The sequence below is a fragment of the Psychroflexus maritimus genome (assembly GCF_011089875.1).
Lineage (GTDB): Bacteria > Bacteroidota > Bacteroidia > Flavobacteriales > Flavobacteriaceae > Psychroflexus > Psychroflexus maritimus.
Genome location: NZ_JAANAS010000033.1, coordinates 1 through 57671 on the forward strand (window position 1 = coordinate 1; position 57671 = coordinate 57671).

A 57671-nucleotide genomic window follows, 5' to 3' on the forward strand; every position below is an offset into this window, starting at 1 on the left:
CACGATAGCTAAGGCTATCCTTCAAAAAATTGCCTTGTAACTGAATATCCTTATTGATTTTGACTTTGTGATTATAATCGAACTCAGGTTATTAAACTCAGTTCACTTAATCTAACTTTAATTTACGCTAGGTTTATGTTTTACTAAAACCAATTTACTGAAAGAATTGTACCCCCTATAAAACAAGCTCTTTTTCTTTCTTTTTACTGGAAAGGTTTTGAACTACATTTGGTTGATTAATAAAGGCTTTAGCTTCTTTAATCAACTTATTTTGCATGTATTTTTTTCTTCTATTTTGTGTATTGCTTAAAACAATAACCACTAAATCATCCTGCGGAAAATAGCTTAAGCCATTTCGGTAGCCATCCCAAATCCCATTGTGGTAAATGACAGGCTCTTTGGTATTAGTGTATTTGGTTCTAAAGCCCATTCCATATTTGTAGGTATCAAATTCATCTTGATTAAACATCAATTCTACATAATCTTTACTTAAAACCTTATTGTTTTTCAAGGCAATAAACCAACGGAATAAATCGGTGGAAGAAGCATAAACTCCTTTATCGCCTAAAGCTCGATTATGAAAACTTGGAGGAAGGTTTACATAACCTCTTCCATAACCAATAAAGGCATTAGCAACAAAATCAATTGCTCTATTAGGTAAACCAATGTAAGTGTCGTTTAAACACAAAGCATCAAAAATTCGCTCTCCTAGAAAGTTCTCGAAACTTATGCCACTTACTTTTTCAACCAAAGCAGCTAAGACCACATAATTTGAATTATTGTAATTAAATCGACTGCCTGGTGTAAAATTAAGGTGCCTTTGATGAGCAGAAATAAGCTTGACTACCTCTTGGTTATTAGGCGCATGAGACTTATTCCAGAAGGCTTCTGTAATGTACATGTAATCCCAAAGTCCAGAACGGTGTTTTAAAAGTTGACGAATACTTACCGATTCAAATTTAAAGTCGGGTAAGTAATTAGCTACAGGAGCATCAATGTCAAGGCAATTTTCTTCTGCTAACATTAGTACCGCTGCGGCAGTAAATTGTTTACTTACCGAGGCTAATTCAAAAGAAGTATCACTTCTTAGACTTGTTTTATTCACAGGATTTTTAAATCCGTAGGACTCTTGAAAAATAATTTGATCTTTATAAGCTACTAAAACCGAACCATGAAATTTGGTGTATTTAGCTTTTAAATCGATAGCAGTTTTAAAGTTTTTATAAGCCTCAAGATGATGGATAGACTTGAAGCTTTTAAATGCTGAATAATCTACAAAAACCTCATCACGATCAAGTGAATTGACCTTATTAGTCAAATTGATTTTGGTTTTTTCGTCAAGTCCGTTTTCAGAAAAAACAAGATTAGTTAAGGTGAAAATTACCAAAACTACAAGCGCTAGAAGTACAAAGTTTATTTTTTTTCTAGTTTTACTAGACATTGAAGCTGTTTTAAAAAAAAACAAAACTAAGGATTTCTCATTGAAAAACTATAGTGGTATTAAATTCATCTAAAAAATACTTTAAATGATTAGCTAAAATAAACCCATCATGATTTCATTTTCTTCCTTTAAAACAGTAGGATAGGGGTGATGATATAATGAAATAACACAGCTGCTGAATAAAGATAAGGTGTTTAGGAAATAGCATATATAGATTTTTTTACCTTGGTTTTTATTTAAGCTAGAATTGATATATGGAATATTTGTGTTTTCTAGTTTTTTTTGCACCTTTGAAACACAAATTAAAAGCGGTTCAGATGTCAGAATTTTGGTTCTATTTAAATTTAGGTATTCAACATGTATTAGATTGGAATGCTTATGATCATGTTTTATTTCTTACTGCTTTGGTAGTTGGTTATCAATTTAGCAGTTGGAAAAAGGTATTTTGGTTAGTCATCATGTTTACCTTAGGCCATACTATTTCATTAGGGCTTGCCGCATACCAACTAGTGCAAGTAGATGAAAAATGGATAGAGTTTTTGATTGCAGCCAGTATTTTATTTACGGCGGTTTATAGCTTGTTCACTGGAAGAAAAACAAAATCAGGAGCTAAGTTAAACTTACTTTATGTAGTTACTTTATTTTTTGGATTGGTACATGGCTTTGGCTTTTCTTCTTATTTTTTAATGATTTCAGAGAGTGTAGAACAACCTTTGCTAGTGCTTATTGAATTTGCACTTGGCATTGAAATAGCTCATCTACTTACTGTTTTGGTTGTTCTTTTGCTAGCTTTTATTGCACAGCGTATTTTTAAAGTATCAAAACGCGATTGGGTTTTAGTTATGGCTTCAATTATTATTGGTTTATCTATTCCTATACTTAGAGAAGTTTGGTTGTGGTAATATTTTATTTTTTATTTAAAGTTTGTTCCGCTAAGAAAACTTACATTTACTCCCCATGAAGATTTCAAAAAAACAACAAAAGTTTGATAAAGCTTATTTGCGTATTGCAAAAGAGTGGGGCAAGTTGTCTCACTGTAACCGAAAACAAGTAGGGGCGATTATTGTTAAAGACCGAATGATTATCTCTGACGGCTATAATGGCACCCCTTCTGGTTTTGAAAACAAGTGTGAAGATAACGAAGGCAGTACCAAATGGTATGTTTTACATGCTGAAGCAAATGCTATTTTAAAGGTTGCCCGATCAACTCAATCTTGTCAAGGAGCTACTTTGTACATTACACTTTCGCCATGCAAAGATTGCAGCAAGTTAATCCACCAAGCTGGAATTACCCGCGTAGTTTTTCAAAATGCGTATAAAGATGATGCAGGAGTTCAATTTTTAAAAAAAGCTGGAGTAGAAATCACACACCTAGAAAATATTTTGCATAATGAATAATTTGCCTAAAAAATACCTGCCTTTAATCATTGGTTTTTCTTTAGCCACGGGAATTATTATAGGTGGATTTATGGCAAATACTTCAGGCGGTTCACTTCAAATTCCTGCCAACCAAAACAAGCAAAAACTAATAAATCTGATTAACTACATTGAAAGAGATTATGTAGATGATGTGAATATTGATAGCATTGTAAATGCCACGACAAACGCCATCTTAGATGAATTAGACCCACATTCTACCTATATTCCTAAAAGCGATTTTGCAAATGTACAGGAAAAAATGAGAGGAAATATTGTTGGTATTGGTATAAGTTATTATCAACTTCAAGATAGTCTTGCCGTTATCCATACCCTACCTAACGGTCCAAGTGAAAAAGCAGGAATTCTTCCTGGAGATCGAATTTTAATGGCCAACCAAGATACACTCTATGGAAAAAACCTAAATGCTGATGAAGTAGCTGGTTTTATCAAAGGAAAAATAGATACAAAAATCAATCTTAAAGTTAAACGAACAGGAAAAAATGAGGTATTGAACTTCGACCTTAAAAGAGCTATTGTGCCTATTAAAAGTCTTGATGCAGGTTTTATGCTGAACGAAGAACTTGCTTACATTAAAATTAATCGTTTTTCAGAAACCACAGCAGCAGAATTTAAATACAAGCTCAACCAATTAAAATCGAAGCAACCAAAAGGGATTGTATTAGATTTAAGAAACAACACTGGGGGGTATCTTCGCGAAGCTATTGCATTGGTCGATGAATTTCTTGAAGAAGATACGCCTATCTTACAGACCAAAAACAGGACCGGAGAAACTAAAGAGAATTTTGCTCACAAAGGAGGCTTGTTTACGAAAGGAGATTTGTATGTTCTCATCAATGAAAAAACGGCTTCTGCTAGCGAAGTGATTGCTGGGGCTATTCAGGATAACGACCGCGGATGGATTGTAGGACGTAGGTCTTATGGCAAAGGATTAGTGCAGAAAGAAATGAATTTAGGTGATGGAAGTGCAGTAAGGCTTACAACCTCTCGCTATTACACCCCTTCTGGAAGATCTATACAGCGCCCTTACAAAAACGGGAAAAATTCTTATTTTGACCAATATCACCAACGACTTACAAATGGCGAACTTGTAGAAAAAGACAGCATTCCTGTCAATGATTCGCTTCAATTTACTACCAAAGGCGGAAGAATTGTTTACGGGGGAGGGGGTATTACCCCAGACCTTTTTGTGCCTAAATCTAATCAATTGCAAAATGACTTTGAATACATGTACCAAGGAGGCGTAATGGATCGGTTTATTTTTGACTTTATGGAAAAAGATAGGACCTACTTTAACCAACTTAGTTTTGAAGAACTTTTGAATCAAAATGAAGAAATTACCAATGAAATGCTTCAAGATTTTGAGGATAGTCTGAATGAGCTTAATTTTAATTATGATTTCGCCGCCAATGAAGTTCTTCAAAATTACCTTACAGCTGTCATGGCAAAACAACTTTTTGACGATGAAAAATCCCTGCAAATTAAAGTTAAATTTGATCCTATGATTGAAGCGGTTATGAAACATTATAAAGGAGAGTTTGCTTTGTAAATAGCTTTTTTTTAATTACCACTACTACAAATCATCTTCAATTCCATTCTCATTTAAAAAAAAATGTAAATTTATTGCGTTAATCCCGTACGTACGAGATTCATGAATTCCTTTGAAATAAAAACAGGTAGAAATTAAGAAGGTAATTCACTAAAAATGGAGGCTATTGAATTCCCTCATTAAAAATGGTTTTTGAATTTTTATTCCTTCCTTTAAATTGAGGTTTTTATTTTCCTTTAAAAGGAAATCATTTTATATTCATCAATAGGAATGGGATTTATCCCGTTTGTAAATTTTGAAGGTTGATGATGGGCTTTAGCCCAATATTTTAATAGGTGTTTTTTGATGTGGTGATTGTGTGATGTTTGGCCAAGGTTATTTCCTACATTAACGCTAAAAAATCTTGCTTAAAAAGACAAATAGATTTTTAATCAACAATCCCCATCTTTCTTAGTAAAAAGGAAGCATTCATATTTTGACAAATTCCAGGTTTCATCAGATAATCAAAACTCAGTTCGTCATCCTTAATAGTGGCATCAAAATAGAAGTTTTTTACTTGAGGATATTCCTCAGCTATTTCACAAAGGCTTAAATCATGAGTAGCAATTACTCCAACCGAATTAAACTTTAGTAATTTTTTCATAAAATCTTTAGAGCCATTCGCTTTATCGGTAGAATTAGTGCCTTTTAAAATTTCGTCTAAAACAATGAAATAAGTTTGATTTTGAAGTTGCTCAACAATGTATTTTAGGCGAGTTAATTCAGCAAAAAAGTAAGAGGCTTCGTCGGCCAACGAATCAACTGTACGCATACTGGTAATCAGTTGAATAGGGCGGTAATGGACTGCCGAAGCACATACCGGCAAACCTAAATTAGCCATTACAATTTGCAAGGATAGGGTCCTTAAGAACGTACTTTTACCCGCCATGTTTGCCCCGGTAATAATCAAGAAGTTATCCGCTCCAATTTCAACATCATTTCTTACTGCTGAAGCTGAGTCGATGAGTGGATGAACGGCTTGTTTTGCTTTTAGAATAGGTCCTTCCGAAGTTAATTTAGGATAGGTGTAAGTAGGGTGATTAAAGGCAAAATTTCCAAGCGAATTATACGCATCAAACAAATGTACAACGGCTATCCATTTTTGATAATTGGCAGCATGTTGTGCAATCCATTGTTCTATGGGATGAGACTTCTGAAGATCCCAAAGGAAAAACCCGTTGAGGACAAAACCTAATAAAAAATTGTTACGCTGTTCTAAAGCATCAATTTTTTTTGCAAATTGATGCATTAGAACAGAAGAAACTCCCTTAGTCGATTTTACCTCAGCTTGAAACGCTTTGAGTAAATTGGCATCAAAGTTCTGTTCTTCTAGAAGCTTTACTAAGGTAGCGTATTGCTGAAAAATACTTTGTGCTTGATTAGCAAAACTAGAAAGTTTTTGCGTTTTACCTATGAAAATACCTGTAATTCCTAAACCTAAAACCAACCAAAGTAAAAGCTGAGACAAGCCGATAAAATCAAGGAAAAGCAAAATAAAAACAAGTACTGATAAAGCAGAAAAAACATAAGGAAACCAGCGCATAACTTTGGGAACAAAGGCTTTGTAATGAAGTAAAGATTGAGCAACATCTTCAGGTGAAGTTTCTGTATGAACCATTTTAGCTTCTGCTGAAAAGGCTTGCCTAAACTCCATTTTAGCGGCCAACTCTTGAATTGCTTTTTGCTTTTGGTCAATCGCTTCTATCGAATTAGAGGTGAGCAGTTGAGCCAATTTCTTTTCTGAACTTTTTAATGAAGTCCGGTTGAGGTATTGAAAGAAACTTTTTTCGCCAAATAAATCTATATCCTGCGCGTAAGCGTGGCTATGATCTAAGTATTCTTCACCTGAAGCTTGATGAGAAAAATCTTTGTGTAAGACTTTAATTTCATTTTCGTTAATTGTAATCAGGTGGTCTAATTTAACTTTTTGGTGTTTTAAATTAGTGTGTCTTTTCACTAAAAAAATAAATGCGGCAATCCCTAAAATTAAAATTCCAATAATCCATTTATCTTTCCCCCAAAAAAAGTAGAGTGCAAAAGCTATGAGGAAAAAAACGGCTAGTCTGATTAAGCTTGAAACTAAAAGTTTCTTTTTCTGATGCTTCAATTGATGTTGAAATTCCTTTATAGCTGCGAAATATGTTTGTTGTAAGTTATTCATTGAGGGATGAGGTGTTTTGCATTTGGTCAACAAAATTTTCAACAGAAAGGGCATCTTCCACTTTGAAATCGCCAATTCTCGTTCTTCTTAACTTTGTTAAATGTGCTCCAGAGTTTAATGATTTTCCAAAATCGTGAGCAAGACTTCGTATGTAGGTTCCTTTAGAACAATTCACTTCAAAATCTACATTGGGGATGTTATGATGGGTAATTCGAAAGTCATGAATTTGAACTTTTCTTGTAGGAATATCAACTTCTTCGCCTTTACGGGCAAATTCGTAAAGTCGTTTTCCGTCTTTTTTAAGGGCTGAAAATACAGGCGGTTGTTGATGTATTTCGCCTATAAATTGAGCTAAAGTTTTCTCAATCATGGCTGTAGTGATGTGCTGAGTTGCAAAAGTTTGGTCTATTTCGGTTTCTAAATCAAATGAGGGAGTGGTGGCGCCAATACAAAATCTTCCTGTATATGTTTTGGGCATTCCCATAAACTGACTAATCTCTTTTGTTTTTTTTCCTACACACAAAATCACTAAACCTGTTGCCAGCGGATCTAAAGTACCGGCGTGACCTACTTTAATTTTTTTGATTTTGAATTTTTTCTTGATTACCCAACGAATTTTGTTGACCAACTGAAATGAAGTCCAGTGCAAAGGCTTATCAAAAAGGAGCACCTGACCTTTTTGGTAGTCGCTTAAATCCCATTCCGTAAACATAAAGGTTACTTTTTGTGGGGGTTAAGCAAGATGGCATAAATTTCTACCGCAAAACCAATAATAATTAAAATTGGGGCTAATCGGATGCGTCTCCAGTTAAAAATTTCGGGATTAAAAACGGTGGGATCATCACTTCCTCCTCCGGCCATCAAAACAAAGCCTAAGCTTATAATACCAACTCCAATTAACATGAAGATATAATTTTTACGTTCAAAGATAAACTCCTTATGAACTTGACTTTGTGTTTTTGCTTGGTATTTTGATTGTTTTTTGTCGGCCATAATTTATTAGTAATAAAGTTCGTCTGTTCTTAAGTTCAAAAAGCGTTGAGTAGCAAAAAATGTACTAATCCACGTGATTAAAATTCCTAAGAGTAAAATGCTTGCAAATATAGCTAAAATGATAATTTCATCACTCAAAATTTGTAATTCTGGAAAACTAAGGTTGAGGTAATAAAGCATAATAGCCATTCCTGCTAAGGCCAAAAATGCTCCTAGTATTCCTAATTTTATGCTTTTCCAAATAAAGGGTCTTCTTATAAAACCTTTTGTAGCTCCAACCATTTGCATGGTTTTTATAATGAATCTTTTGGAATATACAGAAAGACGTATGGAACTATTAATAAGCAAAACGGCAATAAATGTAAAAGTACCACTGATTACCAAAATCCAAAAACTTAATTTTTTGATGTTGTCATTGAGAAGGGCGATTAATGGCTTGTCATAATCAACTTGATCAACAAAGTCGTTTTCCAGTAAATCTCTGGTAATTTCAGCAATTTTTACTTCAGAAACATAATCGGCATTAAAATAAACGTCAATGGAGTTTTGTAGCGGATTATACCCTAAATATTCCATAAAATCCTCACCGATTTCTTTACTAAATTCTTTGGCCGCTTCTTCTTTTGAAATAAAAGCTGTAGATTTAGTGTACTCAGCTATAGATAAGCTTTTTTTAAGCTGATCAATTTCAACTTCTTTAGCGGTGTCTTTTAAATACACACTTAAGGCTATTTGCTCTTTAAAATGGTCGGCTACTTTTTTAGTATTCAGAACTAAAAGTCCGAGTACACCTACCAAAAACAAAACCAACGCAATACTAAGTACCACAGAGAAATAAGACGAAATTAATCGCCTACGCTGATACTTTTCAAAAGATGAGGCCATAGTGTTATTTTTAAAGTGGTAAAAATAGGAAAACTTATTTGATATTAATAACGCTCAAGCTGATTTGATATTTTATTGCTGCTCTTTATAAATCACAAATCGAACTCAGGATATGAATAAAATTGTTGTTTTAAAAAAATTCAACCTTGATTATCATTTCCTTTAAAAAACCAATTCGATTAGCGATTAGAAAAAATAGGCATTTCTTCCTTTCAAATTAAGTCTTATCTTTTTTCTTAGGTTCTCTCTTATGTTCCTTGAGTTGTTGCATAAGCATCCATTCTAACTGTCCGTTGGTGCTACGAAACTCATCTGCGGCCCATTTTTCAATAGCTTTGAGCATGTCTTCGTTAATTCGTAAGGCAAATGCTTTTTTTTTGGACATAAATCTATAGTTTAATGATTTAGAGTCCCCGTATTCACTACCGGAGCAGCTTCTTTATCACCACAAAGTACCACCATTAAGTTGCTTACCATAGCTGCTTTTCGTTCTTCATCTAAATCAACAACCCCTTTTTGGCTTAATTGCTCAATAGCCATTTCTACCATACTTACTGCTCCTTCTACAATTTTGTGTCGTGCAGCTACAATGGCAGTGGCTTGTTGACGTTTCAGCATAGCATTGGCTATTTCTTGAGCATAGGCCAAATAACCAATTCGAGCTTCTAAAACTTCAATTCCAGCGGTTGATAATCGTTCGTCTATTTCTTTTTCTAAAGCTTCACTTACTTCGTTTACACTAGAGCGTAAAGTAATGTCTTCATCGTGACCTTCGTCGGCAAAATTATCGTACGGATACATGCTAGCTAATTTTCGTACTGCCGCATCAGTTTGTACGCGTACAAAGTTTTCATAATTATCTACATCAAAAGCGGCTTTGTAGGTGTTTTTAACCCGCCAAACCAAAATCGTACTAATCATAACTGGGTTACCAAGTTTATCGTTCACTTTTAAGCGTTCACTATCAAAATTGCTAGCGCGGAGGGAAATTTTCTTTTTGGTGTAAAAGGGATTTGCCCAATAAAATCCATTTTTCTTGACTGTTCCTACGTATTTTCCAAATAATAATAAAACTCTTGAGCCGTTTGGTTGAACCATTAAAAACCCCGCAGCCAATACTAAAGCAACAATCATACTCAAAACAGGCCAACCCGTTTTGAATGCAAAAATAAGCCCAATACTTCCTATAAATAAAAGTAAAAACACAAATAACATAAGGTAGCCATTGGCGGGAACAATAATCTTTTCTTCTTTCATAATTTTTAATTTAGTATAAATATGATATTATTTTGATATCGTAAAGGTATGTAATATTTTTAAACACAAACAAATTTATTTGAAAAAATAAATGAAATAATAAAAAATGTATCATTATAAATTTCCTAGCCTAAGTAGGATAGGTAAGAAGGATTTGCAGATTTTGTAATCTAAGGCCTGTATTTACTTCGTAATCATAGCTTTCAAATCTTCCAGTGTATTAGCCTCTTCCATTTTTTTGTCGGTTCTCCAACGGGAAATTCTGGGGAAACGGGTGGCAACTCCACTTTTGTGCCGTTTGGATTCGGCTATGCCTTCAAAAGCAATTTCGAATACGTGATAAGGCTCAACACTGCGTACAGGGCCAAAACGTTCTAAGGTGTGTTTTTTAATCCACGCATCTAAACTTTTAAATTCTTTATCGGTTAAACCGGAATAAGCTTTGGCAAAAGTGACTAATTCTTTGTGCTCATCGTCCCACAAGCCAAAGGTGTAATCGGTAAAGAGATTGCTTCTTCTTCCGTGTCCGCGCATGGCGTAGGTAAGTACCGCATCGATGCTAAAAGGGTCGGATTTCCATTTCCACCAATCGCCTTTTTTTCTGCCGACGCCGTAAGTGGAATCTTTGCGTTTAATCATTAAACCTTCTGATTTAATTTCTCGGGCATTTTCACGTTCTTTGGCCATTTCATTCCAAGCGAAAAATTCCATGATTTCTGAAAGGTGAAAAACAGAAATTTCATCCTTGAAATCGGCATGCAATTGGTCTAAAATTTTTCTTCTTTCGGCAAAGGGTTTCTTCCGAAGGTCTTTGCCTTGAAATTCAAGAATGTCGTAAGCTTTTAAAATGACAGGCGTTTTTTCCAATAGTTTTTTAGAAACTGTTTTTCTACCAATGCGGGTTTGTAAGTCTTTAAAACTTCCTATTTCATTATTTGGATAGGCTAAAATTTCACCATCCAATACGGTTCCGTTGGGAAGTTTACCTACAAAATCTTCAAATTCTGGATATTTATCGGTCACCAATTCCTCACCACGACTCCACACAAAGAGTTGATTTTTACGAATAATCACCTGACTTCGAATGCCGTCCCATTTGTGTTCGGCTAACCAATCTGATGGATTACCTAAATTGCTGGGTTGGTCTTCAATGGCATAAGCTAAATAAAACGGATACGGTTTAGAAAGGTAATCGGCTTCGTTTTCTTCTAAAATAAGCTCTTGATAGCTGATTTTATTAGGATTCCAATTCCCCATTAATTTAAAGGCTAAAATTTCTTCATCAATTCCGGTGGATTTGGCTAAGGCACGCGTCATCAATTTCTGACTTACACCAATTCTAAAACCGCCTGTAATTAACTTGGTAAAAACAAAACGTTCGTAGTAATTGAGTTTTTTCCAATTGGAAACCAAGTATTCTTTTTTGACTTCGTCAGATTCTTTTTTTAAAGCTAACATTTCTTCTAAGTATTGTGTTAGGCTTTTTTCGGTTTCTTGTTGAGAATCGGGAATCACTAAAGCTATGGTTTCGGCTAAATCGCCTACAATATGGTAGGATTCTTCAAAAAGCCATAGCGGAATGTTTGCCAATTCCGAAGCATACTCACGGATTACAGTCGTATTCACTGGTCGTGGTGGACGCCGATGTGAAAGAATAGCAATGGTCCAAACCTTATCTTTATCAGATGCCTGCTGAAAATAATCCGCCAATGCTTCTACCTTCAAATTGGTTTTGTTGGTGGAGTCGATGGTTTTAATAAGTTGGGCAAATGCTTTCATTTTTAAAGATTAGCCCCCTAGCCCCCAAAGGGGGAATTCTTTAAATTCCCCCTTTGGGGGCTAGGGGGCTTTCATACTGTGTTTTTTCAGTTCTGGCATCATAGCCAAGTTCGCGTAAATACTTAGCAAAAATATCGGTATAACCATGGGTGCAAATTACTTTTTCACAACCTGTTGCTTTAATGGAATTAATGATTCCGTTCCAATCGCAGTGGTCGCTTAGCACAAAACCTTTATCGATGGCTCGGCGGCGTCTTGCTCCTCTAAAGGTCATCCATCCACTGGCGGAAGCGGTAACATAAGGTGTCATTTTTTTAATCCATGTGCTACCGTGAGCACTTGGCGGTGCAATGACTAAATTTCCGTTGAGTTCGGTTTTGGTGGTTTCTCTAGTAATTAATTGAGTAGGGGGAAAGTCTATTAAATTTCGCAAAACTTCCGTCATATTTTCAATAGCGCCATGGGTGTAAATTTTTCCAATTTCAGGATTGAGATGCTTTAATAAGCGTTGGGCTTTCCCTAAGGAATACCCAAACAAAACTGAAGTTCTACCCTCGGCTTGATTTTGTTTCCACCATTGGTTGATTTCTTCAAAAACTTTGGCTTGGGGTTTCCATTTAAAAGTGGGTAAACCAAAGGTACATTCGGTGATGAACGTATGGCAAGGGACAGGTTCAAAAGGTGAACAAACACCGTCTGCTTCATCTTTATAATCGCCAGAAAACACCCAAACTTCGCCTTTGTGTTCTACCCTAACTTGAGCACTTCCTATAATGTGACCAGCAGGATGTAAGCTAAATTTCACATTGTTAATAATAAAACTTTCGCCGTAGGCTTTGCCTTCAATATTTACTTCTCCCAAACGATGCTCGACAATGGGCACGTTATCGTGATGCGTAATGTACTTTTGATGTCCCCATCGTGAGTGGTCTGCATGCCCATGAGAAATAATGACTTTATCTACAGGCTTCCATGCGTCGATATACACATTAGCTGCTTCACAATAAATGCCTTTAGAATTAAAAGCCAATAAGGGAGTTTTCATTACTTTTTTATATATTCACAAAGTAAGTAAAAGAAAGAGGTTGGCAAAAAGCGATTTCAAAAATTCGTAATAATTTAACTGAACAATAATTATAAATAAGGATTAGTCGTAAGGATTTTAAAATAATAATTAGCTAACTATTTACAGGTATTTTCATTTTTGAATAAATAATGCAGTTAGTAAAACCAAAAATTTTTAATCTATAAAAAACAGCTAAACTAGAAAAATTGATTAATGTTTAATCTGAAAAACAATCACTAAAACTAGGTTTTAGTGGTTTGTATAAAATTTTTTTAAGGCTTTTCGATTTAATATCTTTTAAGTAAGATTGGTATTCTGGAGAGGAAATGAGTACAGGTTGGAATGGAATTGCTCTTTTATGCTTTTTGTATAGTTCTTCTAAATAGAGGATAAAATCAATTCCTGAATGTTCATTATTTACTGGATGGGATGAAATCACATAAATACATTCTATTGGTAAATTTGTCTTCATAAAATTATAAGCTTGATTTATATCATTGAAATCAATACACATAAAATCAGTTGTTTCTAATAGAATTTCTTTACAAAACAGAGAAGACTCCTTGTCTTGTAGGAGTAGAACAAATTTATTTTCATTGGTATTCATATGAAATGAATAGTTAATTTAACTTATGAAGAATGAAGATGAATGAAGAAGAATAAAGAAGAATAAAGAAGAATAAAGAAGAATAAAGAAGAATAAAGAAGAATAAAGAAGAATAAAGAAGAATAAATTAGTTTAATTAGATATAAAAAAATACCACGCACTACTAATAGGAGAGTGCGTGGTAATTAGTTGAATTTATTTTTTATTTTTTATTTTTTTAATCCCTAATAAAGAACCAATGCTTAAAAATAAGTAGAGAATAATATTACCAAAAATGGGTACATCAATTTGATTAGTAGAATCACCATCTCCTCCTGGAAGTGGAAAATTACTACCATCTTGTTGAGCGAAAGTTACTAAGCTGATTAAAAACAAAGAAAAAAAGAACAGTATAGTTAATTTATTAATATTTTTCATGATTATTTAATTTGTAATTTTAGGTTGTAGTTTCTTTCATTACTTTGAACTTTAACAAAGTAAACACCAGTTGCAGCTTTAAAATCGGTTACACTTAAAGTTTTATTAGCTTCAAAATTTTTAGTATATACTTTTTGACCTAATTGATTATATACAGCAACTTGAGTTTCTCCCATAATATTCTCGCCTGCTATTTTAAAGCTTCCGCTAGATGGGTTTGGATATAAGCTAATAGCGTCATTATCAAATTCGTCTGTGCTAAAGGTTTCATCACCAAATACAATTTGAAATCTTAAATCGTCTATTGATTCAGAAATACCTTCATCAACTTGAAATTCGTAAGTAAAATGATCACTATCAACAAGAATCATTTCCTCTGTATAATTATCTTTAATAAAGATTTCATGATTAAATTCATTAACTAAATCAACTTCAAAAATATAATCTGTATGTCTAAAGTTGTTCAGTTGAAGTTGAAGAACTTCAAACTCCACAGGATTATTTCTATATTCAACAGAATAACGATCAGCATCAATTAATCGAGAAAGAGTTTCATCGATGTTTCTTGGATGAAGGTAATCATCTTCTGCACTATTCATATTACTGTCTCCAAAATTAATTCTAATCCCATCAAGTGCTAAGCCATGTGGCGTATAATCATCGGCGGGGTGAATTTTAAGATTAATGTACTTCTCCATTGCAAAAGTTGCTGTTGGATTAGCATCATCTGTTTTCTTGTGTGCTTCTTTAAAAGTAATAGAAGGAGTCCCACTTGCGGCTGTTTGAACAAAAGCAGCTTGCATAGGTTGTAAAAATTCATTTCCGTCACTACCGTTTGCAGTTGTACCGCCATCATTTAAAACAATAGTAGCATAACCTCCATTTCCACTAATATTCGGGTCCCAAATGTAATAGTGTGTAGATTTAATACCTGTAGTAGATGCATCTGTTAAAACCGCATCCATATCGACTTGTGAATGATACGGGTTACCAATTAAGTTAAAATCATCATTTGTAGTTGATAATGTAGTCAAAGCAGTCATATCACCAATATTTAATTCACCTCTATTTCTCAATACAGTTTCTGGTGAATTTGTGTCGTCAATAGATGTGTCAACTGATCTATCCCCTCTAACTAAGATTCTATAGGCTGTAGGAGATGCTAAAGTTTCAGTATCTACATCTGGTAAAACTCCCCAAGCTTGATTTACATTATCAAAAGTAAATAAGGAATTCCAACCCGAAGTGTTTTCGTCAAAACCATTAGCAGGATCCCCTGTTATATGTGTACCAAAACCTGGCACTGGGTTCTGTGTATGAATTGTTGCACCTTCCATCCAGTTAGCTTGAATGCTTGTGGCAGTTGTTACTGAGGGAGAGATAAAGCGCCAAGCCCTATTAGCTGTAAAGTAACGCTCGCTTTCTAGACGTGCTGTACCACCTGTTGAAGGTAAAACTTGTGCTACTTGAGTTGCGCTTCGGTTCAATAGAGTAATCACTCCCGCCGTAGGATCATCGGCATTTAAGGTTCCAGCAGTTGAGGTAAAGTGATTTCTTATGCCTAGATGACCAGCTGTTACATCAACAGTGCCTCCGTCTTTATCTAGCACTACATACTTCACTTCATCGCCTATCTGAGTTGTTGCATCTCTATCTTGGAACTTATACACATCGGTAGAACTAGAATTAGAGCCACCGCTTCCAATAACTAAGCGTGTTTCAGTAAAAGTTAAGGTTGCAGTTGAAGCCGAGTTATCTAAGCCTCCATCAACAACAAAATCAGGTTGATCACTTGCTTGAGTTTGTTCTTTAAACTCAATAGTGCCTTCATTTACTACATCTTCATTGGTATAAATTACCAATTCTCCGTCGGAAGTAAAATTACTGCCATCAGAGACAAATAATTGACCATAACTTACACCAAAGCATAAGAATAGAGCCAGGATTGAAATAATTTTTTTCATGTTATTTTTATTTTAGTTCAAGGATTCGATTACAGAATCAGTATGCAAATTTAGTAATGTAGCTTATTTGACTCTGTGACTTTCAAGGCAAATAATGTTTTAAAAAGGTTTAATTTGTCGTATCAAGGAGTGAAGTATTAGTTTTATTAAAAAGAAGACAACGCGCCTCTCTTTTAGCTTATTTCGATTACTAAATCATTCAAGTAAAACATAATTTTACCAAATAACTGAATTGTTGTACATTTGCCAAAATTTTCTTATTCATTTAATTAAAACAAGTATAGCATGCAACTGTACAATAAATTAAGTGCTAAAGAAAGAGAACAATTAATTGATGAAGCTGGAGAAGAACGGCTCACCATCTCTTTCTATACGTACGCCAAAATTGGAAATCCACAACTTTTTAGAAACCACCTTTTTGTGGCCTGGGACCAAATGCAGGTTTTAGGAAGAATTTATGTGGCTCACGAAGGAATCAACGCTCAACTTTCCGTTCCTGCTAAAGGTTTTAACGCGTTTAAAAACTTTTTAGACCAGATTTACTTTCTTGAAAACGTGCGTTTAAATATTGCCATTGAGCAGTACAATAAATCCTTTTTGAAGCTCAAAGTAAAGGTTCGTGATAAAATTGTGGCCGACGGACTTAATGATGATACTTTTGATGTAAGGAACAAAGGTGTTCATGTAGATGCGGATCAGTTTAACGAACTTATTGAAGATCCGAATACGGTTTTGGTAGATATGCGTAATCATTACGAAAGTGAAATAGGTCATTTTAAAAATGCAGTTACTCCTGATGTAGATACCTTTAGAGAAAGTCTAGATATTATTGAAAACGACTTAAAAGATCATAAAGAAGATAAAAACTTAGTGATGTATTGTACCGGTGGAATTCGTTGTGAAAAAGCAAGTGCCTACTACAAACACAAGGGCTTTAAGAATGTGTTTCAGCTTAACGGCGGAATTATTGAATACACCCGGCAAGTCAATGAAAAAGGCTTAGAAAATAAGTTTTTAGGGAAGAATTTTGTTTTTGATGAAAGACGCGCTGAAAAAATTTCAGATGAGGTAATTGCCAAATGCCATCAATGTGGAAAAGCATGCGATACACACGTGAATTGTGCCAATGATGCTTGTCATTTACTATTTATTCAATGTGATGAATGTGCCCAAAAAATGGATGATTGTTGTTCAGACCATTGTAAGGAAATTATTCAACTTCCTTATGAAGAGCAAAAGAAACTTCGCGCAGGAAAACACAATAGCAATAAAATCTTTAAAAAAGGAAGATCTCCTGTTTTGAAATATAAAGTTTAATTCCAATTAGTTTTAGCTTGCTTACTTCGGTGTTAATCCACTTAAATGAGTGATTATACTCGAATTCAGGTTAATAAGCTATTGTTACACAAGGCAAGCTAGATTATAGAAATTACAGCAATAAGCTTAAGTTATAAAAAAGGAAAACGCCGAAAAAAATATGTATTTTTTACAAGGCGAACATTAAAAAATTAAGAATTATCTTTAATGTGAAATTTCAGGAAGTAGGCCTAGAGAAAACAAGACCCAATGAACCCCCGAATAATTAAATTGACCAACCAAGTAAGGTCAAAGTATTATAAATTTCTACCTGTTTTAGGAGTGGTGGCAGTTTTAATCGCATTATTACTTGGGTTCACTTCTAAAGATGCAAACAATGCCTCTACTTACATCATTGGCTTATATGGGCTTGTGAATTTGTTTAATTACTTCACAAGACCAATGCACAATTATTTTGAATTCACTTCAAAGGGAATTTATAAACCACAAGAGTTTTGGTGTTTTGAGAAACGTGATTTCTTAGCCTATGAAGCCGTTGAAGAAGCAGTTTTTTTAGTAGGAGATTATGTTTTTAGAAACGCAGAAGTAGAGTTTAGAATTCCTAAGGAAATGATGTTTGCAAGAGACATCGAATTTCTAGAAGACCAATTACAAAAAGTAGCTTCAAAAAAACAAAATTAAGTTGGTTTAAACTCAACACCAAGTTAACAATTCAATGATATTAAGAAGCTTATTCATTTTTTATTCTGAAAAATTCTTCAGCTGAAAAGGCCACTTGGTCTATAATTACTTTTGCTGTTGGATGAATTGAAAGTTGAACCTCGCCAACAATTAACTTCGCATTTTCAACAATTATTTTTGCATTTTCATGCATTTCGAAGAAGCTGCCATCAGTTAAATTAACTGAGGTGTTTTCTTGAATTAGCCAGGTTGAATTTTCGTTTAAAATTAATTTTCCTTCCGCTTCAACAGTAAAATTTGTGGGTTCAATAAAATCACCATCAACAGCCCTATAGCGATTTACCGTCTTACTTTTGTTCATTTGTAAGGTGTTGTTTTTTTTCAACTGAATAACTTCGCCAGCTGGCAAAATAATAGGGCCAGTCATTCTAAAATCATCTTCTATAATACCGTCCTTATAATTTACGCTAAGTAATAAGTCATTGTTTTTATCTTTAGAAAATTCGATGCTTAAAGAATGTAGGATAACAGGAGCTAGTTGATTTTTTTCCCAATTCATGGCTTGAAAGTTGGTAATGGGCGGATTGGTGAAGGCGCTTATTTTAGATTTTTTAATTGGTGCATTAGGCAAGTAATGGCCTCTTACTATTTCTTGGTTAATTTCATAAACATTGTGGCCATCAATGTATTTACTTCCTGCACCGTTATTTCCTGTTGGTTGATCAATTTTGTTATTTTCGTTAAAATCGTGCCTAAACAACATGGCTTCATTTTGCCCTCCATACGCATTTTTTCCTTGGTTAGTTAGATTTAAAGCCCAGTTGTTCCAAGCGTAATGCCGGAGGTAAAAATCATCAAAAACATAGTCAAAGTTTCCTTTTCCATAGAGGGTTTTAATTCCGTTAGTTCCTTGACTATTAGTCGAAAAAACTTGAGTTCTTGAGGAAGCTACTTTTTCGGTAAAGGCAAAAACACCTAATTGATTTTGCTCAATTTTTTCACCATAACGATCTTTGTTTTTTCTCCCTCTTCCATAAAAGGGATGTTTGTTTTTCCTATACTCAATCCATAGATATTCATTATCCTGGTGAGGTAATTTGATGCGCATACTTTCATTTTTTCTCAAATAATCTTTGAGTAGGTAAGTAGAGTCAAAGTTTTTGTTCGCTTGCACATCGTGGGTAATTTCTGTCCATCCAGCGTACCAACGTTCCCAAGCGTTAGCAATTGAAATTGTTCTAGCATAGGTGTCCATCATTCCCCAGCCATAAGGATAGAAAAAATAATTTCCTTCGGCTTTATTCGCTCCATTATAGTGGGGCAAACTTAGCATGGCATGACTTATTTCATGCAAGATAATTTCTAATTCGTGATGTAAATTGCGGTGGGTGTTAAACACCCTAATGCCTTCGTGGCTAACTTTAATTGGCGTTCCGTTTTTGTTGCCTATTACTTCATTGGCTCCTGTACCCATAATAGCTTTCCGCCATTGTACTCCATTTTTGCTTCCATTGGGGTGAGGCTTCCAATGTGGTGAATTCCTAAACAAAAGAATAACAAAATCTAATTGATGGTCTGCATATTCATTTTCTTTGACGAAATCACTTTGGTTAATTCCTTGGTAATTGGGTGAGTTTTTTCTAGAATCAAACCTAGACCAATCATAATCTGAAGGGTAAATTGATCTAATTTTTTCAAACACAAGTCGATTTAACTCATTCCTTCCTGCACTTGAAGAAGTTACTTTTGTAGGGTCTATCTTAATTGAAATTGCTTTTTGGGTTTCAGGATGCTTTAGGGTTTCAAAGTAAAATCGAAATTTTTGATTAGACATTTCATAGAAAAAAGCAGATAAATTATCTAAATTTTTATTGGCGTTGGCATCATGATTTTTGAACTGTGCATAATCTTGATAACCCCATATTAAACTTTGATTTTTTTGAATGATTGATTTTTCGTTATGCATAGGAAAATCTTCGCCTATGGGCCAATATTTTAAATCATCATGTACCTTCGGGTCTAAAAATTCCTCCTCAAAATCAACGTAAATAACCAAAGCTCTTAAATCGCCTTGCGGAAAAAAATACCGTCCAAAAACAGAAGACTTTTCATTTGGGTGTTCAAAAAAATTAGCATCAAATTCTGTTGCTGAGGGGCTTGCGGTTCTTTTAACTTGCTTTGAAGAGGTACAAGCAAAAAGTAAGCTACTAACTAATATGAAGTAAAAAATTCGCATGGGTAAAGTTAAACATCTATTTTAAATTAAAAACAATATGTCATTGTAATTGCTAATTTATGAAAGGCTTTATAATTAAATTGACTTTAAAATTGTAATTTTAGATTTTTATTTTTGCACATGAAATACCTATTAATTTCCATAAGTTTTTTTTTATTTCAGTTAGTTGATGCGCAATCTATCAATTTAGCTGAAAATTACATGAATCAAGGTGAATATGAAAAAGCCAATGCCTTATACAAGCAGCTTTATCAAAAAAATAAGCGCAATCAAAAGTATTTATTGGGTTTAAGTGAATCTTACTTAGAATTAGAACAACTTGTGGAAGCAGAAAAATTACTTCAAACTTACTTAGGAAATTCGTTACGTTATCCAAACATCAATGTTGAATTAGGTCAGGTTTTGATTTTGCAAGCGAAAGACGAAAAAGCTTCAGCAGAATTTCAAAAAGCGCTAGACGCCGTTTCAGAAAACCCCAATTATGCGTATTCGGTAGGTAACGCATTTCAGCAGTACAACTTATTAGATTTAGCAATTGAAGCTTATGAACGCGCTAACTCCATTAATCCGCGGGTAAATTATAAAATCCAATTAGCCCGTTTGTATGGTGAGCAAGGCAATTTAGAAAAAATGTTTACCAACTACCTTTATTTAATTGTAGATAATCCTAATTATTTAAATGTTGTAAGTAGGAATTTTAATGATTTCATTACCAAGAATCCAAAAAATGAAGCTAATCAACTCTTGAAAAAGACCTTGTTAAAAATGCTAAATGAAGCACCTAATGTAATTTATAATCAGTTGCTTAGTTGGTTGTTTGTGCAAGAAGAAGCGTATAAAAAAGCCTTTGCTCAAGAGCGGGCAATTTACCAACGTAGTGAAGAACAAAGTTTTAATCGCCTTTTTGAATTAGCTGAAGTAGCAAGTACTTCTTCGCATTTTGAGGAAGCTCTTTTGGTGTATAATTACATCATTGAAAAAGCTCCTTATTCAAGTTTAAAACTCAAAGCTAAAGATGCACAATTAAGTTTACGAATTCAATTTGAGGGAGCTTCTAGTTTTGCTTCAATTGAAGAGGAATACCAAGCTATGATTACCAATTACTCGCCACAAGAAAGTTTGTTTTTGCAGCTCAATTATGCTAAGTTCAAGGCTTTTCAACTTAAAGAACGTAAGCAAGCCATTCAATTTACAAAAAAACTTTTAGCAGGCAAACTCAACGCTTTTGCTGAAGCACAAATAAAAATGCTTTTGGCAGATATTTTTGTATTGGAAGGGAAATTTAATCAAGCTTTACTGTACTACACGCAAATAGAAAAAATTCTTAAAAATAACGAGTTAGCCCAGGAAGCGCGATTTAAAGTCGCAAAAACCAGTTACTACAAAGGCGATTTTGAGTGGGCACTTACGCAGTTACAGGTGCTAAAGAAATCTACTTCGCAACAGATTTCTAATGATGCTATTGAGCTTTCTAGACATATTAAAGACAATTCTTACCAAGATTCTATACAAACGGCATTACAAAAAGTAGCTAAAGCAGATTTATTGGCTTTTCAAGAAAAAAATGAAGCTGCTTTAAGCACTTTGCAAGAAGTTATTAAAACCTTTGAATCTGAACCTATAGAAGATGAAGCCTTGTATAGGATGGGGCAAATTAATGAAAAACTTGGAAATTATAAACAAGCAGCATTAGCCTATCAACGTATTATAGATTACTTTAGAGCGGATGTATTAGCCGATAACGCTTATTTTAGATTAGCTGAAATTCATCGACTTTACTTAGACCAACCCGATTTGGCAATGGAGTTTTATGAGCAACTAATTTTTAATCATCAAGACAGTATTTTTTATGTCAAATCGCAAAAAGAATACCGCCGTTTAAGAGGCGATTTAATTGACTAACTGAAATAATCTATTGGTTTAGTGACCTCATAAAAAATACCGCTTTATTGTAAAGTCGGTATTTTTAGTGGAAGTTTAGTAACTACCTACTTACTTCAATAATTTCAAATTTAATTTTTCCGTTAGGAATTTCAATCTCTGCTTCTTCGCCAGCTTTTTTTCCAAGTAAACCTTTCCCAATGGGAGAATCTACAGAAATTTTTCCTGTTTTTAAATCGGCTTCACTTTGAGCCACCAAAGTATAAGTCATTTCTTGTTTGTTGGTCAAGTTTTTAAGCTTTACTTTAGAGTGAATTAATACCTTTGAAGTATCTAATTGAGACTCATCTATCACGCGCGCATTGGCCACAACTTCTTCTAATTTAGAAATGCGCATTTCTAGCATTCCTTGTGCTTCTTTTGCAGCATCATATTCTGCATTCTCACTTAAATCTCCTTTATCCCTGGCATCTGCAATAGCTTGCGAAGCCTTAGGGCGCTCTACATCCCTTAATTGATCTAACTCTGCTTTGAGTTTTTTCAAGCCTTCTTCAGTATAATAAGATACTTTACTCATATTTTTTCGTTTTAACTATAAAAAATAAAAAGAATCCCGACTTGCGTACAGGATTCTAAATACAAATGTAATAAATTTGCAGCATACTATCAATTAGAAAGCATTAAAATGCTTTAAATTTGATAATGAATGATTTAAAACACCAGAAATCCCATGGCATTCACCTTTAAAAACAATATCAATAAATTCAGCATTTTCTTGCTCATGCTTTTTGTGTTTCCTTTTTTTTCCTGCGAAGATGACGATTTAAGACGCGATAATCCAAATCTTTTAAATCTGCGCTTTGAAATTACTTTAAATACTTCGTTGCCAGCTTACAATCAGCTTAATTTTGCTGGAAATGCTATTTATTATCCTGGCGTTGCTAACAAAGGATTAATTGTTTTTAATACCGGTGGCGGAATTCTTGCTTGGGATGCAGCCGATCCCAACCTAACACCAAGAGATTGCTCGCTTTTAAGTATTCAAGGTTTTGAGGCTGTTTCTAATTGTGATCCGCCTAATTCTTACGATTTGTATAGTGGTCAACCTAATCAAGACGGTTTGCAGTATCCTTTGTACAGCTACCGTGTTCAAGAGTCTGGAAATACAATTCGAATCTTTAATTAAGTTTTCTTTTGGCCAAATCAACTTCAATTTTAATACTACTAATTGTTTGCTCTGGCAAAGCTGAAGAATGAGTAAAATACACTTTTTTGTTGGCCAAGAAAGCTTCAATTAAATAATGATTTCCTTTAAAATAAGCTGAATGTATCTTTGCTTTGAGAGAAGCTTCTGAAGTGACTGAAATTTCATGAGGATAAACTACAAATTCCTCATTATGCAAATACGCTTCTAGTTGAAGCATTTTTCCGTTAATGATATTCATTTCACCAAGCAATGAGGCGGTATATTTAGTTTTAGGCGAATGATATACCTGTTGCATTGGCCGGTAATCTATGATTTCACCTGCTCGTAAAACAAGGCAATCATCTCCAAAACTTAGAAAATCGTCTGGGTCATGGGTAGCAAATAAACAGGTAATGCCTTTTTGTTTCAAGTAAGCAAATAAATTTCTTCTAAGTTGATTGCGTTGATGCACATCTATATGACTAAAAGGTTCGTCTAAAAGTAATAAATCTGGGGTTTTTGCCAAGACTTTAGCCAAAGCAACCCGCTGTTTTTGACCGCCACTTAACCGATTAACTTTCGTGTCTGCATAATCTTCAAGACCAACAACTTCTAGCAACTGCCGACTTATTTTCTGGTTTTTTTTGGGATACATTCTAGAAAGAGGAGCTTTGATGTTCTCTGAAACACTAGTATAAGGCATGACATTAAATTCTTGGGTAAGGTATTTGATGTTGTCATGTGCTGCAACTAACTTTTTCTTAGGGTCTAAAATCTTTTCAGAATTCCACAGTATTTCACCTTTTTGCGGGAGTAAATTTCCATGAATAAGTGATAGTAAAGTGCTTTTACCCGCTCCACTTTCTCCGATTAAAGCGACCTGCTTACCTTGTATAATAGACAGGTTAATACCTTTTAAGATAGTTTTTTCTTGATAAGCAAAAGTAAGATTCTCTATACTAAGCACTAGTAGTTAGTAAAAAAGCCCGACGATTAGTCAGGCTTAAATTTATATTGAAAAAAAGTAAATTTATTTAATTGACTTAGAATCCTCTCCGTTTTCAGGAGTGTCTTCTTTAGAAGCGTCTTTAAATTCTTTAATTCCGCTACCTAAACCTCGCATTAATTCTGGTATTTTTTTGCCGCCAAACAACAGCAATAAAGCCAGCACAATAAGTACAATTTGCCAAGGTCCCATCATGTAAATAGTTGCTAATAAATTCATATCCATATTATTTGATGCAAAATTAAGTATAAAAAGCTAAAAAGAGCTTCATGTAATCTTAAATTTTGAAGTTTAATTTCTTCTGCTCATTTTTTTAATCGAATCTTGAACGCTATTTTTTACCTCCATCCATTCATTAAGGTTTTTTTCTAGCTTTTCATTTTTTTCTTCTTTCTTTTTAATTTTAGATTTTAGCCTATCAATCTTATTAGTTTTCTCATCGCTTTTAGCTTCTTCTTTTTTGGTAAGAAATTTTTCAATTTTTTCTTCGTTTTTATCCATTTTCTTTTTCAGCTTCAATATTTTATTGATGCTTTTTTCAAAATCTTCTTGCCATTGGTTTAGTTTTTCTTCTTGGCGTTGCTCTAGGTTTTGTTGAGTAGCAGATTTAGGTTCCATCACGGCACCTCCACCACCTTGACCGCTTCCACCGCCAGGTCGTTGACCACCCATGCCTCCGCCTGCACCGCCCATACCTCCAGGCATCATTTGTGCAAAGCTTAAACTAGAAATAAATAAACTTAAACTAAAAATTAACAATCTCATATTTAGTTATTTAAAATTGAATTTCAAAGATACAAGGTTTTCTTTGGATGCCCATAGTGATTACCAAAAAACCTATGTTTAAGAATGATTACTAAGTAATTAATTACAGCTTTAAAATGTGTAAACCTGTTTCGGTTTTTTCTATTTTAATCAATTCTTTTTTTCGAAGCGATTTTGTAGCTTTATCCCACTTTTTATTACTTAAACCGGAAGCTTTTTTTACTTCGTTGAGGTCTTCAGCTTCAGGACCGAGTACTGCAAGTACTGCTTTTTCCTCCTCATTTAGTTCTACTTTCTTTCTTTCAGGTTTCATTTGAGGGAAAAACAATACTTCTTGAATAGACGGATTATTAGTTAAAAACATAATTAAACGGTCCATTCCAATACCTAAGCCAGAAGTTGGAGGCATTCCGTATTCTAAGGCGCGTAAAAAATCTTCATCAATAAATTCAGTTGCCTCATCATCTCCCTTAGCGGCTAATTTCAATTGTTCCTCAAAACGTTCGCGTTGGTCAATTGGGTCATTTAATTCAGAATAAGCATTAGCAATTTCCTTTCCACAGACCATTAATTCAAATCGTTCTGTAAGTTCAGGATGGTCTCTGTGCGATTTACACAACGGACTCATTTCCTTAGGATAATCAGTAATAAAAGTAGGTTGTATAAAATTGCCTTCACATTTTTCGCCGAAAATCTCATCAATTAACTTGCCTTTACCCATGGTTTCATCCACCTCTAAGCCCATGCCTTTTGCGGCTTCTCTTAGTTCTTCTTCAGATTTTCCAGTGATGTCAAAACCTGTAAATTGCTTGATTGCCTCCGTCATAGTTACTCGCGCATAAGGCGCTTTAAAATCGACTTTATGTTCTTTGAATTGTGCTTTAGTAGTTCCGTTTACAGCTTTTGCACAGTGTTCCAAAAGATTTTCAGTGAATTCCATCATCCAATTATAGTCCTTGTAGGAAACATAAATTTCCATTGCGGTGAATTCTGGATTATGAGTACGGTCCATGCCTTCATTTCTGAAGTTTTTTGAAAACTCATAGACGCCATCAAAACCACCAACAATAAGTCGTTTTAGATATAATTCATTTGCAATTCTTAGGTATAATGGAATATTTAAAGCATTGTGGTGAGTAACAAAAGGTCGTGCTGCCGCTCCCCCAGGAATAGACTGTAACACAGGAGTTTCTACTTCCATGTACCCATGATTATTAAAGAAATTCCGCATGGCCGTGAAAAGTCGGCTACGCTTCATAAAAATATCTTTTACATGTGGGTTGACTACCAAATCGGCATAACGCTGGCGGTAACGCATTTCGGCATCAGTAAAACCGTCATATTCGTTACCTTCTTTATCTTTTTTAGGAAGCGGTAAGGGTTTTAAAGACTTGCTAAGCAATTTAAAATCTTTTACTAAAATGGTTTTTTCGCCTACTTGAGTAGTAAACAATTCGCCTTCAATTCCTATAAAATCACCTATATCTAAAAGTTTTTTATACACCTCATTATAAGCAGTTTTGTCTTCGTCTGGGCAAATTTCATCACGATTGAAATACACTTGAATTCGGCCTTCGCCATCTTGCAGTTCAGCAAAAGAAGCTTTTCCCTGTATTCTTCTAGACATTAATCGCCCAGCAACAATAACAGCTTTACCTTGTTCAAAATCTTCCTTAATTTGTTTAGAAGTATGGGTGTAATTAAATTGCTCTGCTGGGTATGGATTAATACCCATGGTTTTTAATGATTTCAGTTTTTCTCTTCTTACGATTTCCTGTTCTGATAACTGCATTGCTGTATTTTTTAGAATTTGCAAAGATACAATAAGTAGAATAGATGTGAAATTTTTGAAAGAGTAAAGATTTTGTAAAAAATACTTGTCCAAAAACCAATAAAGTAATTGCCTTATCCCAAAAAAATTTTAGCATTATTTATAGTCCATTTAAAAATAGTACCTTAGCACAAACAAAATTTAAGAATAATGAAATCAAATTGGAAAAAAGTTGGTTTATGTATAGCTGGGCTTAGTTTTTTAGCTAGTTGTGAGCAAACCAACGAAAAAAAAGACCAAGATTTAGCAGAAAAAGCTAATTCAGGTATTGAAACTCAGTATATGGATATGAATGTGAGTCCGAAGGAAGACTTTTTTAGGTATGTTAACGGAACTTGGTTAAATGATACTGAAATCCCTGATGACAGAACTTCATGGGGAGGATTTCAGATTTTACGCCAAGAAACTGATAAAAATGTATTACAACTTTTAGAAGAGGGTAGAAAAAATCAAGATTTTAAGGAAGGTAGTGATCAAGCTAAAGCCATTTTTCTTTTTGATGCAATCATGGATACTGAAGCAAGAAATCAAGCTGGTTTAGCACCTTTAATGCCGCTTATGAAAAAAATTGAAGCACTTTCAAGTGTAGAAGATTTACAAAACTTGAAAGGGAAGTATCCTTCTCAACTTTCTACTCCCTTTTTTAGTATTTCAGCCTATGCAGACCCAGAAGACAGCAACATGAACGTAGCTTATTTAGGAACAGGAAGTCTTGGCTTGCCAGAGCGCGATTACTACACCAACGAAGATGAAGAGTCTGAAGAAATTAGACAAAAATACGTTAAGCATGTATCTAAAATGTTACAGTTTTTAGGCGATTCTGAAGCAGAAGCTCAAGATCAAGCTGAAAAGATTTTAGCTATGGAAACAAAATTAGCCGCACCACGTTTATCAAAAGTAGAACGAAGAGATTTTAACAATTTTAATAATCGTTTTCAAATTGATGAAGTAAAAGAGTTTACTCCATCAATAGATTGGGTGAAACATGCGCAGGATTTAGGTATAGAAGATCAATTAGATGTGGTTTTAGTGATGGAACCTAACTATATGAAAGAATTAGAAAAGTTTTTTCAAGAAACTCCTATAGAAGATATCAAAAGTTTATTGAGATGGGCTAATTTACGTTCTGCAGCATCTCAATTGACTACTGAATTAGATCGAGCTAATTGGGAGTTCTACAGCAAAGAACTAAGCGGTGCTCAAGAACAGTTGCCATTAGATGAAAGAGCGCTATCTGTAGTTAATGGAAGTATTGGTGAAGCGGTAGGAAAAATTTATGTAGAAAAGATGTTTCCACCGGAAGCTAAAGCAGATGCAGAACAAATGATTGATAATGTGATTTTAGCTTTTCAACAGCGTATTGAAAATTTAGAATGGATGACGGAAGATACCAAAGAAAAAGCTATTGAAAAACTAGATAAATTTACCGTTAAAGTAGGTTATCCAGACGAATTTAAAGACTACAGCGATTTACAAGTGAATGCCAATCAATCTTATTTTAAAAACATGCAAGCTGTAAGTGCTTGGAATTACCAAGACAGTTTAGATGAAATTGGAGAGCCCGTAGATAAAAGCAAGTGGGGAATGTCACCACAAACTGTGAATGCTTATTTTAACCCAATGATGAATGAAATTGTTTTTCCTGCAGCTATTTTACAACCGCCTTTTTACAATTATGAAGCAGATGCTGCAGTTAATTACGGAGGTATTGGAGCAGTTATAGGCCACGAAATTTCTCATGCTTTTGATGACTCTGGCGCCCGATTTGATGCTGATGGAAACTTAAAAAATTGGTGGACCGATGAGGATTTAGAAAACTTTACCGCTCGAGGTGAAAAGCTTGCTGACATGTATTCTGCGATTGAAGTAACGGAAGGTCATTTTATTGATGGTAAATTTACCTTAGGTGAAAATATTGGTGATTTAGGAGGAGTGCTTGGAGCTTATGACGGACTGATGTTACATTTTGAAACGAATGAAAAACCAGGAAATATTGATGGCTTTACTCCAGAGCAACGTTTCTTCATGTCTTGGGCTACAGTTTGGCGTACAAAAATTAGAGAAGAAGCCTTAAAAACACAGGTTAAAACAGACCCTCATTCGCCAGGTGAATACAGGGCTTATGTGCCTTTACAAAATATTGATGCTTTTTATGAAGCTTTTGATATTGTAGAAGGAGATCCTATGTACCTAGCTCCGGAAAATCGCGTGAGAATTTGGTAAGCTTAAGTTAAAAGCAAAAAAGCCGCCTTTATAAAAGGCGGCTTTTTTGTTATTTTTAATCAGTTAGCTAAGCCTTGTTTTCAACCTCATTTTGCAAACTTAAATTGGTATAATACCAATTTTACTATTAAATGTCGTTAAGAGAACGAAATTGCTTTTTTCATATATAACGCTGTGAATAATTTGCATAGCAGGGTTACGGAAATTGTGAACAAGGAAATATATGGGAAAATGAATGAGCTAAATAGCGTCATTTGATGGTTAAATTGGTATAAGCTTAGAAGTTTGCTTTTCGCTTGTTTAAAAAGGCTTCCGTACCTTCTTTGAAATCATTGGTTCCAAAAGCTTCACCAAAAGCGGCTATTTCTGTTTTAAATCCATCTACTCCATCTTTATAGTTATTATTTATGGCTTTAATAGCAGCTTCAATAGCTTTCATTGAGTTATTCATTATTTTACCCGCTAATTTTTCAGCCACATCAATTAATTCATCTAATTGAACAACCTGATTCACTAAGCCATAATCTAAAGCTTTTTGAGCTGTAATCATTTCGGCAGTCATGATCATTTGCATAGCTCTACCTTTCCCAATTAACTGGGGAAGTCTCTGTGTGCCACCGTAGCCAGGAATTACCCCCAAAGAGGTTTCAGGAAGGCCTAGTTTTGCGTTTTCACTAGCAATTCTAAAATGAGCAGCCATAGCTAATTCTAACCCACCCCCAAGTGCAAAGCCATTAACTGCAGCTATTATGGGCTTTGGAAAGTTTGCTAAATAGTCAAAAACCAAGGTTTGCCCTTTTGCTGCTAAATCTTTTCCTTCCTCAACACTATAATTAGCGAATTCAGCTATATCTGCACCTGCCACAAAAGCTTTTTCACCGGTTCCTGTTAAGATGATTACTTTAACTTCATCATCATCTTTTAAACCTTTAAAAGCTTCATGTATTTCTTGAAGAGTAGCTCTGTTTAAAGCATTGAGTTTTTTAGGTCGGTTGATAAAAACTTTGGCTATTTGATTTGATTTTTCAACATGTAAATTTTCGTAATTCATTGTTTTAATTTTTTGGTATTTCAATAACAAAGGTAGTTCCTTTATTTACTTTTGATTTGAGCTTTATGTTTCCTTTAAAGTTTTCAACAATATTTTTCACCATACCTAAACCTAGTCCCATGCCACTTGTTTTGGTGGTAAATTTGGGTTCAAAAATACGCTTTTGTGTTTCTTCATCAATACCCACACCATTATCTGAAACACTTATTTTAACGCGGGTTTTTGTTGCACTTACTTCTACAATTATAAATGGATTTTCTTTGTTTTCGGTAGCTTGTTGGGCGTTTTTAACTAAGTTGGTAATCACTCGAATTAATTGAGCTCGGTCAAATTTAGCATAAATATCTTCTTTGTCTGTATAGACATGAAAATGAGGGCCTTTAAAAATATCGCAGGCTAATTGTATAGTTTTAGTAATATTTAGGTATTCACTTTTTTGTGAAGGCATTTTAGCAAAATTAGAAAAAGCTTCTGCAATTGCCGTTAAGGTATCTATTTGTTGGATTAAAGTTTGAGAAAAGTCTTTTACATCGGCCTGTTTTTTGATATTTCCTAAATTAAAATTTCGTTCAAAACTCTGTACTGTTAATCGCATGGGAGTAAGCGGATTTTTTATTTCGTGAGCTACCTGTCTTGCCATTTGCCGCCAGGCCTCCTCGCGTTCAGACTGAGCTAGTTTTTTACTGCTTTCTTCTAGTTCAACCATTGCTTTGTTATAGGCATTAATTAGTGGTTTAAGTTCGTGAACAGCATTTTGAACCGACAGCTGTGTGTTGTTTTCAGTGAGTTTGGTTTCGCTTATTTGCTCTCCAATTTTATTAATGGATTTGGTAATTAGTTTAGATAAAAAATAAGCTAAGAGTACTGCTCCTAAAATCATTAATAGATACACTTGAGATAAGATGACAAAAAAATCTCTCAATTCTTGATCCATATAGCCGTCATCCTCTATATAAGGCAGATTAAGAATAGCAATGGGCTTAAAAAATGGATTCGTAATATAGGTGTATGAAGATTGATAGCGTTGGTCTTCAAACTTAAAATCTTCAACGTGTTTTTTGTTTGAGGAATTTTCTAATTTTTGAATAATGCGCTGAGGAACTTCTTGCTCTAAAGAGTCAGAATAAAAGGAAGCATAAGAAGAAATCAATAAATTGCCTTCTAAGTCAAAGATGTTAATTTCTTCACTATGTATTTCTTGAATTTCATAGATTTTTTCTTTAAATATTAAAGGGATATAATTGGTTTCTAAAGGGTATGTAGTGGTTCGAAAAACATAATTTATATTGGAATTGATTGCTTTTTGTTTGCGCTCTAGCTTATCTCTGTGAAGGTCTTTTGCTTCCTCTTTATACTGATAAATAGTAACTCCAGCAATTAATATAGAAGCAATTAGCACTAAGCTTATAGTAGATACAAATATTTTGCTAGAAAGAGAATTGGAACCCCAAATCATAGGTAAGTGTTTATTGTTTAAATGTAGTCTATTTTTTAATTTTTTCTTACTCGTTTATAAAGCTTTATGCCTAGCATTAAAACCAAGGCTAGACCTATTAGCCCAAATGTTCCATACACCCAATTTACAGCCGATTTTGTAATTACTAGAAACACCACAGCAAAAAGGATAAGCGTGGCACCTTCATTCCAAATACGCATTTGATTGGAAGTCCATTTAATTTCATCGCGCTGAAATTGTTTGTAAATTTGATGATTTTTTAAATGGTATAAAATCAAAACCACCACAAAACCAAGTTTAATATGCATCCAAGGTGCTTGTAGCCAACCTGGGTTCAAGATGAGCAACCAAATGGCAAAAAAAGTCGCCAACACAGCTGAAGGCCAAGTAATAATAAACCATAACCGGTTAGTCATAAGCTTGAGTTGTTCAACAATTGGTGTGGCTTGTTCTTTTGGCTTATTTAAAGCCTCAATTTGATAAATAAATAAGCGTGGAATATAAAACAATCCTGCAAACCAAGTGATGACAAAGATGAGGTGTAATGATTTAATGTACAAGTAGCTCATGCTTATTAATTTTATTCAAAAGTAGTACATTTTTAATTAGATTTTCTAACGAAAATCAAAAAAGCCTAACTCAAGTTAGGCTTTTAAGAATTAATGCAAGTGAAATAAATATACCCCTATAAAAACTCACTTGCTATTTAAATAAGAAGATGATTCAAATATATGGCGAAGTATTTAAGAAAAATATACCCCTTAATGGGTATAAAATGTTAAAATTTTGAAATTGATGAATAGATTAAGTAGCAGTAAATCAACTTAAATGGCTTGATTCTTAAAAAAAACTTATTTTATTTTTATTGCTATATTCTGTTTTTATACAATTTTCACCATTAAATGTGGCTATTTTGCTCATTCATTTTCTATCGGTATTTCTTTGCTCCTGATTTCCATCCCTTACTTATCAGATGCAAATAAACCAAAGCATCATCTAGGAAAAAAGCAATTTCGCTTTATTAAATGCATATAGTAATTAAACGGGTAATTAGTCAGTTCATAAATTAAGGTTTAACTTACGAAATGCTTTTGTGACAGTTACCAAACTTATGAAATTATAAAATCAACTACATCTTCAATTTTTCCTACTTTTTTAATTTGAATCTTGTAGTCTTTTTTTGGTAATTTTGATTCTTTGCTAATAATGATTACTGCAAAACCAAGTTTTTCAGCCTCTATGATTCGTTGTTCAACTTTACTAACTGGTCTAATTTCGCCAGCTAGACCTATCTCAGCGGCAAAGCAAATCCTATTGGGAATAGGTTCATCTTCATTAGACGATAAAATAGCAGCAACAACTCCTAAATCGATGGCAGGATCGTCAACACTAATACCTCCTGTAATGTTTAAAAAAACATCTTTTGCTCCTAGTTTAAAACCTGCTCTTTTTTCTAATACAGCGAGCAGCATATTTAATCTTTTAGCATTGTAACCTGTTGCTGAACGTTGCGGTGTTCCATAGACGGCAGAGCTTACTAAAGCCTGAATCTCAATCATTAAAGGGCGTATTCCTTCTAGGGTTGCCGCAATGGCTGTTCCGCTTAAATGTTCACTGTGGTTAGAAATGAGGATTTCGGAAGGGTTGCTTACTTCGCGCAGACCTGTTGAAAGCATTTCATAGATTCCTAATTCGTGGGTAGATCCAAATCTGTTTTTATGAGCTCTCAAAATTCTATAAACGTGATTTCTATCGCCTTCAAACTGCAAAACTGTATCTACCATGTGCTCTAAGACTTTGGGTCCAGCAATGCTTCCTTCTTTATTTATATGACCAATTATAAGAACCGGTACATTTTTAGTCTTTGCAAATTGAATGAGTTCTGAAGTACATTCTCTAATTTGAGAAACACTGCCTGCAGAGCTTTCAACTTGTGGGGTATGTAAGGTTTGAATGGAGTCTATGACAAGGATTTCTGGATCTAATTCTTTTATTTGTTGAAAGATATTTTGAGTTTTAGTTTCAGAAAGGATGAAGCAATTAGCTTCTTGTTTGGTAATTCTTTCGGCCCTCATTTTTATTTGCTGCAGGCTTTCTTCTCCAGAAACATATAAGGTTTTGTAGGGTAATTTTAGCGCAATTTGTAAAAGTAGTGTACTTTTTCCAATGCCTGGTTCGCCGCCCAATAAGGTTAGTGACCCAGGCACAATTCCGCCTCCAAGAACGCGGTTAAATTCTTGGTCTGAAGTGCGAAGTCTTACTTCTTTAGTGAGTTCAATTTCTTGAAGTCGTTGAGGTTTTGCAATTCTTTTACTGCTTGTACTTATTTCTTTGTTCCAGGTGTGCTTAGTACTTTCTTTTTCAAGAATTTCTTCTACAAGTGTATTCCATTCTTTACAAGAATTGCATTGACCTTGCCAGCGCGGATGTTGAGCGCCACAATTTTGACAGAAAAAAGCGGTTTTTGTTTTTGCCATAATCAATAGCCAAAGACTTCTTTAATTTCTTCTGCACGCATGAGCATAAGTTCTTTATTTAAGGGACCAATAGGCTCAAATCCATATGCATCTTGATAATGGCGAAGTGCTTTTTTGGGTTTTCCTATCTCCTGGTAATGCCTCGCCAAAAAATAACTTTCCAATAGTGTATTTGGATGGTTTTTTTTAGCAAGTTTACTTAAATCCTTATACAGCTCCCAGTTTTCTGTTTCTTCTATTGCTTTAGACACAAACATGAGATCATTTACACGAATATCAAAATCCATAGTGTATAAGCTAGAAATATCTAAGTATTTATCTTCTAAGTATTTGACGGGGTTAGCAACAGTTAATAACTTGTCTTCATATTCTTGGTTGGTAATTGGCCTAAAGGAGGTAAAAATAAAGTCTAAAGCCTTAGGAATTGATTGGGCAACCATCGTGTAATGGGTAGCCTGATCAATTTCATCGTATAAAAAACTAAGTTGTTGGTTTTCTATTGATTCCATAGCTTCTGCAAAATCTTTGATTTCTTTCTTAGTTTCATTGTTTTCTTGTTTTCCATGAGCAACATAATACCATACTTTGCTTTTTTTTCGCCTTAAGGCTTTCTTAATTCGCAAAGGCATTTCTGGAGTAAACGTTGGACTTAAATTGATATACCCTTGAAAACTTTCATCATTTCTAAACAAGAAGAAATTCATGAAATTTGCAGATAAGTTGTGGCCAGCAATAATAGACATTAACGAAGTTCGGTAATTTTCTTGAATATATGGCAGCAATTCAATGTCTAAAAAATCAAAGAAATCTTCTCCCTGAGCAAAAGGCAGGTAAGTTTCTTCATCAACTTGCATTTCTAATTTTCTATTAGGTTGTTGCATTACGCCAACAACAATAGCTTCAGGAATCTCTTCCCAGTAGCTCAAATAATCAATCATTCCTGCAAAGGGTTCAAATAGATACTCTCCATCCATAACAATAAAAATAGGGTATTTTTTCTTGTTTTGTTGGCTATAACTTCTAGGAAGCTGAATTTTTATCTTCCTTTTTTCTTGCATAATATTAGAAGGAATAGTTTTATACTCTATTTGTGCTTGAACTATTTGAAGCCCTGAAAAAAATATTAGTAAGCTTAAAATTAGCTTTTTCATTTTTTTGAATTTTGATTAAAATTTTCGACTAAATTAATTAAAAATTTGTTTCCGGTTGAAGAGCGGAAGTAAGATTACCGAAATTAGTCCTAAAACTAACATTATAAGGGTTTGTGCAGCCCATAAAATCCAACCTAAAGCTTCTCCAGATTGTTTGTCAACATCATAAATACTCAATACTGCCGCTATGGCTACAGGATAAACCCCCAAACCGCCACTAGTTACTGATATAGAAAACGAACCTACTATAAAAGCCACTAAAATAACGCCAAAATTTAGTTGACTTGTTTCTTCAATACTGTATTTGGTTACCCAAAAAATACCAACATACATTGCCCAAATAAAAAAGGTGTGAAATAAAAATTTCTTTTTATTTTTAATTTGAGTAATAGATTTCATTCCATGAATCAAACCTGCTAAAAATTTACTTATTTTCTGTACCCACTTATGCGATGAATTTTTGAGTAATTTAGAAGCTGCAAAAACAACTCCTATGCCTAAGATAAGAAGACCAATACTGCTAAGAAAATCAATATCTTTTGAGGTGAAAAAATCAATTATTACAGGCGCTTGTAGAATCATAGCAAGCCCTATAATTAAAAGCAAGCAAAACATATCTATAAGTCGTTCTGAAACAATAGTACCAAAAGATTTGTCAAAGTTTATTTCATGATAGGATGAGAGGGTAGCGGCTCTGAGTAATTCGCCCGACCTAGGAATTCCTAAATTACTTAAATAGCCCAGCATTAGAGCAAAAAAACTGTTGTATAAAGCAGGCTTACAACCTAATGGGGCTAGCAGATATTTCCACCGAATGGCTCTTGAAATATGAGCTGCTATACCCATAATTATAGATAAACCTATCCAATAAAAATTAGCATTTTTAATCTTTTGCCATACGGTTTTCAATTCTTCTTCAGAAGAAGTGCTCACCGAATACCAAATAAAAACTAAGCCCAAAAGCAATGGAATAGCTATTTTTAATCCTTTTGAGGCTTGTTTGTTCATGGTTTAATTAAGCTAAAAGATTATCTTCATTAGGAAAGACTAAAGCAGGTTTAAAGGTTTTAGCAGCTTTTTCCTCCAGCATAGCATAAGTCATTAGAATTAAGATATCACCCTTAGCTACTTTTCTAGCGGCTGCACCATTCAGTGTAATTTCACCACTCTTTCTAGGGCCAGGAATGGCATAAGTTTCTAAGCGTTCTCCGTTAGAATTATTAACCACCTGAACTTTTTCTCCTTCTATGATATTAGCCGCTTCCATAAGTTCTTCGTCTATGGTAATGCTCCCAATATAATTTAAATCTGCTCCCGTAACTTTTACGCGATGAATTTTAGATTTTACAACGTGAATCCACATAATGTATTAATTTAATGCCATGTTATCAATTAATCTTACTTCGTTTATAACTGCAGCTATAAAAGCTCGATAAGTCACCTCTGCTTTCTTAGTTTCAGTTGGGACTAAATCGTGGGTAGAAGCAATTTCAAAATATTCTAATTCTAGTTGATGTTCTTGCTCAAATAATTGAATAACTTGATGTTTAATTTCAGCAATGCTTAATTGATTAAAATTATCTTTAGCAAAAGTAAGTGCTTGATAAATTAAAGTTGCGGTTTCAAGCTGTTTTTTATTAAGCCGTTTATTTCTTGAGCTTTTTGCTAAGCCCGAAGTTTCTCTATACGTTGGAGAGCCAATAACTTCAACAGGCTGTTTTGTGATTTGCACTAGCTTTTTTATTAAGCGAAGTTGTTGGTAATCCTTTTCCCCAAAAAAAGCCTTATGGGGTTGTACAATCTCAAAAAGATGCTTAATTATAGTGCCTACCCCATTAAAATGGCCTTGTCTAAATTCACCTTCCATAAATTGAGTAATACTGCCAAAATCAAATTCCTCGGCTTTTACAGATTCTTTATAGATTTCTTCAACACTTGGTGTAAATATAATGGTATTGGCTTTGTTTTTTTGAAGTAATTCAACATCACGCTCCACATCTCTAGGATAGTGGTTTAAATCGGAGGCGTTGTTAAATTGTGTAGGGTTTACAAAAATACTTACTACTACACAATCACAGCTTTCAAAAGCGTGATTAACCAAGGCTAAATGCCCGTCATGAAGAGCGCCCATAGTAGGCACTAAGCCTATAATCTCACCGCGATTTTTTACCTTATGGAGCTCAGACTGAAGCACCTCTATTGTTCTTACCTGCACTTTGCTATATTATGATTTTGGATGCAAAGCTAATATTTTAACTTCAATCAACATAAATTTTTGTAAATTTGCACGTTTTTACTGTTAATCTGAAATTTTTATACATTATGAATGATAAACGAATACTTTACGTATCTTCAGAAGTTGTGCCTTATTTGCCTGAAAATGAAATATCTACAATTTCATTTGAAGCTCCAAAGATGGTCAATGCTATGGGAGGCCAAACCAGGATATTTATGCCTAAATTTGGTAATATCAATGAAAGAAGGCATCAGTTACACGAAGTAATCCGTTTATCTGGAATGAATTTGGTTGTCAATGACCTTGATATGCCGCTAATAATTAAAGTGGCCTCTATTCCAAAAGAACGCATGCAGGTCTATTTTATTGATAACGAAGATTATTTTAAGCGAAAGGCAACCTTTACAGACGAGGATGGGAAGCTTTTCTCTGATAATGATGAACGCGCCATCTTTTTTGCCAAAGGAGTAATTGAAACGGTTAAAAAATTAAATTGGGCACCAGATATTATTCATGTAAATGGATGGATGGCTTCCTTAGTCCCTTTGTACCTTAAAAATTATTACGGAAACGAACCTTTGTTTAAAAATTCAAAAATAGTTACCTCTGTTTACAATCGAAGCTTTGATGGAACGTTAGCTAATGAAATGATGAAAAAAGTTTTGTTTGATGGTCTTGAAGAAGAAAGTGCGGATCACCTTAAAGAACCTCACTATATCAACTTGCTAAAAACGGCTATAGAAAATTCAGATGCTATTATTCAAGCTTCTGAAGTAATTGATGAAGAGCTTAAAAGCTTCATTGAAGCCGCTGCTTTGCCATGTCTTGACTATGTGCCTAAAGAAGAGTTTGCTCAAGCTTATCAAAACTTTTATTTAACAAAAGTATTAAATGAAGAAGAATCCTAATATGTTCAAATCTAATTTTTTAATTTTTACCCTCATCCTTGCTGCATTTTTCTTTTCATCTTGCGATGACGACTTTACAGAAACCGGAGCAGGCTTAATTAATAGTATAGACTTACCTCCTTTAATGGAAATAGATGAGGTGATTTCTTATACTGAAAGCATTGGCGCTGTTCAAGCAAATAATGTTTCTAATTTTTATATTGGCGATTTTAGCGACCCTGTTTTTGGGGAGAGAAACTACGCTATACTTTCACAATTGGAGCTGTCTAGAACTAACCCTGATTTTGACGGATTTGTAGAGTTAGATAGTGCAATTCTTAGCTTGCCCCTTTACAGTAGATTAGTTGCTGAAAATGAATTTGCTATCGATTCAGTTGTTGGAGATGCCAATACTAATTTTGTAGTTAAGGTATTCAAATCAAATCAATTTCTTAGAAATGTTGACCCCGGTCCTGATGGCGAATTTGACCAATTTCAGCTTTATTTTAATAACCAGCTCAATGATTTTTTACCTAATATAGAAGCAACACCTATAGCCGTTTCCGAATCGCTTAACTTGGAAGAGCTTAGTCAACAACAATTTCTATTAGAACAAGAGAATGATTCAATTACAGAAGAAACACCCATTAACCCGCAAATACGAATCAAAATACCTAACGAGTTTATTCAAGAACAAATTATTGATAAGGCTGGAGGACCTGAATTGGTAAGTAATTCAGCCTTTAAAAATTACTTCAGAGGACTCTTTTTTCAATTAGAATCTTCCGAAGGAGATGTGCTTTTGGGGTTAAATATGAATAGTGAAGATGCTGGCATTAGGATTTTCTATAAAACCGAAGTAGAGCTCCCGCCCAATCCCGAAACAGGTAGTGGTGAAGAATCAGAAATACTGGAAGATGAATTAGATTTGCTTATAGAGGGCATCAGTTTAGGGCTTACCAATGATGAAAATGACCTTAGCTTAAGTGAGCAAGATACGATTAATGGAGAAGAAACAACATACCTTAGAGGAGGCGCAGGTTTTGCTACAGTTGTTGAATTGTTCACTGGCGAAGACAGCAATGGAGATGGTGTGTCAGATCAATTGGAAGATTTGAGAAATCGTGATATTATGGTGAATGAGGCTAATCTTATTTTTTATATTGATGAAGAAATAGCTCCTTCAAATAGCAATAGACCAAGACGAATAATGATTTACGATATTGATAACAATGAAGTCTTTGCAGATTATAATAATGACCCTACTTTTTCAGAAGCTTCGTCCGTATCTTTGGTTTCTCACTTAGGGCCGCTTTCTGAAGATGAAGAAGGGAATCTTTTCTATAGAATTAGAATTACCGATTACCTTAACGAATTAATTAATGAAAATCGTGACTCAGTAAAGATTGGTGTAGTAGTGTCTGATAACGTAAACCAAACAAGTGCTTTGGAAGTAAAAGATACTCAATTAGAATTATTTGATGAAATTTTGTCTTCATCTGCAGGTAGTATTAGAGGTACTGTGCTACATGGGTCAAACTCACCTAACGAACAGAAAAAATTGAAACTACAAATACAACTTACAGAATTAACTAATTAAACTATAAATTATGTGTGGAATTGTTGGTTACATAGGTCATAGAGAGGCTTATCCTATTATTATAAAAGGCCTACAGCGCCTTGAATACAGAGGTTACGATAGTGCAGGAGTAGCTTTATTTGATGAAAATGGGATTCACTTATGTAAAACAAAAGGGAAAGTTGCAGAGTTAAATAAAAAATGCAAAAAAGAACTTAACACCCAAGCTAAAATGGGTATAGGTCACACGAGGTGGGCAACCCATGGTGAGCCAAATGATACCAATTCACACCCTCATCTTTCAAATTCAGGAAACTTAGCTATTATTCATAATGGAATTATAGAGAACTATGAATCCTTAAAAATTGAATTAGAAAAAAGAGGTTATATATTTACTTCAGATACAGATACAGAGGTTTTGGTTAATCTGATTGAAGATGTACAGAAAAAAGAAAAAGTAAAGCTAGGAAAAGCTGTACAAATAGCACTTAGCCAAGCTATTGGCGCGTATGCTATTGCGGTTTACGATACCCAAAAAACCAATGAAATTGTGGTGGCTAGATTAGGAAGTCCTTTGGCTATTGGTTTAGGAGAAAACGAATTTTTTATTGCCTCAGACGCCTCTCCTTTTATTGAATATACAAAAAGCGCCATCTACTTAGAAGATGGAGAAACCGCAGTTATTAGACTTGGTAAAGACATTAAGATTAGAAAAATAAAAGACGATAACTTAGTCAAACCCTATATTCAAGAACTTCAAATGAATCTTGATCAAATTGAAAAAGGCGGGTTTGATCATTTTATGCTTAAAGAAATATATGAGCAACCAGAGGCTATTAGAGACACCTATCGTGGTAGAATGCTACCCGAAAAAGGATTGATTAAAATGGCTGGTATTGATGATCATATTTCTAAATTTTTAAACGCCAAGCGCATCATCATTGTTGCCTGTGGAACCTCTTGGCATGCTGGTTTAGTTGCTGAATACACCTTTGAAGATTTAGCGAGAATTCCTGTGGAAGTAGAATATGCCTCTGAATTTAGGTACCGAAATCCCGTCATTAATAAAGATGATGTCGTGATTGCTATTTCTCAGAGTGGAGAGACCGCCGATACAATGGCAGCCATTAATCTTGCAAAAGAAAATGGAGCCTTTGTTTTTGGTGTTTGTAATGTAGTTGGTTCCTCTATATCAAGAGCCACAGATGCCGGTGCATACACGCATGCTGGACCAGAGATAGGAGTAGCTTCAACGAAAGCCTTTACAACTCAAATAACAGTATTAAGCTTAATTGCTCTAAAATTAGGTAAAGAAAAAGGATCAATAAGTAATTCAGATTTTAATATGTATTTGAATGAACTTGAATTGATACCAGCAAAAATTGAGCAAGCTTTAGAAAGCAATAACCACATTATTCAAGTAGCTGATTTTTATAAAAATGCTAGAAATTGCTTGTACCTGGGTAGGGGGTTTAATTTTCCTGTTGCCTTAGAAGGAGCGCTCAAGTTAAAAGAAATTTCTTATATCCATGCAGAGGGTTATCCAGCAGCAGAAATGAAACACGGCCCCATTGCTTTAATTGATGAAGAAATGCCCGTTGTTGTTATAGCCACAAAAAAAGGCCATTACGAAAAAGTGGTTAGTAACGTGCAAGAAATAAAATCGAGAAAAGGTAAAATAATAGCAGTGGTAACCCAAGGAGATCAACAAGTTAAAAAAATTGCTGATCACGTTATTGAAATTCCAGATACTTTTGAAGCTTTTACACCGTTATTAACAACAATACCTTTACAGCTCATTTCTTATCACATCGCTGTTATGCTAGACAAAAATGTTGATCAACCTAGAAATTTAGCTAAATCTGTAACCGTTGAGTAAACTATTAAACGAATAAATAAACACCTTGCTAACAGCAATTTACATTAATAATGCTGTTTAAAAAAAAGCATTAAATAATTTTTTGTTTTAGTTATAAAAGTTTTTATAAATAATCTATATTTGCAAGCTGAAAACGATATCGTTTTTCATTGTATTAAGTATTTAAAAATTTATCAATAATGTCTCAAGTTAAAGGTAAAATAGCCCAAATTATAGGTCCTGTTGTTGACGTAGAGTTTGAAAAAGCAGAAGATCTTCCAAAGATTTATGACTCACTAGAAGTAACACGCCCAGATGGTGTCGTAGTGATTTTAGAGGTTCAATCTCATGTTGGCGAAAACACAGTAAAAACAATTGCTATGGATTCTGCCGACGGTTTAAGTCGCGGCGTTGAAGTTGTCTCAACAAACAACCCCATACAAATGCCAATTGGTGATGATATTTACGGACGCCTGTTTAATGTGACAGGTGATGCCATAGATGGTCTCGGTAATTTACCTAAATCTGGAGCGCAAGGAATGTCAATTCACAGAAAAGCTCCTAAATTTGAAGACTTATCAGTTTCTACAGAAGTTTTATTTACAGGAATCAAAGTTATTGACCTTATTGAGCCTTACGCTAAAGGGGGTAAAATTGGCCTTTTCGGTGGCGCTGGTGTAGGAAAAACAGTACTTATTCAGGAATTAATTAATAACATTGCCAAAGGACACGGTGGTTTATCGGTATTTGCCGGTGTTGGTGAGCGTACTCGTGAAGGAAATGACTTACTTAGAGAAATGCTTGAATCTGGCATTATTAAATACGGTGATGACTTTATGCATTCTATGGAAGAAGGCGGTTGGGATCTTCATAAAGTAGATAAAAGCGTAATGAAAGAGTCTAAAGCTACATTCGTTTTTGGACAAATGAACGAGCCTCCTGGAGCGCGTGCTAGAGTAGCATTGTCAGGATTAACCATTGCTGAGTTCTTCCGTGACGGCGCAGGAACAGACCAAGGAAAAGACGTGCTCTTCTTTGTTGATAACATTTTTAGATTTACACAAGCTGGTTCTGAGGTGTCAGCACTTTTAGGACGTATGCCTTCTGCCGTTGGTTATCAACCTACTTTAGCTACAGAAATGGGAGCTATGCAAGAACGAATTACTTCAACAAAAAAAGGCTCGATTACCTCTGTTCAGGCAGTTTACGTGCCTGCCGATGACCTTACAGATCCAGCGCCAGCAACAACTTTCTCTCACCTAGATGCTACTACAGTACTTTCTAGAAAAATTGCTGAGCTTGGTATATATCCAGCAGTAGATCCTTTAGATTCTACTTCTAGAATTCTAACAGCAGATATTTTAGGTGACGAACATTATGATTGTGCTCAACGTGTTAAAGAATTGCTTCAGCGCTATAAAGAATTACAAGATATTATTGCTATCCTTGGTATGGAAGAACTTTCTGAAGAGGATAAGTTAGCCGTATCTAGAGCAAGACGTGTACAACGTTTCTTGTCTCAGCCTTTCCATGTAGCCGAACAATTTACAGGAATACCTGGCGTACTAGTAGATATTAAAGAAACAATAAAAGGATTTAACATGATTATGGATGGTGAATTAGATCATCTTCCTGAAGCAGCCTTCAACCTTAAAGGAAGCATTGAAGAAGCTATTGAAGCAGGCGAAAAAATGTTAGCCGAATCTTAATTTGTAAACTATGCATTTAGAAATTGTAACCCCAGAACAAGTATTGTTTAGTAACGAAATAGATGTGGTAAATGTGCCCGGTATTAACGGAGAATTCCAAATCTTAAACAATCACGCTGCGGTGGTGTCTGTGCTTCAAAAAGGCTACATTAAATTAGATCAAAATACGCAACTCAAAGATGGCGTAAAGGATAAATTTCAAAAAATAAACGATAAATTATGCTTTCCTGTAGATGGAGGTGTAATTGAACTAAAAGATAATAAAGTTATCATTTTAGTAGATTAAAACCAGTTTTTTTAAATGAATTTTAAGACCGACTATCTTGTCGGTCTTTTTTTGTTGCTTTAGTTTTTGAGATGCAATACAAATTCCATTTAAAAACAGACTCACCAATTTCATGTTTCTTTTAGAAAGCTTACTTTTGCATTTTTAAAAAGAATAAAGTTAGCTAAAAATAAACCTATGCAATATAATTTCAATGAAATTGAAGCCAAATGGCAAAAAAAATGGGCAGACGAAAAAACCTTTCAAGTAAATTCTAACCAAGGGAAGAAAAAATTTTATGGTTTAGATATGTTTCCCTACCCCTCTGGAGCCGGGCTTCATGTAGGGCACCCATTAGGTTATATTGCTAGCGATATTGTTGCTCGTTATAAACGGCATCTAGGTTACAATGTGCTGCATCCACAAGGTTACGATTCTTTTGGCTTACCCGCTGAACAATATGCTATTCAAACTGGACAACATCCCGCAAAAACTACACAAGCCAATATTCAAAGATACCGTAAGCAATTAGATCAAATCGGATTTTCCTTTGATTGGTCTAGGGAAGTAAGAACAAGTAATCCTGATTATTACAAGTGGACGCAGTGGATTTTTACGCAGTTGTTTAATTCGTATTACTGTAATAAAACTGATAAAGCTAAGCCTATACAATTGCTAATTAATCATTTTGAAGAGCAAGGTAATGACGGACTTGATGTGGCTTCAGATGAAGTTATAGCTCCTTTTAATGCAACTGATTGGAAAGAATTTTCAGCTGCTAAAAAAGAAGAAATTCTCCTTCAATACCGATTAACTTATCTAGCAGAAACTGAAGTTAATTGGTGCCCAGCCTTAGGTACTGTTTTAGCAAACGATGAGGTAATTAATGGAAGGTCTGAGCGTGGAGGTTATCCCGTTCAAAAGAAAAAAATGAAACAATGGAGCATGCGTATTTCTGCATACGCAGAGCGTTTGCTTAAAGACTTGAATCAACTTGATTGGAGCGATAGCATTAAAGAGGCACAAAGAAATTGGATCGGTAAAAGTGAAGGTGCTAGTGTAAAATTTAAAGTGCAAAATCATGCAGCAAACATTGAGGTATTTACCACACGACCAGATACTATTTTTGGCGTTTCATTTATGACCTTGGCTCCTGAGCATGATTTGGTCAACCAGATTACAACTCCTGAGCAAAAGCAAAGTGTTGAAGCTTACATTAAAGCAGCTTCTTTAAAAAGTGAACGCGACAGAATGGCTGATGTAAAAACTATTTCAGGTGTTTTTACAGGAGCCTATGCAGCACATCCCTTTACAAAACAACCCATCCCCATTTGGATAGGCGATTATGTATTGGCAGGCTACGGAACTGGCGCTGTGATGGCGGTTCCTTGTGGCGACCAAAGAGACTTTGATTTTGCTAAGCATTTTAATTTGCCTATTCCTAATGTGTTTGAAGGGGTTGACGTTGCCAATGAAGCTTATACAGATAAAGAAAATGCAATTATTACAAATTCCAATTTCCTCAACGGACTTCAAGGTAAGAAAGCAATTGAAGAGGCAATTTTAGCCTTGGAAGACGAAAAAATAGGCAAACGCCAGACAAACTTCCGATTAAGAGATGCTGTTTTTTCACGCCAACGTTATTGGGGTGAGCCTTTTCCTGTGTATTATGTAAATGGAACCCCTAAGTTAATTAAAGAAAAACACCTCCCTTTAGTCTTACCAGAAATAGACGAATATTTACCTACTGAAGACGGTGCACCGCCTTTAGGTAGAGCAAAAAATTGGGCTTGGGACACAAAAAACAATCAAGTGGTAGAAAACACCAAAATAGACCACATCAATGTTTTTCCCTTAGAGCTAAATACAATGCCAGGATGGGCGGGAAGTTCTTGGTACATGTTCCGATACATGGATCCACAAAATCAAGAACAAATAGCTAGTCAAGAAGCACTAAATTATTGGGAAAATGTAGATTTGTACATAGGAGGAAGTGAACATGCTACAGGACACCTGCTGTACGCTCGTTTTTGGACAAAATTTTTAAATGATTTAGGGGTGATTCCAGTAGAAGAGCCTTTTAAAAAAATGATTAATCAGGGTATGATTTTAGGTGAAAGTGCTTTTGCTTACCGCTTAAAAGATACCAATACCCTAGTTACTAAATCTAAAGCTAAAATGGACGAGGTTGACCCCATTCATGTGGATGTTTCTATGGTAAACCTTTCTAACGAATTAGATATTGATGCATTTAAAAAATGGCGAACAGAATTTAGTACAGCAGACTTTGTTACAGAAGAAAATGGAAGTTTTGTTGTAGGAAGAGAGGTAGAAAAAATGTCTAAGTCTAAATATAATGTAGTTAATCCAGACGATATTTGTGAAACATACGGCGCAGATACACTTCGCATGTATGAAATGTTCCTCGGTCCTATTGAACAAGCAAAACCCTGGAATACAGCAGGAATTACTGGAGTCCATAACTTTTTAAGAAAGCTATGGAAACTTTACCATGACAAAGAAGGATTTAGTGTGATAGATCAACCTGCTTCAAAAGAAGCCTTAAAAATTCTTCATAAAACAATAAAGAAAGTAACTGAAGATATTGAAAACTTTAGCTTTAATACCTCTATTTCTACTTTTATGATTGCTGTTAATGAACTTTCAAAAATAGACTGCAACGCAAAAGAAGTTTTAAACCCTCTAGCTATTTTAATTTCTCCATTTGCTCCGCATATTGCTGAAGAATTATGGCAAAAAATGGGACATCATGTCAGTATTTCAACCGCTCCGTATCCTAAATATGAAGAAAAGTTTCTTGTAGAAGATACCAAAACTTACCCAATTTCGTTTAATGGAAAAATGCGATTTACCTTAGACTTGTCTTTAAGTTTATCTAAAGAGGAGATTGAGGAATTAGTGATGAATGACGAAAAAACCAAGAATCAACTAGCGGGCAGAACACCTAAAAAAGTAATAGTTGTGCCTGGTAAAATAGTGAATATTGTGGGTTAAATTAAAAATTTATTAAAGATTAACCTGAATTCAAATTTGGCTAAAAATTTGATTAGTGAATAATTAAAAAAATAGAAATTATGATGACTTATTATGTGCTCATTGGAGCAATTATGTTGGTGAGTTGGTACGTGAGTAGCACCTTGAAGAAAAAGTTTGAAAAGTATTCTAAACAGCATTTACAAAACGGGATGAGTGGTGCAGAAATTGCTCAAAAAATGCTTGCTGATCATGGCGTTTATGATGTAAAAGTAATTTCAACAGCTGGACGTCTCACAGATCATTACAACCCAAAAGATAAGACCGTGAATCTAAGCGAATCTGTTTACCATCAAAGAAATGCAGCGGCTGCTGCTGTAGCTGCTCATGAGGTTGGTCATGCAATACAACATGCAAAAGCCTACTCGTGGCTAGAAATGAGAAGTCAATTAGTACCCGTAGTTCAAGTGGCTTCAACTTATAGTCAATGGGTAATATTAGGCGGTTTAATTCTTTATGGAATGGTAAGTGCAGGAGTGGGGCAGATGGTGCTTCTTGCAGGGATTATTATGTTTGGGTTAGGAACTTTATTTAGTTTTATTACTTTGCCTGTAGAGTATGATGCTAGTAATAGAGCCTTAGCTTGGTTAAAAAATCATAATATTGTCACTCCAAATGAATACAAAGATTCAGAAGACGCTTTGAAATGGGCAGCGAGGACTTATGTTGTAGCTGCCGTTGGCTCTTTAGCAACCCTGTTATATTTTATCATGATTTATTTAGGACGCGACTAAAAGTCTTTTTAAATAACTTTTTTTAAAGAGGATTACACAGATGTAATCCTCTTTTATTTTTAAAGGCTCATAATTTCATTTATAGAACTAAAATATTTAGTACTTTCGCAATTCAACTTTAATTAATCATTGAAATTTTGATACATTATGAGTGATATTGCAAAAAAATACGATATTGATAAAGCGCTAGAAGCCTTTGGTATTAAGGATGAAAACTTAGGAACTTCAACAGGAGCCGAGTTTTTTTCTAATGGAGAATTTATTGAATCATTTTCGCCAGTTGACGGTGCACATATTGGTAAAGTTAAATCTACAACTAAAGAGGATTACGAAAAAGTAGCTGCAACAGCACATGAAGGCTTTAAGGCCTGGAGAAAATGGACAGCCCCCGCCAGAGGAGAAGTAGTTAGACAATTCAACGATGAATTGAGAAGATTAAAAGCTCCATTAGGAAAGTTGGTTTCTTATGAAATGGGTAAATCTTACCAAGAAGGACTTGGCGAAGTACAAGAAATGATTGATATCTGTGATTTTGCTGTAGGGCTTTCAAGACAATTATACGGTCTAACCATGCACTCTGAGCGACCAGGACACCGTATGTACGAGCAATGGCATCCTTTAGGTGTAGTTGGAGTGATTTCTGCTTTTAACTTTCCGGTAGCCGTTTGGTCATGGAATACTGCCTTGGCATGGGTATGCGGTGATGCTTGTATTTGGAAAGGTTCAGAAAAAACACCATTAACTTCGGTAGCTTGTCAAAAAATTGCAGCTAGCGTATTTGAAAAAAATGATGTGCCAGCGGGTATATCATCTTTAGTAACTGGCGATTATAAAGTTGGCGAGTACATGACTAATGACGAACGCTTGCCTTTAATTTCTGCAACAGGTTCTACTAGAATGGGAAAAATTGTAGCGCAAACTGTAGCGAAACGATTAGGAAAAACATTACTTGAGTTAGGCGGAAATAACGCTATTATTGTCACTCCAGACGCAGATATTAAAAATACAGTGATAGGTGCTGTATTTGGTGCCGTAGGTACTTGCGGTCAACGCTGTACATCAACCCGAAGATTGATTGTTCATGAATCGGTTTATAATCAAGTAAGAGATGCTATTGTAGATGCTTACAAGCAAATTAGGATAGGTAATCCATTAGATGAAAATAATCATGTGGGGCCGTTAATTGATAAAGATTCTGTAAAAAATTATCTCAATGCACTAGAGCAAGTCAAAAAAGAAGGAGGAAACGTGCTTGTAGAAGGAGGAGTATTAGAAGGTGAAGGCTATGAAAGCGGTTGCTACGTTAAGCCTGCAATAGCTGAAGCTGAAAACCATTTTAAAATTGTTCAACATGAAACATTTGCTCCTATTTTGTATATCATGAAATATGCTGGCAGCATTGAAAATGCAATGGAATTACAAAATGGAGTTAGACAAGGTTTGTCATCTGCAATTATGACCAATAATTTAAGAGAAGCAGAATATTTCTTGTCTGCTGAAGGTTCAGATTGTGGAATTGCCAACGTTAATATTGGAACTTCAGGAGCCGAAATTGGAGGCGCTTTTGGTGGAGAAAAAGATACCGGCGGAGGAAGAGAGTCAGGTTCTGATGCTTGGAAAATTTACATGAGAAGACAAACCAATACCATCAATTATACAACTGAATTACCTCTGGCACAAGGAATAAAATTTGATTTATAAGATGATTTTAAACAAAAATAACAAGCGCACATGATTGCGCTTGTTTTTTGTCATTCAAAAATAATTTATAACTTGCATTAATAAGTTGATTATTAATTTAAAAAGGTGCTTAGGTAATTTAAAAAAGCAAATTATTTTGATTAGTTAAAATAAAACAACTTACTTTGCACATTATTTAATTATTAATTTACCTTTTCAATAAGGATTTTAGTTTAATAAAAACTCTATGAGTAAAATAAATGCAGCAATTACCGCTGTTGGTTCTTATGTGCCAGATGATGTGCTTACCAACAAGATGCTTGAAGAATTAGTAGAAACCAATGATGAATGGATTACTACTAGAACAGGGATTAAGGAAAGAAGAATTTTAAAAGACCCTAGCAAGGGAACATCTTATTTAGGCATTAGAGCTGCCGAAAACTTGATAGAAAAAACAGGCTTAGATCCTAAAGAAATTGATTTAGTTCTCTTTGCTACCACTACTCCAGATATGCCCGTAGCCTCAACTGCTGCCTATACAGCAACTAAAATTGGAGCGACTAACGCATTTTCATACGACTTACAAGCTGCTTGTTCTAGTTTTTTGTATGGTATGTCAACAGCATCAGCTTATATTGAAACAGGTAGATATAAAAAAATACTGCTCATTGGAGCCGATAAAATGTCTTCAATTATAAATTATAAAGACCGAGCAACCTGTATTATCTTTGGAGATGGCGCAGGTGCTGTTCTTTTTGAGCCAAACAATGAAGGGCTTGGCCATCAAGATGAAATTTTAAGATCAGACGGCATAGGTAGGGAGTTCTTAAATATTGAAGCAGGTGGATCTTTAGTTCCTGCTAGTAAATCAACCGTAGAAAAAAATCAGCATTATGTTTATCAAGACGGTAAAACAGTTTTTAAATTTGCGGTTTCTAATATGGCAGATGTAAGTGAAAAAATTATGCTTAGAAATAAGCTTTCTAGTGATGATGTAAATTGGCTAGTTCCTCACCAAGCGAATAAACGAATTATTGATGCAACTTCAAAACGAATGAATTTAGCCGATGAAAAAGTGTTGATGAACATCCAGCGTTATGGTAACACAACATCAGCTACCTTACCCTTATTATTGAGTGATTACGAAAAACAACTAAAAAAAGGAGATAACTTAGTATTTGCTGCATTTGGTGGAGGATTCACATGGGGATCTATCTACTTAAAATGGGCCTATAACTCCTAAATAAATACCCTAAACTATGGATTTAAAGAACATTAAGGATTTAATTAAGTACGTTGCTAAGTCAGGTACTAGTGAAGTTAGCCTAGAAATGGATGACGTTAAAATCACCATTAAAAATGAAAATGCTAATAAAGAGAACCAAACGGTCATTCATCAAATGCCTATGCAAGCTATGGGGCAACCACAAATGCCTATGCAAGCTCAGCCCCAGCAACCACAGGCACAAAAAAGCACTCAGCCCAACGCAACCGAAAGTGCTGAACCCTCAAATGATGATAAATACATTACCGTAAAATCACCCATTATAGGTACTTTTTACCGTAAACCATCACCCGATAAACCAGTTTTTGTTGAAGTAGGTTCGCAAATAGCTGAAGGAGATGTTTTATGTACTATTGAAGCAATGAAACTTTTTAATGAAATTGAAAGTGAAGTTTCAGGTAAAATTGTAAAGGTATTGGTAGATGATGCCTCTCCTGTTGAGTTTGATCAACCTTTATTCTTGGTAGATCCTTCCTAACTTAACACTCCATAAGGAGTTTTGTTCAATTAAACTTAAAAATTATGTTTAAGAAAATACTCATTGCTAACCGAGGGGAAATTGCTTTAAGAGTGATTAGAACCTGTAAGGAGATGGGCATAAATACTGTAGCTGTTTACTCTAAAGCTGATGCTGAAAGTTTGCATGTAAGATTTGCAGATGAAGCGGTTTGTATTGGGCCTGCGCCTAGTAACGAATCCTACTTAAAAATACCTAATATTATTGCAGCTGCAGAAATTACCAACGCAGATGCTATCCACCCTGGTTACGGATTTTTATCTGAAAACGCTAATTTCTCCAAAATTTGTGCTGAACACGACATTAAGTTCATTGGGGCTTCTAGTGATATGATTGATAGAATGGGAGACAAAGCTACCGCTAAAGCTACCATGAAAGAAGCTGGTGTTCCATGTGTTCCCGGTTCTGAAGGAATTCTTACAGATTATGATGAATGTTTGAAAACAGCTAAGAAAATAGGTTTTCCTGTTATGCTAAAAGCTACTGCTGGTGGTGGTGGTAAAGGAATGAGAGCGGTTTGGAGCGAAGATAAATTAGAAGCCGCATGGGAATCTGCACGGCAAGAGGCTAAAGCTGGTTTTGGAAACGATGGAATGTATATGGAAAAACTCATTGAAGAGCCAAGACATATCGAAATTCAAATTGTAGGAGACCAAACTGGTAAAGCTTGTCACCTTTCTGAAAGAGACTGTTCGGTTCAAAGAAGACACCAAAAACTTACCGAAGAAACTCCTTCTCCTTTTATGACCAATAAACTTAGAGAAAAAATGGGTAAGGCTGCTGTGAAAGCTGCCGAATACATTGGTTATGAAGGTGCTGGTACGGTTGAATTTTTAGTCGATAAGCACAGAAATTTCTATTTCATGGAAATGAATACGCGAATTCAGGTTGAGCACCCTATTACTGAAATGGTGGTTGATCATGATTTAATTAGAGAACAAATTCTAGTTGCTGCTGGGGTGCCAATCTCAGGAAAAGATTACTACCCCAAATTGCATAGTATTGAATGTAGAATAAATGCTGAAGACCCTTACAACGACTTTAGACCTTCGCCTGGAAAAATAACAACATTGCACACCCCTGGTGGGCATGGAGTTCGCTTAGATACCCACGTGTATAGCGGTTATATAATTCCTCCTAACTATGACTCTATGATTGCTAAATTAATAACTACGGCACAAACTAGAGAAGAAGCTATCAATAAAATGAAACGAGCTTTAGATGAATTTGTGGTAGAAGGAATTAAGACAACTATTCCATTTCATAGACAACTTATGGATCACCCTGATTATTTAGCAGGAAACTACACCACAAAATTTATGGAGGATTTTGTGATGGATGATAAATATAAAGACGAAGAATAATTTAACTTTCTTCAACCTATAGAATTATGCTCTTTTTATTTTTTAAAAAGAGCATTTTTTTATGGTAATCTAAAATAGCTTTACTTTTAATTAAAACATCTGCGCCAATAATTCCATGAACTATAGAAGCGTCATGATCAAGTAAAGCTTGATTGATATGATTCAAATCAAATAAAACCAAAGGCATGCTTTTTTCTTCCCAATTCCCTATTTTTAGTTCATTAGCTTCAGATGCTTTTGTTAGCATATTGCTTGCACCCGCTCCGGCTGCTCTTATCTCACTTTCTTCAACTTGTAAATTAAAAAAATCAGCATACTTAAAATCAATACAAGAACTAGAAGCACCTGTATCTAAAATAAATTCACCCTCTACTCCATTAATTTCAGCAAAAAGTTGCAAATGTTTAGTAGGAGTGATCACAAAAGAAGTAGATGAATAATTTTTGGCTAAGTATTTTGAATTATAAGGAGACATTTTTTGTTTTTTCGCAAATATAGCGTAAGATTTTAAATAAATTTGCCACATGATATTAATTGACACCCATACGCATTTGTACAGTGATAAATTTTCAACTGATGTTGACGAGGTTATAGCTAGAGCAAAAAAGAATAAGGTTCATTACTTTTTTTTACCAGCCATCGATTCGGAACACACCCAATCAATGTACGACTTAGAAAAAAAATACCCAGAAGAAATCGGTTTAATGATGGGGCTTCACCCTACTTCTGTGCAAAAAGAAACTTATTTAAGTGAATTAAAACACGTAGAAGAGCAATTTCTGCAGCGGGACTTTTGTGCGGTAGGAGAAATTGGTATTGATTTATACTGGGATCAATCAACTTTGGAAATTCAAAAACAAGCCTTTAGGCATCAAATAAAATTGGCAAAATCAAAAAAACTACCTATTATTATACATTGTAGAAATGCCTTTGATGAAGTCTTTGAAGTCTTAGAAGAAGAAAAATCTACCGAATTACATGGAATATTCCACTGCTTTACAGGGGACTTAGCGCAGGCAAAGAAAGCTATTGCTTACCAAATGAAGCTAGGAATAGGTGGTGTTGCTACTTTTAAAAATGGAAAAATTGATCAGTTCTTAAATCAAATAGATTTAAAACACATTGTTTTAGAAACCGATTCACCTTACTTAGCACCAAGCCCACACAGAGGAAAGAGAAATGAAAGTAGTTATGTTCGATTAATTGCTGAAAAAGTAGCTTCTTTGTATGCTGTTTCTCTAGATGAATTGGCGGCAATAACAACAAAGAATGCAGTAGAAATTTTTAAAAATTTTAATTTCGGAAATTAATGAAAAAGCAAGGATCAAAAATCGCTCTTATTTATACAGGCGGAACCATAGGAATGGTAAAAAGTGATAAAACAGGCGCATTAAGAGCTTTTAATTTTGATTTACTGTTGCAAAAAATCCCCGAATTAAAACTCTTAGAACACGATATTGAAACATATACCTTTGACCAGCCCATAGATTCTTCTAACATAGGTATTAATGATTACCTAAGAATTGCTAAATTAATAGAAGAAATTTACACAAACTATGATGCTTTTGTGCTTCTTCATGGAAGCGACACCATGTCTTATACAGCTTCTGTGCTCTCTTTTATGCTAGAAAATTTAAGCAAACCTATTATTTTAACAGGTTCACAATTACCCATTGGTGATTTAAGAACAGACGCTAAAGAAAATTTAATTACTAGTATTCAGTTAGCTGGATTAAAAAAAGACAATCAGCCTGTATTTAGAGAAGTAGGTCTTTATTTTGAATACAAACTCTATAGAGGCAATCGAACCACGAAGTTAAATACCGATCATTTTCAGGCGTTTAGTTCAATTAACTATCCTTTTTTAGCAGAATCTGCAGTGACTATTCAGATTAACTATTCCGCATTAAAGAAAAGTAATCTCAAGCAAAATTTAATTGTTCACAAACAATTAGACCCAAATATTCTCGTTGTAAAGATGTTTCCAGCTATGCAAGAATCAACGCTAAAGCATTTACTGGCAACGCCAAATTTGAAAGCCGTAATTTTAGAAACTTTTGGAAGTGGAAATAGCAAAACAGACCCCTGGTTTCTTAATGCGTTACAACAAAGTATAGATCAAGGAATACATATTGTAAATGTAACTCAATGTAAAGGTGGAAGTGTGGTGATGGGAAAATATGAAACAAGTGAAGAATTAAAAAAAATGGGTGTAATTAATGGAAAAGACATGACAACAGAATCGGCTATTGGTAAATTAATGTATTTGCTGCCTAAAAAGCTTCAAAAAGAGGTGCTAAAGACCGTTTTTGAAACCTCGCTCAGAGGCGAAATGAGTTCAAATTAATATTTTACAATAGATTAATGTGATTTTTTTTTGGTTTTTATCTATGAAAGACTAAATTTGAATTTAATTTAAAAAAGAGAGGTGGCCGAGTGGTCGAAGGCGCACGCCTGGAAAGTGTGTATACGTCAAAAGCGTATCGAGGGTTCGAATCCCTTCCTCTCTGCATTAAATTAATAACTAAAAATAAAAACAAGTACTAATTTTAAGACAAACAACAATGAAAAAGTTATTTTCAATTTTAAGCCTAGTAAGCTTATTTTTTATTGCGACTAACGCAAATGCATCACTTTTAAATGCAAACTCTCTAGTTCAACAAGATGAAATGGGTGAACAGACTGAACAAGAAAGTGAACAAGAAGAGGTTGAACAGGACACATTAGATGCCTATGACGAACAAGAAGAATTAGCCGAAGAAGTTGAAGAGGAAGCTGAAGAAGAAGTAGAAGAAGTAGAAGAAGAAACAGAAGAAGCTCAGGAAGAGCTAGGTTTTCACCAAGAATTAAAAAAGCGTTTTATTGAAGGTGGCCCTGGATTTATGGGAATTGTTTTATTATGTTTGATTCTTGGTCTAGCTATTGCTATAGAACGAATTATCTACCTGAACTTAGCTACTACCAACACGAAAAAATTGGCAGAAAAAGTTGAAGATGCTCTAAGCACGGGTGGTGTAGAAGCAGCTAAAGATGTTTGCCGTGAAACCCCAGGACCAGTAGCTTCAATATATTACCAAGGCCTAGACCGAGCTGATGAAAGTGTTGAGGCTGCAGAGAAAGCAGTAGTAGCTTACGGAGGTGTTCAAATGGGGCAGTTAGAGAAAAACGTTTCTTGGGTTTCTTTATTCATTGCCTTAGCTCCAATGCTTGGTTTCATGGGTACAGTAATTGGAATGATAAAAGCTTTTGATAAAATTGAAGCGGCTGGAGATATGCAACCTTCACTTGTTGCAGGAGGTATTAAAGTAGCTCTTTTAACAACAGTTTTTGGACTAATTGTAGCGATTATTCTTCAGATTTTTTATAATTATATTGTCGCTAAAATTGACAACATCGTAAACGATATGGAAGATGCTTCTATTTCTTTAATCGATATGTTAGTAGAAAACAAAAATAAAAAGTAAGAATTGATGGATAAGTTTTTAAAAATATTTAAAATAGTATTTGGTGTGCTAGGCGGTGTTCTTTTAATAAGAATACTAAATGCAGATGCCGATTTACTTGAAGAAGACCTTGCTCTGCAGCAAAGTTTAGTAACTCCACTTATGTATCTAGCATACATTATTTTAGGACTCTGCTTAATTACTGTTATTGTTTTTGTTCTTCGTGGATTGTTTCAGGGAAACATAAAAAAGACCTTAATTACTGTTGGTAGCTTTGTAGCTATCGTTATTATTGCTTTCTTAGTTTCAGAGGGACAAGAAACAGCTATGCGCGATGGAGAAGTACTTTCTGAGTATGGATCACGTTGGGTAAGTGCTGGTTTAACTACTTTTTACATTTTAATCGTACTTTCTATAGTTGCTATTTTTGCTTCTAGTACTAGAAAGTTAATTACGAGTAGTTAAATATGGGTAGAAGAAAAGCACCGGAGGTAAATGCGGGATCAATGGCAGATATTGCTTTCCTGCTTTTAATTTTCTTTTTAGTTACAACTACTATTGAAACAGATAGTGGAATTAATAGAAAATTACCTCCTATGGACGATGAAAAAGTAGAGCCTCCCAAAATTAAAGAAAGAAATATCTTTCAGGTATTGGTGAGAGATGACGGAGAAATCTTGGTTAATGAAGAACAAATGGATATCGCTGATTTGAGAGAAGCGGCTAAAAAGTTTTTAGATAATGGCGGGGGTAAAGGAAGCCTAGCTTGTGAGTACTGCCAGGGGCCTAGAGATCCAAAATCTTCAGATAATCCAAAAAAAGCGGTAATTTCATTGCAAAATAATCGTAAAACGAAGTATAAAAGCTATATAACCGTTCAAAACGAGCTAGTAGCTGCATACAACGAGCTTAGGAATAGAGAAGCTAAACGATTGTTTGGTAGAGAATATACGCAAATGGTAAAGGATTTTGATAATCCTGATTATCCTGGTAATATAGATAAATTAGAAGAGGAAATAAAATTAATTAAAAAGCTATTCCCTCAAAAATTATCTGAAGCAGAACCTAAATAAATTAAAGAATATGTCAAAATTTAAAAAGAAAGGCGACGGTGATTTACCTGCTATATCTACAGCTTCTTTGCCAGATATTGTGTTTATGCTTTTGTTCTTTTTTATGGTGGTAACAGTAATGCGAGATAATTCATTAAAAATTGCTAATGAATTACCCTTCGCAGACCAAGTTGAAAAACTTGATAAAAAAGAACTTGTCATGTATGTTTATGCAGGTAAACCTTCAGAACGCTACCAAAAGCAATATGGTACAGAGGCTAGAATACAACTTAATGATAAATTTGCTAGTGTAAATGATATAAGAAAGTTTGTTTTAGAAGAAAGAAGGTCTCGTAGAGAAGAACTGCAAAATAAACTAATAACAGCATTAAAAGTAGATAAAGAAACCAATATGGGACTTGTATCTGACATTAAGCAAGAGCTTAGGAAAATTGATGCACTAAAAGTAAATTACACAGCTAGAGATGGTGAAGTGAAAATGAACCAATAAGTTAATTGGAATTAGTAAAAAAAGCACCATTTAATATGGTGCTTTTTTTGTTGCCTAAAATTATGTAGATTAGTCGCCAATATAAGCTCAGCTTAATGCATAGAACTTTAACTTTATTCTTCTTTTTCTTGATGTTTATCAATGGGTACACACAAGAAAAAAAATTTGACTTGTCAAGCTTAGATCAAGCCTATAGAGAAGACCAGTTTTTTTTGGGAGCAACCTTGAACTTTGTCACGCAAACACACTCGGCATTCTCACAGAACGCTTTGTCTGGTGGTTTTCAGTTGGGTTTTGTTAGAGATATTCCTCTTAATAAACAAAGAAATATTGGTATTAGCCTTGGCCTTGGATACAACTTGAATATATATAATACCAATTTGTTTGTTGGTCAAGATCAAAATGGCGAGTCGGTTATGCTGGCTCTAGATCAACTCGATCGTGAAGTAAAACGAAACCGATTTACCACTCAAGCTCTAGAAGTACCTATTCAATTTAGGTGGAGAACTTCCACTTCTGAATACCAAAAGTTCTATAGAATTTATGCAGGTTTTAATTTTGCTTATACCTTTAATTTCAAAGCTAATTATCGAGATACTGTCCAGGAATTATCAACTACTAATCCCTCGTTCTTAAATCAA

Annotated in this window: 53 protein-coding genes and 1 tRNA gene (1 of these 54 running past the window's edge); 27 read left to right on the forward strand and 27 right to left on the reverse strand. The window is 34.6% G+C overall.

Annotation, left to right across the window (positions count from 1 at the left end; all coding sequences use genetic code 11):
* Window positions 1–175: 175 nt before the first annotated feature.
* On the reverse strand, window positions 176–1441 hold the full coding sequence (locus G7034_RS02810; protein WP_166399445.1) for a serine hydrolase domain-containing protein: 1266 nt from the start codon (window positions 1439–1441) through the stop codon (window positions 176–178).
* A gap of 317 nt (window positions 1442–1758) precedes the next feature.
* Between G7034_RS02810 and G7034_RS02815 the strand changes: the two genes are divergently transcribed.
* The 3 genes from G7034_RS02815 to G7034_RS02825 are packed head-to-tail and all read left to right on the forward strand — an operon-like array spanning window position 1759 to window position 4427.
* A complete protein-coding gene (locus G7034_RS02815; protein WP_166399446.1) occupies window positions 1759–2343 on the forward strand; it encodes a HupE/UreJ family protein in 585 nt (194 codons plus the stop codon).
* 55 nt (window positions 2344–2398) lie between these two features.
* A complete protein-coding gene (locus G7034_RS02820; protein WP_166399447.1) occupies window positions 2399–2839 on the forward strand; it encodes a deoxycytidylate deaminase in 441 nt (146 codons plus the stop codon).
* Window positions 2832–4427, forward strand: coding sequence for a S41 family peptidase (locus G7034_RS02825; RefSeq protein ID WP_166399448.1), 1596 nt, complete (start codon window positions 2832–2834; stop codon window positions 4425–4427). Before G7034_RS02820 ends, G7034_RS02825 begins: the two co-directional genes overlap by 8 nt.
* Window positions 4428–4854: 427 nt before the next feature.
* Here the strand turns inward: G7034_RS02825 and G7034_RS02830 are convergent, their stop codons facing one another.
* The 11 genes from G7034_RS02830 to G7034_RS02880 form a co-directional block, all read right to left on the reverse strand.
* Window positions 4855–6627, reverse strand: a complete 1773-nt coding sequence (locus G7034_RS02830) for a MutS-related protein (RefSeq protein ID WP_166399449.1) — start codon at window positions 6625–6627, stop codon at window positions 4855–4857.
* On the reverse strand, window positions 6620–7339 hold the full coding sequence (truB, locus tag G7034_RS02835; RefSeq protein WP_166399450.1) for a tRNA pseudouridine(55) synthase TruB: 720 nt from the start codon (window positions 7337–7339) through the stop codon (window positions 6620–6622). Before truB ends, G7034_RS02830 begins: the two co-directional genes overlap by 8 nt.
* Before the next feature lie 5 nt (window positions 7340–7344).
* Entirely contained in the window at window positions 7345–7620 is a 276-nt protein-coding gene (locus G7034_RS02840) for a DUF3098 domain-containing protein (protein ID WP_166399451.1), read from the reverse strand.
* Window positions 7621–7626: 6 nt separating this feature from the next.
* The gene (locus G7034_RS02845) at window positions 7627–8505 is read right to left on the reverse strand and encodes a cell division protein FtsX (protein ID WP_166399452.1); all 879 of its coding nucleotides are present in this window, start codon (window positions 8503–8505) and stop codon (window positions 7627–7629) included.
* A gap of 217 nt (window positions 8506–8722) precedes the next feature.
* The gene (locus G7034_RS02850) at window positions 8723–8890 is read right to left on the reverse strand and encodes an Arc family DNA binding domain-containing protein (RefSeq protein WP_166399453.1); all 168 of its coding nucleotides are present in this window, start codon (window positions 8888–8890) and stop codon (window positions 8723–8725) included.
* 11 nt (window positions 8891–8901) lie between these two features.
* The gene (locus tag G7034_RS02855) at window positions 8902–9762 is read right to left on the reverse strand and encodes an SPFH domain-containing protein (protein WP_166399454.1); all 861 of its coding nucleotides are present in this window, start codon (window positions 9760–9762) and stop codon (window positions 8902–8904) included.
* Window positions 9763–9945: 183 nt separating this feature from the next.
* Entirely contained in the window at window positions 9946–11541 is a 1596-nt protein-coding gene (locus tag G7034_RS02860; RefSeq protein ID WP_166399455.1) for an ATP-dependent DNA ligase, read from the reverse strand.
* Window positions 11542–11581: 40 nt separating this feature from the next.
* A complete protein-coding gene (locus tag G7034_RS02865; protein WP_166399456.1) occupies window positions 11582–12586 on the reverse strand; it encodes a ligase-associated DNA damage response exonuclease in 1005 nt (334 codons plus the stop codon).
* A gap of 238 nt (window positions 12587–12824) precedes the next feature.
* A complete protein-coding gene (locus G7034_RS02870) occupies window positions 12825–13214 on the reverse strand; it encodes a hypothetical protein (RefSeq protein WP_166399457.1) in 390 nt (129 codons plus the stop codon).
* Window positions 13215–13409: 195 nt separating this feature from the next.
* Window positions 13410–13631: a hypothetical protein gene (locus G7034_RS02875; protein WP_166399458.1), complete on the reverse strand. Its 222-nt coding sequence runs from the start codon at window positions 13629–13631 to the stop codon at window positions 13410–13412.
* Window positions 13632–13633: 2 nt separating this feature from the next.
* On the reverse strand, window positions 13634–15595 hold the full coding sequence (locus tag G7034_RS02880) for a T9SS type A sorting domain-containing protein (RefSeq protein ID WP_166399459.1): 1962 nt from the start codon (window positions 15593–15595) through the stop codon (window positions 13634–13636).
* A 285-nt stretch (window positions 15596–15880) separates the two neighbouring features.
* Between G7034_RS02880 and trhO the strand changes: the two genes are divergently transcribed.
* On the forward strand, window positions 15881–16912 hold the full coding sequence (trhO, locus tag G7034_RS02885; protein WP_166399460.1) for an oxygen-dependent tRNA uridine(34) hydroxylase TrhO: 1032 nt from the start codon (window positions 15881–15883) through the stop codon (window positions 16910–16912).
* Window positions 16913–17161: 249 nt separating this feature from the next.
* A complete protein-coding gene (locus G7034_RS02890; protein ID WP_166399461.1) occupies window positions 17162–17593 on the forward strand; it encodes a hypothetical protein in 432 nt (143 codons plus the stop codon).
* A gap of 49 nt (window positions 17594–17642) precedes the next feature.
* Here the strand turns inward: G7034_RS02890 and G7034_RS02895 are convergent, their stop codons facing one another.
* The gene (locus G7034_RS02895) at window positions 17643–19829 is read right to left on the reverse strand and encodes a metallopeptidase domain-containing protein (protein WP_166399462.1); all 2187 of its coding nucleotides are present in this window, start codon (window positions 19827–19829) and stop codon (window positions 17643–17645) included.
* Between the two features lie 120 nt (window positions 19830–19949).
* On the opposite strand from G7034_RS02895, the gene G7034_RS02900 reads away from it, so the two are divergent.
* Window positions 19950–21731, forward strand: a complete 1782-nt coding sequence (locus tag G7034_RS02900) for a tetratricopeptide repeat protein (RefSeq protein ID WP_166399463.1) — start codon at window positions 19950–19952, stop codon at window positions 21729–21731.
* A gap of 82 nt (window positions 21732–21813) precedes the next feature.
* Here G7034_RS02900 and greA read toward each other — a convergent pair whose 3' ends face one another.
* On the reverse strand, window positions 21814–22287 hold the full coding sequence (gene greA, locus G7034_RS02905; RefSeq protein WP_166399464.1) for a transcription elongation factor GreA: 474 nt from the start codon (window positions 22285–22287) through the stop codon (window positions 21814–21816).
* 153 nt (window positions 22288–22440) lie between these two features.
* Between greA and G7034_RS02910 the strand changes: the two genes are divergently transcribed.
* Window positions 22441–22896, forward strand: a complete 456-nt coding sequence (locus G7034_RS02910) for a hypothetical protein (protein WP_246166726.1) — start codon at window positions 22441–22443, stop codon at window positions 22894–22896.
* Here the strand turns inward: G7034_RS02910 and G7034_RS02915 are convergent.
* The 4 genes from G7034_RS02915 to lysS form a co-directional block, all read right to left on the reverse strand.
* Window positions 22889–23863, reverse strand: a complete 975-nt coding sequence (locus G7034_RS02915) for an ABC transporter ATP-binding protein (protein ID WP_166399465.1) — start codon at window positions 23861–23863, stop codon at window positions 22889–22891. The genes G7034_RS02910 and G7034_RS02915 overlap by 8 nt on opposite strands.
* A 63-nt stretch (window positions 23864–23926) precedes the next feature.
* Entirely contained in the window at window positions 23927–24121 is a 195-nt protein-coding gene (gene tatA / locus G7034_RS02920) for a twin-arginine translocase TatA/TatE family subunit (RefSeq protein ID WP_166399466.1), read from the reverse strand.
* 72 nt (window positions 24122–24193) lie between these two features.
* Entirely contained in the window at window positions 24194–24667 is a 474-nt protein-coding gene (locus tag G7034_RS02925; protein ID WP_166399444.1) for a hypothetical protein, read from the reverse strand.
* A gap of 103 nt (window positions 24668–24770) precedes the next feature.
* Window positions 24771–26459 (reverse strand): lysine--tRNA ligase, encoded by a 1689-nt coding sequence (gene lysS, locus G7034_RS02930; protein ID WP_166399467.1) that lies wholly within the window; start codon window positions 26457–26459, stop codon window positions 24771–24773.
* A 189-nt stretch (window positions 26460–26648) separates the two neighbouring features.
* Between lysS and G7034_RS02935 the strand changes: the two genes are divergently transcribed.
* Complete coding sequence (locus tag G7034_RS02935) at window positions 26649–28721, forward strand: M13 family metallopeptidase (RefSeq protein ID WP_166399468.1); 2073 nt, start codon at window positions 26649–26651, stop codon at window positions 28719–28721.
* A gap of 277 nt (window positions 28722–28998) precedes the next feature.
* Here the strand turns inward: G7034_RS02935 and G7034_RS02940 are convergent, their stop codons facing one another.
* The 8 genes from G7034_RS02940 to panC form a co-directional block, all read right to left on the reverse strand.
* Window positions 28999–29772: an enoyl-CoA hydratase/isomerase family protein gene (locus G7034_RS02940; RefSeq protein WP_166399469.1), complete on the reverse strand. Its 774-nt coding sequence runs from the start codon at window positions 29770–29772 to the stop codon at window positions 28999–29001.
* Window positions 29773–29776: 4 nt separating this feature from the next.
* Entirely contained in the window at window positions 29777–31228 is a 1452-nt protein-coding gene (locus G7034_RS02945) for a sensor histidine kinase (RefSeq protein ID WP_166399470.1), read from the reverse strand.
* Window positions 31229–31263: 35 nt separating this feature from the next.
* Window positions 31264–31797 carry a CopD family protein gene (locus G7034_RS02950; protein WP_166399471.1) on the reverse strand — a complete coding sequence of 178 codons (534 nt, stop codon included), beginning with the start codon at window positions 31795–31797 and terminating at the stop codon, window positions 31264–31266.
* Between the two features lie 540 nt (window positions 31798–32337).
* A complete protein-coding gene (gene radA / locus G7034_RS02955) occupies window positions 32338–33705 on the reverse strand; it encodes a DNA repair protein RadA (protein ID WP_166399472.1) in 1368 nt (455 codons plus the stop codon).
* 2 nt (window positions 33706–33707) lie between these two features.
* Window positions 33708–34856, reverse strand: coding sequence for an alpha/beta hydrolase (locus G7034_RS02960; protein ID WP_166399473.1), 1149 nt, complete (start codon window positions 34854–34856; stop codon window positions 33708–33710).
* 33 nt (window positions 34857–34889) lie between these two features.
* On the reverse strand, window positions 34890–35864 hold the full coding sequence (locus tag G7034_RS02965; RefSeq protein WP_166399474.1) for a lysylphosphatidylglycerol synthase transmembrane domain-containing protein: 975 nt from the start codon (window positions 35862–35864) through the stop codon (window positions 34890–34892).
* Window positions 35865–35871: 7 nt separating this feature from the next.
* Entirely contained in the window at window positions 35872–36219 is a 348-nt protein-coding gene (gene panD, locus G7034_RS02970) for an aspartate 1-decarboxylase (RefSeq protein ID WP_166399475.1), read from the reverse strand.
* A 6-nt stretch (window positions 36220–36225) separates the two neighbouring features.
* Window positions 36226–37071, reverse strand: a complete 846-nt coding sequence (gene panC / locus G7034_RS02975; protein WP_166399476.1) for a pantoate--beta-alanine ligase — start codon at window positions 37069–37071, stop codon at window positions 36226–36228.
* Window positions 37072–37178: 107 nt separating this feature from the next.
* On the opposite strand from panC, the gene G7034_RS02980 reads away from it, so the two are divergent.
* The 11 genes from G7034_RS02980 to accC all read left to right on the forward strand — a co-directional run bounded on the left by G7034_RS02980 (window position 37179) and on the right by accC (window position 52024).
* Complete coding sequence (locus G7034_RS02980) at window positions 37179–38000, forward strand: glycogen/starch synthase (protein WP_166399477.1); 822 nt, start codon at window positions 37179–37181, stop codon at window positions 37998–38000.
* The gene (locus G7034_RS02985; RefSeq protein WP_166399478.1) at window positions 37984–39579 is read left to right on the forward strand and encodes a DUF4270 domain-containing protein; all 1596 of its coding nucleotides are present in this window, start codon (window positions 37984–37986) and stop codon (window positions 39577–39579) included. Before G7034_RS02980 ends, G7034_RS02985 begins: the two co-directional genes overlap by 17 nt.
* 10 nt (window positions 39580–39589) lie before the next feature.
* Complete coding sequence (gene glmS, locus G7034_RS02990) at window positions 39590–41437, forward strand: glutamine--fructose-6-phosphate transaminase (isomerizing) (RefSeq protein WP_166399479.1); 1848 nt, start codon at window positions 39590–39592, stop codon at window positions 41435–41437.
* Window positions 41438–41616: 179 nt separating this feature from the next.
* A complete protein-coding gene (gene atpD / locus G7034_RS02995; protein ID WP_166399480.1) occupies window positions 41617–43125 on the forward strand; it encodes a F0F1 ATP synthase subunit beta in 1509 nt (502 codons plus the stop codon).
* A 10-nt stretch (window positions 43126–43135) separates the two neighbouring features.
* Complete coding sequence (locus G7034_RS03000; protein WP_166399481.1) at window positions 43136–43411, forward strand: F0F1 ATP synthase subunit epsilon; 276 nt, start codon at window positions 43136–43138, stop codon at window positions 43409–43411.
* Between the two features lie 177 nt (window positions 43412–43588).
* Window positions 43589–46405 (forward strand): leucine--tRNA ligase, encoded by a 2817-nt coding sequence (leuS, locus tag G7034_RS03005; RefSeq protein WP_166399482.1) that lies wholly within the window; start codon window positions 43589–43591, stop codon window positions 46403–46405.
* 80 nt (window positions 46406–46485) lie between these two features.
* Window positions 46486–47178 (forward strand): zinc metallopeptidase, encoded by a 693-nt coding sequence (locus G7034_RS03010; protein ID WP_166399483.1) that lies wholly within the window; start codon window positions 46486–46488, stop codon window positions 47176–47178.
* Between the two features lie 147 nt (window positions 47179–47325).
* Window positions 47326–48879 (forward strand): L-piperidine-6-carboxylate dehydrogenase, encoded by a 1554-nt coding sequence (amaB, locus tag G7034_RS03015; RefSeq protein WP_166399484.1) that lies wholly within the window; start codon window positions 47326–47328, stop codon window positions 48877–48879.
* 226 nt (window positions 48880–49105) lie between these two features.
* Window positions 49106–50101: a beta-ketoacyl-ACP synthase III gene (locus G7034_RS03020; protein ID WP_166399485.1), complete on the forward strand. Its 996-nt coding sequence runs from the start codon at window positions 49106–49108 to the stop codon at window positions 50099–50101.
* Between the two features lie 16 nt (window positions 50102–50117).
* A complete protein-coding gene (accB, locus tag G7034_RS03025) occupies window positions 50118–50621 on the forward strand; it encodes an acetyl-CoA carboxylase biotin carboxyl carrier protein (protein WP_166399486.1) in 504 nt (167 codons plus the stop codon).
* Window positions 50622–50665: 44 nt separating this feature from the next.
* Window positions 50666–52024, forward strand: coding sequence for an acetyl-CoA carboxylase biotin carboxylase subunit (accC, locus tag G7034_RS03030; RefSeq protein WP_166399487.1), 1359 nt, complete (start codon window positions 50666–50668; stop codon window positions 52022–52024).
* A gap of 16 nt (window positions 52025–52040) precedes the next feature.
* Here accC and G7034_RS03035 read toward each other — a convergent pair whose 3' ends face one another.
* On the reverse strand, window positions 52041–52499 hold the full coding sequence (locus tag G7034_RS03035; RefSeq protein WP_166399488.1) for a retropepsin-like aspartic protease: 459 nt from the start codon (window positions 52497–52499) through the stop codon (window positions 52041–52043).
* 49 nt (window positions 52500–52548) lie between these two features.
* Between G7034_RS03035 and G7034_RS03040 the strand changes: the two genes are divergently transcribed.
* From G7034_RS03040 to G7034_RS03075, 8 genes are all read left to right on the forward strand, one after another.
* Window positions 52549–53334 carry a TatD family hydrolase gene (locus G7034_RS03040; RefSeq protein WP_166399489.1) on the forward strand — a complete coding sequence of 262 codons (786 nt, stop codon included), beginning with the start codon at window positions 52549–52551 and terminating at the stop codon, window positions 53332–53334.
* The gene (locus G7034_RS03045) at window positions 53334–54371 is read left to right on the forward strand and encodes an asparaginase (RefSeq protein WP_166399490.1); all 1038 of its coding nucleotides are present in this window, start codon (window positions 53334–53336) and stop codon (window positions 54369–54371) included. The genes G7034_RS03040 and G7034_RS03045 overlap by 1 nt, the downstream gene beginning before the upstream one ends.
* 75 nt (window positions 54372–54446) lie before the next feature.
* Window positions 54447–54534 (forward strand) — tRNA-Ser (locus G7034_RS03050).
* 54 nt (window positions 54535–54588) lie between these two features.
* Window positions 54589–55488, forward strand: a complete 900-nt coding sequence (locus G7034_RS03055; protein ID WP_166399491.1) for a MotA/TolQ/ExbB proton channel family protein — start codon at window positions 54589–54591, stop codon at window positions 55486–55488.
* A 6-nt stretch (window positions 55489–55494) separates the two neighbouring features.
* Complete coding sequence (locus G7034_RS03060) at window positions 55495–55932, forward strand: hypothetical protein (protein WP_166399492.1); 438 nt, start codon at window positions 55495–55497, stop codon at window positions 55930–55932.
* Between the two features lie 2 nt (window positions 55933–55934).
* The gene (locus G7034_RS03065) at window positions 55935–56540 is read left to right on the forward strand and encodes an ExbD/TolR family protein (protein WP_166399493.1); all 606 of its coding nucleotides are present in this window, start codon (window positions 55935–55937) and stop codon (window positions 56538–56540) included.
* 10 nt (window positions 56541–56550) lie between these two features.
* On the forward strand, window positions 56551–57030 hold the full coding sequence (locus tag G7034_RS03070) for an ExbD/TolR family protein (protein ID WP_166399494.1): 480 nt from the start codon (window positions 56551–56553) through the stop codon (window positions 57028–57030).
* Between the two features lie 95 nt (window positions 57031–57125).
* Window positions 57126–57671 carry the 5' portion of a porin family protein gene (locus tag G7034_RS03075; protein WP_166399495.1) on the forward strand. 156 nt of this gene lie beyond the right edge of the window, so 546 of the gene's 702 nt are visible here — the first part of the coding sequence; it begins with the start codon at window positions 57126–57128; its stop codon lies beyond the right edge, outside the window.

Excerpts from the sequence above, each read along its gene's own strand:
- G7034_RS02825 (WP_166399448.1), top strand. The coding sequence starts at position 2,832 with ATGAATAATTTGCCTAAAAAATACCTGCCTTTAATCATTGGTTTTTCT.
- G7034_RS02815 (WP_166399446.1), top strand. The coding sequence starts at position 1,759 with ATGTCAGAATTTTGGTTCTATTTAAATTTAGGTATTCAACATGTATTA.
- G7034_RS02865 (WP_166399456.1), bottom strand. The coding sequence starts at position 12,586 with ATGAAAACTCCCTTATTGGCTTTTAATTCTAAAGGCATTTATTGTGAA.
- G7034_RS02940 (WP_166399469.1), bottom strand. The coding sequence starts at position 29,772 with ATGAATTACGAAAATTTACATGTTGAAAAATCAAATCAAATAGCCAAA.
- G7034_RS02810 (WP_166399445.1), bottom strand. The coding sequence starts at position 1,441 with ATGTCTAGTAAAACTAGAAAAAAAATAAACTTTGTACTTCTAGCGCTT.
- G7034_RS03000 (WP_166399481.1), top strand. The coding sequence starts at position 43,136 with ATGCATTTAGAAATTGTAACCCCAGAACAAGTATTGTTTAGTAACGAA.
- G7034_RS02890 (WP_166399461.1), top strand. The coding sequence starts at position 17,162 with ATGAACCCCCGAATAATTAAATTGACCAACCAAGTAAGGTCAAAGTAT.
- G7034_RS02880 (WP_166399459.1), bottom strand. The coding sequence starts at position 15,595 with ATGAAAAAAATTATTTCAATCCTGGCTCTATTCTTATGCTTTGGTGTA.
- G7034_RS02845 (WP_166399452.1), bottom strand. The coding sequence starts at position 8,505 with ATGGCCTCATCTTTTGAAAAGTATCAGCGTAGGCGATTAATTTCGTCT.
- panD (WP_166399475.1), bottom strand. The coding sequence starts at position 36,219 with ATGTGGATTCACGTTGTAAAATCTAAAATTCATCGCGTAAAAGTTACG.
- G7034_RS03045 (WP_166399490.1), top strand. The coding sequence starts at position 53,334 with ATGAAAAAGCAAGGATCAAAAATCGCTCTTATTTATACAGGCGGAACC.
- G7034_RS03035 (WP_166399488.1), bottom strand. The coding sequence starts at position 52,499 with ATGTCTCCTTATAATTCAAAATACTTAGCCAAAAATTATTCATCTACT.
- G7034_RS02830 (WP_166399449.1), bottom strand. The coding sequence starts at position 6,627 with ATGAATAACTTACAACAAACATATTTCGCAGCTATAAAGGAATTTCAA.
- G7034_RS02935 (WP_166399468.1), top strand. The coding sequence starts at position 26,649 with ATGAAATCAAATTGGAAAAAAGTTGGTTTATGTATAGCTGGGCTTAGT.
- G7034_RS03010 (WP_166399483.1), top strand. The coding sequence starts at position 46,486 with ATGATGACTTATTATGTGCTCATTGGAGCAATTATGTTGGTGAGTTGG.
- G7034_RS02910 (WP_246166726.1), top strand. The coding sequence starts at position 22,441 with ATGGCATTCACCTTTAAAAACAATATCAATAAATTCAGCATTTTCTTG.
- lysS (WP_166399467.1), bottom strand. The coding sequence starts at position 26,459 with ATGCAGTTATCAGAACAGGAAATCGTAAGAAGAGAAAAACTGAAATCA.
- radA (WP_166399472.1), bottom strand. The coding sequence starts at position 33,705 with ATGGCAAAAACAAAAACCGCTTTTTTCTGTCAAAATTGTGGCGCTCAA.
- G7034_RS03065 (WP_166399493.1), top strand. The coding sequence starts at position 55,935 with ATGGGTAGAAGAAAAGCACCGGAGGTAAATGCGGGATCAATGGCAGAT.
- G7034_RS03055 (WP_166399491.1), top strand. The coding sequence starts at position 54,589 with ATGAAAAAGTTATTTTCAATTTTAAGCCTAGTAAGCTTATTTTTTATT.
- G7034_RS02850 (WP_166399453.1), bottom strand. The coding sequence starts at position 8,890 with ATGTCCAAAAAAAAAGCATTTGCCTTACGAATTAACGAAGACATGCTC.
- leuS (WP_166399482.1), top strand. The coding sequence starts at position 43,589 with ATGCAATATAATTTCAATGAAATTGAAGCCAAATGGCAAAAAAAATGG.
- trhO (WP_166399460.1), top strand. The coding sequence starts at position 15,881 with ATGCAACTGTACAATAAATTAAGTGCTAAAGAAAGAGAACAATTAATT.
- G7034_RS02900 (WP_166399463.1), top strand. The coding sequence starts at position 19,950 with ATGAAATACCTATTAATTTCCATAAGTTTTTTTTTATTTCAGTTAGTT.
- G7034_RS02840 (WP_166399451.1), bottom strand. The coding sequence starts at position 7,620 with ATGGCCGACAAAAAACAATCAAAATACCAAGCAAAAACACAAAGTCAA.
- greA (WP_166399464.1), bottom strand. The coding sequence starts at position 22,287 with ATGAGTAAAGTATCTTATTATACTGAAGAAGGCTTGAAAAAACTCAAA.
- G7034_RS02870 (WP_166399457.1), bottom strand. The coding sequence starts at position 13,214 with ATGAATACCAATGAAAATAAATTTGTTCTACTCCTACAAGACAAGGAG.
- G7034_RS02855 (WP_166399454.1), bottom strand. The coding sequence starts at position 9,762 with ATGAAAGAAGAAAAGATTATTGTTCCCGCCAATGGCTACCTTATGTTA.
- G7034_RS02820 (WP_166399447.1), top strand. The coding sequence starts at position 2,399 with ATGAAGATTTCAAAAAAACAACAAAAGTTTGATAAAGCTTATTTGCGT.
- G7034_RS02895 (WP_166399462.1), bottom strand. The coding sequence starts at position 19,829 with ATGCGAATTTTTTACTTCATATTAGTTAGTAGCTTACTTTTTGCTTGT.
- G7034_RS02925 (WP_166399444.1), bottom strand. The coding sequence starts at position 24,667 with ATGAGATTGTTAATTTTTAGTTTAAGTTTATTTATTTCTAGTTTAAGC.
- glmS (WP_166399479.1), top strand. The coding sequence starts at position 39,590 with ATGTGTGGAATTGTTGGTTACATAGGTCATAGAGAGGCTTATCCTATT.
- G7034_RS02980 (WP_166399477.1), top strand. The coding sequence starts at position 37,179 with ATGAATGATAAACGAATACTTTACGTATCTTCAGAAGTTGTGCCTTAT.
- G7034_RS02960 (WP_166399473.1), bottom strand. The coding sequence starts at position 34,856 with ATGAAAAAGCTAATTTTAAGCTTACTAATATTTTTTTCAGGGCTTCAA.
- G7034_RS03020 (WP_166399485.1), top strand. The coding sequence starts at position 49,106 with ATGAGTAAAATAAATGCAGCAATTACCGCTGTTGGTTCTTATGTGCCA.
- amaB (WP_166399484.1), top strand. The coding sequence starts at position 47,326 with ATGAGTGATATTGCAAAAAAATACGATATTGATAAAGCGCTAGAAGCC.
- accC (WP_166399487.1), top strand. The coding sequence starts at position 50,666 with ATGTTTAAGAAAATACTCATTGCTAACCGAGGGGAAATTGCTTTAAGA.
- G7034_RS03060 (WP_166399492.1), top strand. The coding sequence starts at position 55,495 with ATGGATAAGTTTTTAAAAATATTTAAAATAGTATTTGGTGTGCTAGGC.
- atpD (WP_166399480.1), top strand. The coding sequence starts at position 41,617 with ATGTCTCAAGTTAAAGGTAAAATAGCCCAAATTATAGGTCCTGTTGTT.
- G7034_RS02860 (WP_166399455.1), bottom strand. The coding sequence starts at position 11,541 with ATGAAAGCATTTGCCCAACTTATTAAAACCATCGACTCCACCAACAAA.
- accB (WP_166399486.1), top strand. The coding sequence starts at position 50,118 with ATGGATTTAAAGAACATTAAGGATTTAATTAAGTACGTTGCTAAGTCA.
- G7034_RS03040 (WP_166399489.1), top strand. The coding sequence starts at position 52,549 with ATGATATTAATTGACACCCATACGCATTTGTACAGTGATAAATTTTCA.
- G7034_RS02950 (WP_166399471.1), bottom strand. The coding sequence starts at position 31,797 with ATGAGCTACTTGTACATTAAATCATTACACCTCATCTTTGTCATCACT.
- G7034_RS02875 (WP_166399458.1), bottom strand. The coding sequence starts at position 13,631 with ATGAAAAATATTAATAAATTAACTATACTGTTCTTTTTTTCTTTGTTT.
- G7034_RS03070 (WP_166399494.1), top strand. The coding sequence starts at position 56,551 with ATGTCAAAATTTAAAAAGAAAGGCGACGGTGATTTACCTGCTATATCT.
- truB (WP_166399450.1), bottom strand. The coding sequence starts at position 7,339 with ATGTTTACGGAATGGGATTTAAGCGACTACCAAAAAGGTCAGGTGCTC.
- G7034_RS02965 (WP_166399474.1), bottom strand. The coding sequence starts at position 35,864 with ATGAACAAACAAGCCTCAAAAGGATTAAAAATAGCTATTCCATTGCTT.
- tatA (WP_166399466.1), bottom strand. The coding sequence starts at position 24,121 with ATGAATTTATTAGCAACTATTTACATGATGGGACCTTGGCAAATTGTA.
- G7034_RS02945 (WP_166399470.1), bottom strand. The coding sequence starts at position 31,228 with ATGATTTGGGGTTCCAATTCTCTTTCTAGCAAAATATTTGTATCTACT.
- G7034_RS02985 (WP_166399478.1), top strand. The coding sequence starts at position 37,984 with ATGAAGAAGAATCCTAATATGTTCAAATCTAATTTTTTAATTTTTACC.